Source organism: Streptomyces sp. NPDC007872, assembly GCF_042868165.1.
Lineage (GTDB): Bacteria > Actinomycetota > Actinomycetes > Streptomycetales > Streptomycetaceae > Streptomyces.
In genome coordinates this window covers 339,905-394,752 of sequence record NZ_JBIAEA010000007.1, presented here as the reverse complement: position 1 = coordinate 394,752, position 54,848 = coordinate 339,905, and the positions used below count along the sequence as shown (strand labels likewise).

General features: G+C 73.7%; 58 protein-coding genes and 1 pseudogene (2 of these 59 running past the window's edge). 45 read left to right on the top strand and 14 right to left on the bottom strand.

Going from position 1 to position 54,848, the window contains the following annotated elements; translation table 11 throughout:
- On the top strand, positions 1–289 hold the end of the coding sequence (locus tag ACFYNX_RS25735) for an ABC transporter ATP-binding protein (RefSeq protein ID WP_365549720.1). It extends 392 nt beyond the left edge of the window; 289 of the gene's 681 nt are visible here — the last part of the coding sequence; its start codon lies beyond the left edge, outside the window; it ends in the stop codon at positions 287–289.
- Positions 290–445: 156 nt separating this feature from the next.
- Here ACFYNX_RS25735 and ACFYNX_RS25730 read toward each other — a convergent pair whose 3' ends face one another.
- A complete protein-coding gene (locus ACFYNX_RS25730; RefSeq protein ID WP_125666230.1) occupies positions 446–1,252 on the bottom strand; it encodes an IclR family transcriptional regulator in 807 nt (268 codons plus the stop codon).
- Positions 1,253–1,609: 357 nt separating this feature from the next.
- On the opposite strand from ACFYNX_RS25730, the gene allB reads away from it, so the two are divergent.
- Together allB and alc are read left to right on the top strand one after the other, a co-directional pair.
- Positions 1,610–2,944, top strand: a complete 1,335-nt coding sequence (gene allB, locus ACFYNX_RS25725) for an allantoinase AllB (protein WP_388664464.1) — start codon at positions 1,610–1,612, stop codon at positions 2,942–2,944.
- Between the two features lie 3 nt (positions 2,945–2,947).
- Complete coding sequence (gene alc / locus ACFYNX_RS25720; protein ID WP_365549713.1) at positions 2,948–4,066, top strand: allantoicase; 1,119 nt, start codon at positions 2,948–2,950, stop codon at positions 4,064–4,066.
- Between the two features lie 219 nt (positions 4,067–4,285).
- Here the strand turns inward: alc and ACFYNX_RS25715 are convergent, their stop codons facing one another.
- The gene (locus ACFYNX_RS25715) at positions 4,286–5,026 is read right to left on the bottom strand and encodes an SDR family NAD(P)-dependent oxidoreductase (RefSeq protein ID WP_388664462.1); all 741 of its coding nucleotides are present in this window, start codon (positions 5,024–5,026) and stop codon (positions 4,286–4,288) included.
- A gap of 198 nt (positions 5,027–5,224) precedes the next feature.
- On the opposite strand from ACFYNX_RS25715, the gene ACFYNX_RS25710 reads away from it, so the two are divergent.
- The 3 genes and pseudogenes from ACFYNX_RS25710 to ACFYNX_RS25700 all read left to right on the top strand — a co-directional run bounded on the left by ACFYNX_RS25710 (position 5,225) and on the right by ACFYNX_RS25700 (position 7,458).
- Positions 5,225–5,833, top strand: coding sequence for a dihydrofolate reductase family protein (locus tag ACFYNX_RS25710; protein ID WP_388664460.1), 609 nt, complete (start codon positions 5,225–5,227; stop codon positions 5,831–5,833).
- Positions 5,834–5,941: 108 nt separating this feature from the next.
- Positions 5,942–6,859, top strand: a pseudogene (locus ACFYNX_RS25705) (DMT family transporter); the annotation flags it as partial.
- A gap of 179 nt (positions 6,860–7,038) precedes the next feature.
- The gene (locus ACFYNX_RS25700) at positions 7,039–7,458 is read left to right on the top strand and encodes a hypothetical protein (RefSeq protein ID WP_388664458.1); all 420 of its coding nucleotides are present in this window, start codon (positions 7,039–7,041) and stop codon (positions 7,456–7,458) included.
- Between the two features lie 9 nt (positions 7,459–7,467).
- Here ACFYNX_RS25700 and ACFYNX_RS25695 read toward each other — a convergent pair whose 3' ends face one another.
- On the bottom strand, positions 7,468–7,689 hold the full coding sequence (locus tag ACFYNX_RS25695) for a hypothetical protein (RefSeq protein ID WP_388664456.1): 222 nt from the start codon (positions 7,687–7,689) through the stop codon (positions 7,468–7,470).
- 146 nt (positions 7,690–7,835) lie between these two features.
- Here ACFYNX_RS25695 and ACFYNX_RS25690 point away from each other — a divergent pair, with 146 nt between their 5' ends.
- Both ACFYNX_RS25690 and ACFYNX_RS25685 read left to right on the top strand, forming a co-directional pair.
- The gene (locus tag ACFYNX_RS25690; protein WP_388664454.1) at positions 7,836–9,047 is read left to right on the top strand and encodes a sensor histidine kinase; all 1,212 of its coding nucleotides are present in this window, start codon (positions 7,836–7,838) and stop codon (positions 9,045–9,047) included.
- On the top strand, positions 9,044–9,715 hold the full coding sequence (locus ACFYNX_RS25685) for a response regulator (protein ID WP_388664452.1): 672 nt from the start codon (positions 9,044–9,046) through the stop codon (positions 9,713–9,715). The genes ACFYNX_RS25690 and ACFYNX_RS25685 overlap by 4 nt, the downstream gene beginning before the upstream one ends.
- 66 nt (positions 9,716–9,781) lie before the next feature.
- Here the strand turns inward: ACFYNX_RS25685 and ACFYNX_RS25680 are convergent, their stop codons facing one another.
- Entirely contained in the window at positions 9,782–10,777 is a 996-nt protein-coding gene (locus tag ACFYNX_RS25680) for a Gfo/Idh/MocA family oxidoreductase (RefSeq protein ID WP_388664450.1), read from the bottom strand.
- 226 nt (positions 10,778–11,003) lie between these two features.
- Here ACFYNX_RS25680 and ACFYNX_RS25675 point away from each other — a divergent pair, with 226 nt between their 5' ends.
- From ACFYNX_RS25675 to ACFYNX_RS25645, 7 genes are all read left to right on the top strand, one after another.
- On the top strand, positions 11,004–11,723 hold the full coding sequence (locus ACFYNX_RS25675; RefSeq protein ID WP_388664552.1) for a GntR family transcriptional regulator: 720 nt from the start codon (positions 11,004–11,006) through the stop codon (positions 11,721–11,723).
- Between the two features lie 113 nt (positions 11,724–11,836).
- Complete coding sequence (locus ACFYNX_RS25670) at positions 11,837–12,856, top strand: sugar ABC transporter substrate-binding protein (RefSeq protein ID WP_388664448.1); 1,020 nt, start codon at positions 11,837–11,839, stop codon at positions 12,854–12,856.
- Complete coding sequence (locus ACFYNX_RS25665) at positions 12,853–13,905, top strand: ABC transporter permease (protein WP_388664446.1); 1,053 nt, start codon at positions 12,853–12,855, stop codon at positions 13,903–13,905. Before ACFYNX_RS25670 ends, ACFYNX_RS25665 begins: the two co-directional genes overlap by 4 nt.
- Before the next feature lie 14 nt (positions 13,906–13,919).
- A complete protein-coding gene (locus ACFYNX_RS25660) occupies positions 13,920–14,714 on the top strand; it encodes an ATP-binding cassette domain-containing protein (RefSeq protein WP_365549829.1) in 795 nt (264 codons plus the stop codon).
- A gap of 57 nt (positions 14,715–14,771) precedes the next feature.
- The gene (locus ACFYNX_RS25655; protein WP_365549683.1) at positions 14,772–15,947 is read left to right on the top strand and encodes an ROK family glucokinase; all 1,176 of its coding nucleotides are present in this window, start codon (positions 14,772–14,774) and stop codon (positions 15,945–15,947) included.
- A complete protein-coding gene (locus tag ACFYNX_RS25650) occupies positions 15,944–16,525 on the top strand; it encodes a hypothetical protein (RefSeq protein WP_388664443.1) in 582 nt (193 codons plus the stop codon). The genes ACFYNX_RS25655 and ACFYNX_RS25650 overlap by 4 nt, the downstream gene beginning before the upstream one ends.
- Positions 16,526–16,665: 140 nt before the next feature.
- A complete protein-coding gene (locus ACFYNX_RS25645; RefSeq protein WP_388664441.1) occupies positions 16,666–17,253 on the top strand; it encodes a TIGR00730 family Rossman fold protein in 588 nt (195 codons plus the stop codon).
- Between the two features lie 43 nt (positions 17,254–17,296).
- Here the strand turns inward: ACFYNX_RS25645 and ACFYNX_RS25640 are convergent, their stop codons facing one another.
- Positions 17,297–17,566 (bottom strand): GlsB/YeaQ/YmgE family stress response membrane protein, encoded by a 270-nt coding sequence (locus tag ACFYNX_RS25640; protein ID WP_388664439.1) that lies wholly within the window; start codon positions 17,564–17,566, stop codon positions 17,297–17,299.
- Between the two features lie 191 nt (positions 17,567–17,757).
- On the opposite strand from ACFYNX_RS25640, the gene ACFYNX_RS25635 reads away from it, so the two are divergent.
- Positions 17,758–17,958, top strand: a complete 201-nt coding sequence (locus tag ACFYNX_RS25635) for an antitoxin (protein ID WP_388664437.1) — start codon at positions 17,758–17,760, stop codon at positions 17,956–17,958.
- A gap of 78 nt (positions 17,959–18,036) precedes the next feature.
- Here ACFYNX_RS25635 and ACFYNX_RS25630 read toward each other — a convergent pair whose 3' ends face one another.
- Positions 18,037–18,363 (bottom strand): plasmid stabilization protein, encoded by a 327-nt coding sequence (locus ACFYNX_RS25630; protein WP_365549672.1) that lies wholly within the window; start codon positions 18,361–18,363, stop codon positions 18,037–18,039.
- Positions 18,364–18,690: 327 nt separating this feature from the next.
- Here ACFYNX_RS25630 and ACFYNX_RS25625 point away from each other — a divergent pair, with 327 nt between their 5' ends.
- Genes ACFYNX_RS25625 through ACFYNX_RS25610 form a run of 4 tightly spaced genes read left to right on the top strand, consistent with a single transcriptional unit; the run spans position 18,691 to position 21,209 of the window.
- The gene (locus ACFYNX_RS25625) at positions 18,691–19,167 is read left to right on the top strand and encodes a hypothetical protein (protein ID WP_388664435.1); all 477 of its coding nucleotides are present in this window, start codon (positions 18,691–18,693) and stop codon (positions 19,165–19,167) included.
- Entirely contained in the window at positions 19,164–20,393 is a 1,230-nt protein-coding gene (locus ACFYNX_RS25620; protein ID WP_388664433.1) for an NRAMP family divalent metal transporter, read from the top strand. Before ACFYNX_RS25625 ends, ACFYNX_RS25620 begins: the two co-directional genes overlap by 4 nt.
- On the top strand, positions 20,393–20,839 hold the full coding sequence (locus ACFYNX_RS25615) for a hypothetical protein (protein ID WP_388664431.1): 447 nt from the start codon (positions 20,393–20,395) through the stop codon (positions 20,837–20,839). Before ACFYNX_RS25620 ends, ACFYNX_RS25615 begins: the two co-directional genes overlap by 1 nt.
- Positions 20,826–21,209, top strand: a complete 384-nt coding sequence (locus tag ACFYNX_RS25610; protein ID WP_388664429.1) for a hypothetical protein — start codon at positions 20,826–20,828, stop codon at positions 21,207–21,209. Before ACFYNX_RS25615 ends, ACFYNX_RS25610 begins: the two co-directional genes overlap by 14 nt.
- Before the next feature lie 383 nt (positions 21,210–21,592).
- On the opposite strand, the gene ACFYNX_RS25605 is transcribed toward ACFYNX_RS25610, so the two are convergent.
- Positions 21,593–21,985, bottom strand: a complete 393-nt coding sequence (locus ACFYNX_RS25605) for a hypothetical protein (RefSeq protein ID WP_388664427.1) — start codon at positions 21,983–21,985, stop codon at positions 21,593–21,595.
- Positions 21,986–22,221: 236 nt separating this feature from the next.
- Between ACFYNX_RS25605 and ACFYNX_RS25600 the strand changes: the two genes are divergently transcribed.
- The 8 genes from ACFYNX_RS25600 to ACFYNX_RS25565 all read left to right on the top strand — a co-directional run bounded on the left by ACFYNX_RS25600 (position 22,222) and on the right by ACFYNX_RS25565 (position 28,815).
- The gene (locus ACFYNX_RS25600; RefSeq protein ID WP_388664425.1) at positions 22,222–23,481 is read left to right on the top strand and encodes an alpha/beta fold hydrolase; all 1,260 of its coding nucleotides are present in this window, start codon (positions 22,222–22,224) and stop codon (positions 23,479–23,481) included.
- A gap of 9 nt (positions 23,482–23,490) precedes the next feature.
- Complete coding sequence (locus tag ACFYNX_RS25595) at positions 23,491–24,123, top strand: MBL fold metallo-hydrolase (protein WP_388664423.1); 633 nt, start codon at positions 23,491–23,493, stop codon at positions 24,121–24,123.
- A 47-nt stretch (positions 24,124–24,170) separates the two neighbouring features.
- Entirely contained in the window at positions 24,171–24,950 is a 780-nt protein-coding gene (locus ACFYNX_RS25590) for an exodeoxyribonuclease III (RefSeq protein ID WP_388664421.1), read from the top strand.
- A gap of 84 nt (positions 24,951–25,034) precedes the next feature.
- Positions 25,035–25,478: a DUF6278 family protein gene (locus tag ACFYNX_RS25585; RefSeq protein WP_388664419.1), complete on the top strand. Its 444-nt coding sequence runs from the start codon at positions 25,035–25,037 to the stop codon at positions 25,476–25,478.
- Between the two features lie 138 nt (positions 25,479–25,616).
- Positions 25,617–26,363 (top strand): amino acid ABC transporter ATP-binding protein, encoded by a 747-nt coding sequence (locus ACFYNX_RS25580; RefSeq protein ID WP_365540426.1) that lies wholly within the window; start codon positions 25,617–25,619, stop codon positions 26,361–26,363.
- 13 nt (positions 26,364–26,376) lie between these two features.
- Positions 26,377–27,294: a glutamate ABC transporter substrate-binding protein gene (locus ACFYNX_RS25575; RefSeq protein WP_388664417.1), complete on the top strand. Its 918-nt coding sequence runs from the start codon at positions 26,377–26,379 to the stop codon at positions 27,292–27,294.
- Positions 27,295–27,313: 19 nt separating this feature from the next.
- Entirely contained in the window at positions 27,314–27,958 is a 645-nt protein-coding gene (locus ACFYNX_RS25570; RefSeq protein ID WP_365540424.1) for an amino acid ABC transporter permease, read from the top strand.
- Positions 27,955–28,815: an amino acid ABC transporter permease gene (locus ACFYNX_RS25565; protein WP_125663018.1), complete on the top strand. Its 861-nt coding sequence runs from the start codon at positions 27,955–27,957 to the stop codon at positions 28,813–28,815. The genes ACFYNX_RS25570 and ACFYNX_RS25565 overlap by 4 nt, the downstream gene beginning before the upstream one ends.
- A gap of 37 nt (positions 28,816–28,852) precedes the next feature.
- On the opposite strand, the gene ACFYNX_RS25560 is transcribed toward ACFYNX_RS25565, so the two are convergent.
- From ACFYNX_RS25560 to ACFYNX_RS25550, 3 genes are all read right to left on the bottom strand, one after another.
- The gene (locus ACFYNX_RS25560) at positions 28,853–30,421 is read right to left on the bottom strand and encodes an alpha/beta fold hydrolase (RefSeq protein WP_388664414.1); all 1,569 of its coding nucleotides are present in this window, start codon (positions 30,419–30,421) and stop codon (positions 28,853–28,855) included.
- Positions 30,422–30,526: 105 nt separating this feature from the next.
- Positions 30,527–31,789 carry a hypothetical protein gene (locus tag ACFYNX_RS25555; RefSeq protein WP_388664412.1) on the bottom strand — a complete coding sequence of 421 codons (1,263 nt, stop codon included), beginning with the start codon at positions 31,787–31,789 and terminating at the stop codon, positions 30,527–30,529.
- A gap of 124 nt (positions 31,790–31,913) precedes the next feature.
- Positions 31,914–32,666 (bottom strand): hypothetical protein, encoded by a 753-nt coding sequence (locus ACFYNX_RS25550; RefSeq protein ID WP_365540420.1) that lies wholly within the window; start codon positions 32,664–32,666, stop codon positions 31,914–31,916.
- A 104-nt stretch (positions 32,667–32,770) separates the two neighbouring features.
- On the opposite strand from ACFYNX_RS25550, the gene ggt reads away from it, so the two are divergent.
- On the top strand, positions 32,771–34,573 hold the full coding sequence (gene ggt / locus ACFYNX_RS25545) for a gamma-glutamyltransferase (RefSeq protein WP_388664410.1): 1,803 nt from the start codon (positions 32,771–32,773) through the stop codon (positions 34,571–34,573).
- Between the two features lie 31 nt (positions 34,574–34,604).
- On the opposite strand, the gene map is transcribed toward ggt, so the two are convergent.
- Positions 34,605–35,372 carry a type I methionyl aminopeptidase gene (map, locus tag ACFYNX_RS25540; protein ID WP_388664408.1) on the bottom strand — a complete coding sequence of 256 codons (768 nt, stop codon included), beginning with the start codon at positions 35,370–35,372 and terminating at the stop codon, positions 34,605–34,607.
- Positions 35,373–35,404: 32 nt separating this feature from the next.
- Between map and ACFYNX_RS25535 the strand changes: the two genes are divergently transcribed.
- The 8 genes from ACFYNX_RS25535 to ACFYNX_RS25500 all read left to right on the top strand — a co-directional run bounded on the left by ACFYNX_RS25535 (position 35,405) and on the right by ACFYNX_RS25500 (position 44,058).
- Positions 35,405–35,656, top strand: coding sequence for a helix-turn-helix domain-containing protein (locus ACFYNX_RS25535; protein WP_388664406.1), 252 nt, complete (start codon positions 35,405–35,407; stop codon positions 35,654–35,656).
- Between the two features lie 34 nt (positions 35,657–35,690).
- Positions 35,691–36,074 carry a PPOX class F420-dependent oxidoreductase gene (locus ACFYNX_RS25530; protein WP_125663001.1) on the top strand — a complete coding sequence of 128 codons (384 nt, stop codon included), beginning with the start codon at positions 35,691–35,693 and terminating at the stop codon, positions 36,072–36,074.
- A 119-nt stretch (positions 36,075–36,193) separates the two neighbouring features.
- Entirely contained in the window at positions 36,194–37,657 is a 1,464-nt protein-coding gene (locus tag ACFYNX_RS25525) for a UL36 very large tegument protein (RefSeq protein ID WP_388664404.1), read from the top strand.
- A 219-nt stretch (positions 37,658–37,876) separates the two neighbouring features.
- Entirely contained in the window at positions 37,877–38,719 is an 843-nt protein-coding gene (locus tag ACFYNX_RS25520) for a nitrilase-related carbon-nitrogen hydrolase (protein WP_388664402.1), read from the top strand.
- On the top strand, positions 38,716–39,996 hold the full coding sequence (locus ACFYNX_RS25515; RefSeq protein WP_365540415.1) for an aspartate aminotransferase family protein: 1,281 nt from the start codon (positions 38,716–38,718) through the stop codon (positions 39,994–39,996). Before ACFYNX_RS25520 ends, ACFYNX_RS25515 begins: the two co-directional genes overlap by 4 nt.
- A gap of 48 nt (positions 39,997–40,044) precedes the next feature.
- Positions 40,045–41,448: a dihydropyrimidinase gene (gene hydA / locus ACFYNX_RS25510; protein WP_388664400.1), complete on the top strand. Its 1,404-nt coding sequence runs from the start codon at positions 40,045–40,047 to the stop codon at positions 41,446–41,448.
- A gap of 11 nt (positions 41,449–41,459) precedes the next feature.
- A complete protein-coding gene (locus tag ACFYNX_RS25505) occupies positions 41,460–42,461 on the top strand; it encodes a TIGR03842 family LLM class F420-dependent oxidoreductase (protein WP_388664398.1) in 1,002 nt (333 codons plus the stop codon).
- A gap of 85 nt (positions 42,462–42,546) precedes the next feature.
- Positions 42,547–44,058 (top strand): NCS1 family nucleobase:cation symporter-1, encoded by a 1,512-nt coding sequence (locus tag ACFYNX_RS25500; RefSeq protein WP_388664396.1) that lies wholly within the window; start codon positions 42,547–42,549, stop codon positions 44,056–44,058.
- Here ACFYNX_RS25500 and ACFYNX_RS25495 read toward each other — a convergent pair.
- Together ACFYNX_RS25495 and ACFYNX_RS25490 are read right to left on the bottom strand one after the other, a co-directional pair.
- On the bottom strand, positions 44,030–44,890 hold the full coding sequence (locus ACFYNX_RS25495) for a serine protease (protein WP_388664394.1): 861 nt from the start codon (positions 44,888–44,890) through the stop codon (positions 44,030–44,032). The two genes, ACFYNX_RS25500 and ACFYNX_RS25495, sit on opposite strands and share 29 nt — an antisense overlap.
- 145 nt (positions 44,891–45,035) lie before the next feature.
- Positions 45,036–46,091 (bottom strand): biotin/lipoate A/B protein ligase family protein, encoded by a 1,056-nt coding sequence (locus ACFYNX_RS25490; protein WP_388664550.1) that lies wholly within the window; start codon positions 46,089–46,091, stop codon positions 45,036–45,038.
- A 111-nt stretch (positions 46,092–46,202) separates the two neighbouring features.
- On the opposite strand from ACFYNX_RS25490, the gene ACFYNX_RS25485 reads away from it, so the two are divergent.
- The 7 genes from ACFYNX_RS25485 (at position 46,203) to ACFYNX_RS25455 (ending at position 52,868) form a co-directional block, all read left to right on the top strand.
- Entirely contained in the window at positions 46,203–47,039 is an 837-nt protein-coding gene (locus ACFYNX_RS25485) for an inositol monophosphatase family protein (protein ID WP_388664392.1), read from the top strand.
- Positions 47,040–47,119: 80 nt separating this feature from the next.
- Positions 47,120–48,538 (top strand): phytoene desaturase family protein, encoded by a 1,419-nt coding sequence (locus ACFYNX_RS25480; protein WP_388664548.1) that lies wholly within the window; start codon positions 47,120–47,122, stop codon positions 48,536–48,538.
- Positions 48,539–48,548: 10 nt separating this feature from the next.
- Positions 48,549–49,169, top strand: a complete 621-nt coding sequence (locus ACFYNX_RS25475; RefSeq protein WP_125664354.1) for an L-threonylcarbamoyladenylate synthase — start codon at positions 48,549–48,551, stop codon at positions 49,167–49,169.
- Between the two features lie 136 nt (positions 49,170–49,305).
- Positions 49,306–50,781: an AlkA N-terminal domain-containing protein gene (locus tag ACFYNX_RS25470; RefSeq protein WP_388664390.1), complete on the top strand. Its 1,476-nt coding sequence runs from the start codon at positions 49,306–49,308 to the stop codon at positions 50,779–50,781.
- A gap of 12 nt (positions 50,782–50,793) precedes the next feature.
- Complete coding sequence (locus ACFYNX_RS25465; RefSeq protein WP_365540408.1) at positions 50,794–51,294, top strand: methylated-DNA--[protein]-cysteine S-methyltransferase; 501 nt, start codon at positions 50,794–50,796, stop codon at positions 51,292–51,294.
- Positions 51,295–51,382: 88 nt separating this feature from the next.
- Complete coding sequence (locus ACFYNX_RS25460) at positions 51,383–51,538, top strand: DUF2191 domain-containing protein (protein WP_388664546.1); 156 nt, start codon at positions 51,383–51,385, stop codon at positions 51,536–51,538.
- A gap of 181 nt (positions 51,539–51,719) precedes the next feature.
- On the top strand, positions 51,720–52,868 hold the full coding sequence (locus ACFYNX_RS25455) for a glycerate kinase (RefSeq protein WP_388664387.1): 1,149 nt from the start codon (positions 51,720–51,722) through the stop codon (positions 52,866–52,868).
- 69 nt (positions 52,869–52,937) lie between these two features.
- Here ACFYNX_RS25455 and ACFYNX_RS25450 read toward each other — a convergent pair whose 3' ends face one another.
- Positions 52,938–54,137, bottom strand: coding sequence for a helix-turn-helix domain-containing protein (locus tag ACFYNX_RS25450; protein ID WP_365540405.1), 1,200 nt, complete (start codon positions 54,135–54,137; stop codon positions 52,938–52,940).
- A 198-nt stretch (positions 54,138–54,335) separates the two neighbouring features.
- Between ACFYNX_RS25450 and ACFYNX_RS25445 the strand changes: the two genes are divergently transcribed.
- On the top strand, positions 54,336–54,848 hold the 5' portion of the coding sequence (locus tag ACFYNX_RS25445) for an ABC transporter ATP-binding protein (protein ID WP_388664385.1). Its footprint extends 306 nt past the window's final position; only the first 513 of its 819 coding nucleotides appear in the window; it begins with the start codon at positions 54,336–54,338; the stop codon falls past the right edge of the window.

Here is a 54,848-nt window from a genome sequence, read left to right as displayed (position 1 = left end):
TCTCGCGGACCTGGCCGGCCGCCGGCCGCACCAGTTGTCGGGCGGCCAGCGGCAGCGCGTCAACATCGCGCGGGCGCTGATGAACGAGCCGTCCGTCCTCCTGGTCGACGAACCCACCAGTGCCCTCGACCACGAGCGCGGGGCGGCGGTCGTGGACCTGCTCGCCCGGTTGACGGGGGAGCGGGGCACGGCGACGGTCCTGGTCACCCACGACCGGACCCACCTGGCCCGGACCGACCGCACGGTCACGGTCCGGGACGGACGGCTCTCGGAGGCCGTACCGGCTTGATCCTTCCGGCGCCGGCTCGATCTTTCCGGCACCGGCTCGATCTTCTCGGCGTCGGTGCGATCCCCCCGGCGCCGGCCCGGTCCCCCGGCACGCGCGAGGGCGCCCGGAACCCCGTGGTTCCGGGCGCCCTCGCGCACGCCGTCGTTCGGGCCCGGTTCAGGCCTGGCCGTTCCCCGCCGTGTTGGCCAGCGCCGTCGACAGGTCGCGCGCCACCTCCTGGAGGATCGGGACGATCTTCTCCGTGGCCGCCTCGGTGACCCGGCCCGCCGGGCCCGAGATGGAGATGGCGGCGGCGGTGGGGGAGTCCGGCACGGAGACCGCGAGGCAGCGGACCCCTATCTCCTGCTCGTTGTCGTCGATCGCGTACCCCGCCTCGCGGACGGCGACGAGCGCGTCGAGAAAGCCCTCGGGCGTGGTGATCGTCTTCTCGGTCGCGGCCGGCATGCCGGTGCGGGCGAGCAGCGCGCGCACCTCCTCCGGCGGGGTGTGCGCGAGGAGCGCCTTGCCGACGCCGGTCGAGTGCGGCAGGACCCGCCGGCCGACCTCGGTGAACATGCGCATCGAGTGCTTGGACGGCACCTGCGCCACGTACACGATCTCGTCGCCGTCGAGCAGCGCCATGTTCGCGGTCTCGCCGGTCTCCTCGACGAGCCGGGCGAGGTACGGCCGGGCCCAGGTGCCGAGGAGGCGGGCGGCCGACTCGCCGAGCCGGATGAGCCGGGGGCCGAGCGCGTACCGCCGGTTGGGCTGCTGGCGCACGTAGCCGCAGGCGACCAGGGTGCGCATCAGACGGTGGATGGTGGGGAGCGGCAGCCCGCTGCTGGCGGAGAGCTCGCTCAGCCCGACCTCGCCCCCGGCGTCGGCCATCCGCTCCAGGAGGTCGAAGGCGCGCTCGAGGGACTGGACGCCCCCGCTCGCGGCGGGTTTGGCGGCGTCGGTGGTGCTGGCGCTGGACGTCGGCACGTCACGGTCCTTTCGGGGCGGGCGGGCAAGGCAGCAGCCTACCGGGCCACCGGTCGGGGCACACGGCCCCGGTTCCGGCGTCGGCGCCGGTCAGGGCGTGTTTGTCCGGTGTCGGCGGAGGCCCGGAACGGTCCGGGACCGCCCTGCCTGTGCGGAGCTACGTTCTACTGTACGAAATTTACATTCCACTTCGTGGAAACGTCCAAGCCGGGTTCGGCGGCGGTCGATGCTGGAAGTGTGCCCTTGACGGCATGTCGTCCGGAAGTGAAGACTCCTTCAACAGTTCGTTGAATTTCTCCGTGGAGTCCGCCCCGAGCAGGGCGGCTCCTCCCAGGAGCAGTGGAAGAAGGGGTACGGGTGGACATCGACCTGGTCCTGCGCTCGACGCGCGTCATCACCCCCGAGGGGACGCGCCCGGCGTCGATCGCCGTCTCCGGCGGGACGATCGCGGCCGTGCTGCCCCACGACGCGGAGGTACCGGCCGGCGCCCGGCTGGAGGACGTCGGCGACGACGTCGTCCTGCCCGGCCTCGTCGACACCCACGTGCACGTGAACGACCCCGGCCGCACCGAGTGGGAGGGCTTCTGGACCGCCACCCGCGCGGCCGCCGCCGGTGGCATCACCACCCTGCTCGACATGCCGCTCAACTCGCTGCCGCCGACCACCACCGTGGAGAACCTGCGGGTCAAGCAGGACGTCGCCCGCGCCAAGGCCCACGTCGACGTCGGCTTCTGGGGCGGCGCCCTGCCCGACAACGTCAAGGACCTGCGGCCGCTGCACGACGCCGGCGTCTTCGGCTTCAAGTGCTTCCTGTCGCCCTCCGGCGTCGAGGAGTTCCCCGAGCTCGACCAGGAGCGCCTCGCGACCTCCCTCGCCGAGGTCGCCGGCTTCGACGGCCTGATGATCGTGCACGCCGAGGACCCGCACCACCTCGCCGCCGCGCCCCAGCGGACGGGCGGCGCGTACGCCGACTTCCTCGCCTCCCGGCCCCGGGACGCCGAGAACACGGCCATCGAGAACCTGATCGACCAGGCCCGCCGGCTCGACGCCCGCGTCCACGTCCTGCACCTCTCCTCCTCCGATGTCCTCCCGGTCATCGCCGCCGCCAGGGCCGAGGGCGTGAAGGTCACCGTGGAGTCCTGTCCGCACTTCCTCACCCTCACGGCCGAGGAGATCCCGGACGGCGCCACCGAGTTCAAGTGCTGCCCGCCGATCCGCGAGGCCGTCAACCAGGACGCGCTGTGGCAGGGGCTCGCGGACGGCACGATCGACTGCATCGTGTCCGACCACTCGCCGTCCACCGCCGACCTCAAGACCCCCGACTTCGCCTCCGCGTGGGGCGGGATCTCCTCCCTCCAGCTCGGCCTGCCCGCCATCTGGACCGAGGCCCGCCGCCGCGGCCACGACCTGACGGACGTCGTCCGCTGGATGTCCGAGGGCCCCGCCCGGCTCGCCGGACTCGACCGCAAGGGCGCCATCGAGGCCGGCCGCGACGCCGACTTCGCCGTCCTCGACCCCGAGGCCACCTTCACCGTCGACCCGGCCGAGCTCCAGCACCGCAACCGGATCACCGCCTACGCGGGCAAGACCCTCCACGGCGTCGTCACCTCCACCTGGCTGCGCGGCGAGCGGATCGCCGACCGCGGTGTCCTCGCCGGGCCCTCCGGCCGCCTCCTCGAAAGGAACAACTGACCCGTGAGCACCGGCATACCCTCCTTCACCGGCGACGCCAGCCCCTTCGGAGGCGGCGACCCGTACGCCGACTACCGCACGGCCGACTTCCCCTTCACCCAGTACGCGGACCTCGCGGACCGGCGCCTGGGCGCGGGCGTGATCGCGGCCAACGACGAGTTCTTCGCGGAGCGCGAGAACCTGCTCAAGCCCGGTGCCGCCGAGTTCGACCCGGAGCACTTCGGCCACAAGGGCAAGATCATGGACGGCTGGGAGACCCGCCGCCGCCGCGGGATCTCCGCCCAGCAGCCGCACCCCACCGAGGACGACCACGACTGGGCGCTCGTACGGCTCGGCGCGCCCGGCGTGATCCGCGGCATCGTCCTCGACACCGCCCACTTCCGCGGCAACTACCCGCAGGCCGTCTCCGTCGAGGCCACCTCCGTGGCCGGCTCGCCCTCGCCCGAGGAGCTCCTCGCCGACGACGTGAAGTGGACGGTGCTCGTCCCGCGCACCGCCGTCGGCGGCCACGCCGCCAACGGCTTCGCCGTCGACGTCGAGCAGCGCTTCACGCACCTGCGCGTCAATCAGCACCCCGACGGCGGCATCGCCCGCCTGCGCGTCTACGGCGAGGTCGCCCCCGACCCGGCGTGGCTGGGCGTCCTCGGCACCTTCGACCTCGCGGCCCTGGAGAACGGCGGCCAGGTCGAGGACGCCTCCGACCGCTTCTACTCCCCGGCCACCAACACCATCCAGCCGGGCCGCTCCCACAAGATGGACGACGGCTGGGAGACCCGCCGCCGCCGCGACAAGGGCAACGACTGGATCCGCTACGCGCTGGTCGCCGAGTCCGAGATCCGCGCCGTCGAGATCGACACCGCCTACCTCAAGGGCAACAGCGCGGGCTGGGCCGCCCTCTCCGTCGCGGCCGAGGGCTCGGAGGAGTGGACCGAGGTCCTGCCCCGGACCCGCCTCCAGCCCGACACCAACCACCGCTTCGTCCTGGACGCCCCGGCGGTCGGCTCGCGCGTCCGGATCGACATCTACCCGGACGGCGGCATCTCCCGCCTCCGCCTCTTCGGCTCCCTCACGGAGGCCGGCACGGCGCGGCTGACCGCCCGCCACCAGGAACTGGGCGGCTGACCTCCCGGGGGCGCCCCGCCGACGGAGCGCCCCCGGCCCCGCCCCGGCCGGGCGACCCGCCCGGCCCCCACGACCCGAGCGGGACACGACACCCCGCCCGGCCCCGAGGGCGCACCGGCCCGACAGCACCGGTGCGCCCTCGCGCTTTCCCCCGGCGGGACCTTCGGCGCCGGTGCGTCCCGTGCCGGGAACCCTCGAACCGGAGCCGCCCGCCGAGGGCTACGCCGCGTGCCCCCCGTCCACCGAGAACTCCGCCCCCGTCACGTACCGCGCCTCCGGGCCCGCCAGGAAGGCGACCATCGAGGCCACCTCGTCCGGGGTGCCGAAGCGGCCGAGGGCCGTGAGGGGCGTCTGGCCCGGTGCGAGCGGGCCGTCCGCCGGGTTCATGTCGGTGTCGACGGGGCCGGGGTGGACCAGGTTCGCCGTGATGCCGCGGCCGCCCAGTTCGCGGGCGAGCGCCTTCGTCAGGCCCGTCAGGGCGGACTTGCTCATCGTGTAGAGGGTCGCGCCGGGGCCCGGCACCCGCTGCGTCATGCAGCTCCCGATCGTGACGATCCGGCCGCCGTCGGGCAGCCGGCCCGCCGCCGCCCGGGAAGCGAGGAAGACCGCCCGGACGTTCACGGCGAGGACCCGGTCCACGTCCGCGAGGGACAGCGACGCCAGCGGGCCGAGGACTCCGATGCCCGCGTTGTTCACCAGGACGTCGAGCCGTCCCAGGGCGTCCGCCGCCCACGCCACCGCGCCCGCCGCGTCCCCGGGATCGGCCGCGTCGGCCCGCAGCGGCAGCGCCTTCCGGCCCGCCGCCCCGATCCGCGCCGCCACCTCCGCGGCCCGCGCCTCGTCCCGTACGTAGGTGAAGGCCACGTCCGCGCCCTCCCGGGCGAGCCGTACCGCCGTCGCCGCGCCGATCCCCCTGCTGCCGCCCGTCACCAGGACCGCCGTGCCGTTCATCGTGGACATCCCGAACCTCCGCGCCGTACCAATTGGTTGCGGGTTCAATGAAAGTCGGGGGAGCGGACGAACACCGGCGGCAATCGGACATCGAGTCCGGCACCGACGAGTGCCGACGAGTGCCGATGGGCACCGATGAGTTCCGCGTGGCGGCGCGGTCGAAGTCTCCGGGACACGATGGTTCCGAGAACAGAAAGGGCACCTGCCATGGCCACCCTCAGCCTCACCCAGTTCCTCACCCTCGACGGCGTCGTCCAGGCCCCCGGCGGCCCCGAGGAGGACCGCAGCGACGGCTTCGAGCACGGCGGCTGGTCCGTGCCGTACGGCGACGAGGACTTCGGGCGCTTCATGGACGAGGTCTTCACCCGGCCGACCGCCTTCCTCCTCGGCCGCCGCACCTACGACATCTTCGCGGGCTACTGGCCGAAGCGGACCGACCCCGACAACCCGGTCGCGAGCAAGCTGAACGGCCTCCCCAAGTACGTCGCCACCACGACCCTCACCGAGGCCGACTGGGCCGGCACCACCCTGCTCCGCGGCGACGTCGTCCAGGAGGTCGCCGGGCTCAAGGAACGGCTCGGCGGCGAGATCCAGATGCACGGCAGCGCCGGTCTCGCCCGCACCCTCCTCGACCACGACCTCATCGACACCCTCCACCTGCTCGTCTTCCCCGTCGTCCTGGGCACGGGCCGCCGCCTCTTCACCGACGGGGTCCGCCCCACCGCCTTCCGCCCCGCCGGGGCGCGCACCACCGGCACGGGCGTCGGCATCCACACGTACGAGCTCGAAGGACGCCCCTCGTACGGCAGCTACTGAGCGGCCGCCGAAAGGTGTAGCCGCCACGGGCCGCTCCGGGTACGGTGATCCTCCGCGTGCGAGCCGCCGAAGCCTCCACCCCGCCCGGAGAGTTGGAGAAACGGCCCGATGACGGCTCCGTCGCTCGCCGCACCCCTGCCCCTCGGCGCCCCGCGCCGCGCCTGGCTCACCGACCTGCCCGTCCTGCTCGTCGCCGTCTTCTGGGGCACCAGCTACCTCGCCGCCAAGGGCATCACCACCCCCCACACCGTCGTCGCCGTCCTCGTCCTGCGGTTCGCGGTGGTGCTGCCCGTCCTGGTCGCCGCCGGATGGCGCAGGCTCCGCGCCCTGACCGCCGCCCAGTGGCGCGGCGCCGGCACCCTCGGGCTGATCCTCGCCGGGATCTTCCTCCTGGAGACCTACGGCGTCGTCCACACCTCCGCCACCAACGCGGGCCTGATCATCAGCCTCACCATGATCTTCACCCCGCTCGCCGAGGCCGCCGTCACCCGGACCCGGCCCACGCGCGCCTTCCTCGCCGCCGCCGCGCTCTCCGTCGCGGGCGTCGTCCTGCTCACCCAGGGCGCCGGCTTCACCGCCCCCTCGGCCGGTGACCTGCTCATGCTGCTCGCCGCCCTCGCCCGTACCGTCCACGTCCTGGCCATGTCCCGGATCAAGGCGGTCCGCCCGGCCGACTCGCTCTCCCTCACCACCGTCCAGCTCGGCTCCGCCGTCGCCGTGTTCGCCGTCATCGCCCTCTTCCCCGGCACCGGCGCCTCCCCCTGGGCCACGGCCCTCGACCTCGGCCCCCGCGCATGGGCCGGACTGCTCTTCCTCTCCGTCTTCTGCACGCTCTTCGCCTTCTTCGTGCAGATGTGGGCCGTCCGCCGCACCTCCCCGTCCCGGGTCAGCCTCCTCCTCGGCACCGAACCCCTCTGGGCCGCCGCGGCGGGCATCGCCCTGGCCGGCGACCGCCCCGGCGCCCTCGGCCTCGCGGGCGCGGCCCTCGTCCTCGCGGGCACCGCGTGGGGCCGCCGCGCCGCCGACGGGCCGGGGCGGACGGACGGGCCGGGGCGGACGGACGGGACCGGGCGGACCGGCGTGACCGGCCGAGCCGATGTGACCGACCGAGCCGATGTGACCGACCTGTCCGACTCGGCCGGCCCGGCCGAGCGGCTCGACCCGGCCGACCGGGCCGGGACGGACGCGCGGTAGGTTCTCCGACCATGTCCTCGTCGTCCTCGTCGTCCTCGTCGTCCTCGTCGTCCTCGTCGTCCTCGTCGTCCTCGTCCACGCGTTCCCTCCTCCACGGCAACGAGTTCAGGGCCCGCGCCCGCCGCACCCAGGGCTGGGGGATCGGCCTGCTCGCCGTCGCCGGCCTCCTCTGGGTCTGGTTCGCCGTCCTCCTCGTCACCCCGTACGAGCAGAGCGACGGCGGCAGCCCCTGCCCCTCCCTCCTCACCAGCGAGTACGTCCACCAGGAGGACTGCGTCGAGTCGCGCGACTGGCCCGGCCTCGTCGCCCTCCTCGGCGGCTCCCTGCCCTTCGCCGTCGCCGGCGCCGCCCTCTGCACCGGCGGCTCCGCCGCGCACCGGACGGCGGACTACCTTGCCGAGGTCACCCGCCTGGACTCCGCGAGCGCCTGAGACCCCGGCTCAGGACTTCGGCACCCGGTCCGAGACGATCAGGACGACCCCGCCGAGCACCGCGACCACTATGTTTGCGAACAGTTCCCGTCCCTCCAGGAACCCCACGTTCTCCGTCAGGAACCGGGTCAGACCCATGAACCCGAACCAGCCGTCCGTCAGCTCGCGCACCACCCCGCACACACCGGCCAGGGCGACCAGGAACCCGACGGTCTCCAGGAATCTCTTCATGTCCCGATCATGACCGGGGCGGGGAAGCGCCCGCGTCCGACCCCGGTCCCCACCCGCCGCTACCGAAGTACCGACCTCCGCGACTTCGGTAGCGACCCGGCCGCTCCTGCCCCTCCCGGGCGCCCCCGGCTGCGTACATTGCGGACATGACCCGCACGGACCGGCAGCGCTGGCTGCTCCCCTCCCACCTGGCCGAACCGGGCGGGAGCGGGGCGGCACGGCCCCGCCGCACCGTCCGCGACTGGATCGTGGACACCTCGCTCTTCCTGCTCGCCGCGCTCGTCGGCCTCGTCGCCGCCGACACCAGCGCGCAGTACACCAGCGAGGCCGTCACCCTCTTCGACCAGCTCGCCGGCGCCCTCGCCTGCTGCGCGCTCTGGCTGCGCCGCCGGTGGCCGGCCGGGCTCGCGGTCGGCCTCTGCCTGGTGAACCTCGTGGCCCCGGTCGCCGCCGGAGCCCTCCTCGCGAGCCTGTTCAGCGTCGCCGTGCGCCGCCCCTTCCGGGAGATCGCCTGGATCTGCGCGCTCGCCGTCGCCACCTCGGTCGCCCAGGCCTTCCTCCGCCCGGACCCCACCACCGGCCTCACGCTCTCCCTCGTCCTCGGCTTCGTCCTCATCCTGCTCGTCACCGCCTGGGGCATGCTCGTCCGCTCCCGGCGCCAGCTCGTCGAGGCCCTCAGGGAACGCGCCCGCCGCGCCGAGGCCGAGGCCGAACTGCGCGCCGCCCAGGCCCAGCGGCTCGCCCGCGAGGCCATCGCCCGCGAGATGCACGACGTCCTCGCCCACCGGCTCACCCTGCTCAGCGTGCACGCCGGGGCCCTGGAGTTCCGGCCCGACGCCCCGCCCGAGCAGATCGCCCGCGCCGCCGGCGTCATCCGCGACAGCGCCCACGAGGCCCTCCAGGACCTCCGCGAGATCATCGGCGTCCTGCGCGCCCCCGACGAGGACGGCGAGGGGAACCGGCCCCAGCCCACCCTCGCCACCCTCGGCGCGCTGGTCGACGAGTCACGCGAGGCCGGTGCCGAGGTCGTCCTCGACACCACCGTCGACGACCCGGACGCGGTCCCCGCCGCCACCGGCCGCACCGTCTACCGCATCGCGCAGGAGGGCCTCACCAACGCCCGCAAGCACGCCCCCGGCACCCCCGTCACCGTCACCGTCCGCGGCCGCCCCGGCGAGGGCCTCACCGTCGAGGTCCGCAACCCGGCCCCCGCCGGGCCCGTCCCGCACGTCCCCGGCTCCGGCCAGGGCCTCATCGGGCTCACCGAACGCGCCGCCCTCGCCGGCGGCCGCCTCGCCCACGGCCCGGCCCCCGAGGGCGGGTTCGCCCTGCACGCCTGGCTACCGTGGCCCCCATGACCATCCGGCTGCTCATCGTCGACGACGACCCCCTGGTCCGCGCGGGCCTCGCCCTCATGCTCGGCGGCGCCGACGACCTCGACATCGTCGGGGAGGGCGCCGACGGCCGGGACGTCCCCGACCTCGTCGCCCGGCACGCCCCCGACGTCGTCCTCATGGACATCCGCATGCCGCACGTCGACGGCCTCACCGCCACCGAACTCCTGCGGGCCCGGCCCGGTGCCCCCGAGGTCGTCGTCCTCACCACCTTCCACGCCGACGAACAGGTCCTGCGCGCCCTGCGGGCCGGCGCCGCCGGCTTCGTCCTCAAGGACACCCCGCCCGCCGAGATCGTCGCCGCCGTCCGCCGGGTCGCCGCCGGGGACCCCGTCCTCTCCCCGGCCGTCACCCGCCAGCTCATGACCCACGTCGCGGGCCGTCCCGAACGGCCCCGGCGCACCACGGCGGCCGACCGGATCGCCGAACTCACCGACCGCGAGAGGGAGGTGGCCGTCGCCGTGGGCCACGGCCGCTCCAACGCGGAGATCGCCGCCGAGCTGTACATGGGCGTGCCGACCGTCAAGACCTACGTCTCCCGGATCCTGGCCAGACTCGGCCTCAACAACCGCGTCCAGATCGCCCTCCTCGTCCACGACGCGGGCCTCCTCGACGACGGTGACATCCCCTAGGGTCTGTCCCGATGTCCGACACCGGCACGGTCCCTCGGCGAACCCCCGAGGGACCGGGGGCACCGGTCAGGCGGCCTCCACCCGCACCGGCCGCCCCTCCCGCCGCGAGCGCTCGCACGCCTCCGCGATCCGCAGCGCCGCCAGCGCCTCCCGCCCGTCGCACGGATTGGGCGCCGCGCCGCGCACGAGCCGTACGAAGGCGTCCAGCTCCGCCTCGTACGCCGGGGCGAACCGCTCCAGGAACCCGGGCCACGGCTTCTCCGGCGCGGGCGGTCCCTGCGGCTCCACGGAGGTGAGCGGGGTCCGGTCGGCCAGGCCCACCCCGATCTGGCCCCGCTCGCCCGCCAGTTCCATCCGCACGTCGTACCCGGCGCCGTTGCACCGGGTCGCGGTCGCCGTCACCAGCGTGCCGTCGTCCAGGGTGAGGAGCGCGGCGGCCGAGGACACGTCCCCCGTCTCCCGGAATATCGCCGGACCCGCGTCCGACCCCGTCGCGTACACCTCGACGACCTCGCGCCCGGTCACCCAGCGCACCGCGTCGAAGTCGTGCACCAGACAGTCCCGGAAGAGACCGCCGGAGAGCGGCAGGTACGCGGCGGGCGGCGGCTCCGGGTCGGAGGTCACCGCCCGTACGGTGTGCAGCCGGCCGAGCCGACCCGACCGGACCACCTCGCGGGCCGCCCGGTACCCGGCGTCGAAGCGGCGCATGAACCCGAGCTGGAGCTCCGTGCCCGCAGCCGCCACCGCGTCGAGCGCGGCCAGCGTCCCCGGCACGTCCAGGGCGATCGGCTTCTCGCAGAAGGCCGGCAGGCCCGCCCCGGCGGCCCGGGCGATCAGCTCCGCGTGCGCCGCCGTCGCCGAGGCGATCACCACCGCGTCCGGCGAACCCGCCAGCAGCGCGGCCGCGTCCGGCGCCGCCTCCGCCCCCAGCGCCTCCGCCACCCCGGCCGCCCGCGCGGGATCCGCGTCCGCGACGACCAGGGACCCGACCTCGGGGTGGCGGGCCAGCACCCCCGCGTGGAAGCTCCCGATCCGTCCCGTACCGATGAGTCCGATGCGCATGGCCCCACCGTGGGGGCGCCCGTCCCCCCTGTCAAGAATTTGTCAGGACAACAGGACGTCACGACCTCCCGTCATCGGCTTCCCGCCGTCCGCGCCCCGGGGCTACGCTCCCCCCGTGCCCCCGCAGTCCGGCTCAGCCCTTCCCCCGCGGCCCGGATCCGCCCCCATCCCGCGGTCCGGCGCCGCGCTCCCGCCGCGCTCCGGCCCGGCCCTCCCGCCGCTCTCGGTGGACCGCACCAGCCCGGTCCCCCTCTACTTCCAGCTCGCCCGGCAGCTCGAGAGCGCCGTGGAGGACGGGACGCTGCCCCCGGGCACCCTCCTCGGCAACGAGATCGGCCTCGCCGCCCGTCTCGGCCTCTCCCGGCCCACCGTCCGCCAGGCCCTCCGGACCCTCGTCGACAAGGGACTCCTGGTCCGCCGCCGGGGCGTCGGCACCCAGGTCGTGCACACCGGCGTCCGGCGCCCCCCGGAGCTCAGCAGCCTCTACGACGACCTGGAGGCCGCGGGACAGCGCCCCGGCACCCGCGTCCTCGTCAACCGGCTCGAACCCGCCTCCGGGCCGGTCGCCGCCGCCCTCGGCGTACCCGAGGGCAGCGAGGTCCACTACCTGGAACGGCTCCGCACCGCGCACGGCGAACCCCTCGCCCACCTGCGCAACCACCTCCCGGCCGGGCTCGTCGAACCGGACACCGCGCTCCTGGAGACCACCGGCCTCCACCGGCTGCTGCGCTCCGCCGCCCTCACCCTGCACAGTGCCCGCCAGACCGTCGGCGCCCGCGCCGCGACCGCCGCCGAGGCCGCGCTCCTCGACGAGGAGGAGGGGGCCCCGCTGCTCACCATGGAGCGCGTCACCTACGACGACACCGGCCGGGCCGTCGCGTACGGCTCCCACCTCTACCGGGCCGCCCGCCACTCCTTCGAGTTCCGCCTGCTGGCCCGGCCGTGACCCGGGGCGGCGACCCGCGGCGGGGCCCCGCGGCGAGCCGCGCGACCCGCATGACCGATACTGCACTGCACGCCTGCAATGCGTGCAAAGGACACAAAGGAGGGCACGGCCTCGTGACCAGGCTTCGGACAGGAGGGGTGCGCGCCGCGCTCGGCGCCGTCCTCGCGCTCGCGCTGACCACGGCGCTCGCCGGATGCAGCAGCACCGGCGGCAAGCGGGCGGAGGACGCCCGCAAGGCCGCGCAGGCCCAGGGCAGGGCGGCCGTCGACACCCCCCGCTGGACCTTCGCGATGGTGACCCACTCGGGCGACGGCGACACCTTCTGGGACATCGTCCAGAAGGGCGCCAAGCAGGCCGCCGTCAAGGACAACATCAACTTCCTCTACGCCCACAACGACGAGGCGCAGCAGCAGGCGCAGCTCGTCGACTCGTACGTCGCCAAGGGCGTCGACGGCCTGATCGTCAGCCTCGCCAAGCCCGACGCCATGAAGGCCGCCGTCGAGAAGGCCGTCAAGGCCGGCATCCCGGTGATCACCGTGAACTCCGGCGCCGAGCAGTCCAAGGCCTACGGCGCCCTCACCCACATCGGCCAGGACGAGACCGTCGCCGGCGAGGCCGTCGGCGAGGAGCTCGACAAGCGCGGCAGGAAGAAGGCGCTCTGCGTCCTGCACGAGCAGGGCAACGTCGGCCACGAGCAGCGCTGCGCCGGAGCGAAGAAGACCTTCGGCGGCGAACTCGTCAACCTGTACGTCGACGGCACCAACATGCCCGACGTGAAGGCCTCCATCGAGGCCAAGCTCCAGTCCGACAAGGACGTCGACGCCGTCGTCACCCTCGGCGCCCCCTTCGCCGACACCGCCGTCCAGGCCGCGAAGAGCGCCGGCAGCAAGGCCGAGATCGACACCTTCGACCTCAACGCCAAGGTCGCCACCGCCCTCAAGGCCGGCACCCTCGGCTTCGCCGTCGACCAGCAGCCCTACCTCCAGGGGTACGAGGCCGTCGACCTGCTCTGGCTGTACCGCTACAACGCCGACGTCCTCGGCGGCGGCAAGCCGGTCCTCACCGGCCCCCAGATCATCACCAAGGAGAACGCCGCCGACCTCGTCGCCTACGCGGATCGGGGCACCCGATGAGCTCCACCGCCCCGCCGTCCGGCATCGACCACGTCGACGAACGCCTCCTGCGCACGACCCCGCTGAAGAAGCTGCTCGCCCGCCCCGAGCTGGGCTCGGTCGTCGGCGCCGCCGCCGTCTTCGTCTTCTTCGCGGTCTTCGCCGACAGCTTCCTGCGCGCCTCCAGCCTCGGCACCGTCCTCTACGCGGCCTCCACCATCGGCATCATGGCGGTTCCCGTCGCCCTGCTCATGATCGGCGGCGAGTTCGACCTCTCCGCCGGCGTCATGGTCACCAGCTCCGCACTCGTCTCCTCGATGTTCAGCTACCGGATGACGGCGAACGTCTGGGTCGGCGTCGGCGTCTCGCTGCTCGTCACCCTGGCGATCGGCGTCTTCAACGGCGTCATGCTGACCCGTACCAAGCTGCCCAGCTTCATCATCACGCTCGGCACTTTCCTCATGCTGACCGGCCTGAACCTCGGCCTCACCAAGCTGATCAGCGGCACCGTCTCCACCAAGACCATCGCCGACATGGAGGGCTTCCCCTCCGCCCGCAAGCTCTTCGCCTCGCAGCTCACCCTCGGCGGGGTCGAGTTCAAGGTCACCATCCTGTGGTGGTTCGGCCTGGTCGCGCTCGCCACCTGGATCCTGCTCCGCACCCGCTTCGGCAACTGGATCTTCGCCGTCGGCGGCGGCGCCGACGCGGCCCGCGCGGTCGGCGTCCCCGTCCACCGCACCAAGGTCGGCCTCTACGCGGGCGTGGCCTTCTGCGCCTGGATCTCCGGCCAGCACCTGCTCTTCTCCTTCGACGTCGTCCAGTCGGGCGAGGGCGTCGGCAACGAGCTGATCTACATCATCGCGGCCGTCATCGGCGGCTGTCTGATCACCGGCGGGTACGGCTCGGCCATCGGCTCCGCGGTCGGCGCCCTGATCTTCGGCATGACCAGCAAGGGCATCGTGTACGCCGAGTGGAACCCGGACTGGTTCAAGTTCTTCCTGGGCGCGATGCTGCTGCTCGCGACCCTCCTGAACGCCTGGATCCACAAGCGCGTGGAGGCCACCAAGTGACGACCGGCACCTCTGTGACGACCGAGCCCGCCCCCCTCGTCGAGCTCGACGGCGTCAGCAAGTACTACGGCAACATCCGCGCCCTCGAAGGGGTCTCCCTGGAGGTCCGCGCGGGCGAGATCACCTGCGTCCTCGGCGACAACGGCGCCGGCAAGTCCACCCTCATCAAGATCGTCGCCGGACTGCACCGGCACGACGCCGGGACCTTCCGCATCGAGGGCGAGGAGGTCGCGCTCGCCAACCCGCGCGACGCCCTCGACCGGGGCATCGCCACCGTCTACCAGGACCTCGCCGTGGTCCCGCTCATGCCGGTCTGGCGGAACTTCTTCCTCGGCTCCGAGCCGACGAAGGGCAAGGGGCCCCTCAAGCGGCTCGACGCCGGCCTCATGCGCGCCACCACCCGCGAGGCCCTGCTCCGCATGGGCATCGACCTGCGCGACGTCGACCAGCCCATCGGCACCCTCTCCGGCGGCGAGCGCCAGTGCGTGGCCATCGCCCGCGCCGTCCACTTCGGCGCCAAGGTCCTCGTCCTCGACGAGCCGACCGCCGCCCTCGGCGTCAAGCAGTCCGGGGTCGTCCTGAAGTACGTGGCCGCCGCCCGCGACCAGGGCCTCGGCGTGGTCCTCATCACCCACAACCCGCACCACGCCCACCTCGTCGGCGACCGCTTCGTCCTGCTCAAGCGGGGCGTCATGGCGGGCAGCCACACCAAGGACTCCGTCACCCTCGACGAGCTGACCCGGCAGATGGCCGGCGGCAGCGAGCTGGAGGACCTGCGCCACGAACTGGAGCGCCCCTCCGCCACGTGACGCGGTCCTCCCCGTCGTCACGGTCCCCGTACGCCCCGCCTGGCAGAATCGGAGCCGATGAGTACCTACCGTGACCTCGCCCACCGCGGCTCCGCCCGCGGCACCGTGCTGCGGACCGTGGGGACCCGGGAACGGCGCTCCCACCTGACGGCGCCCCGGGTGCCGACCGTCGGCATCGACATCGGCGGCACGAAGGTGATGGCCGGGGTCGTCGACGCCGACGGCAACATCCTGGAGAAGCTCCGCACGGAGACCCCGGACAAGTCCAAGAGCCCCAAGGTCGTCGAGGACACCATCGTCGAACTGGTCCTGGACCTCTCCGACCGGCACGACGTGCACGCCGTCGGCATCGGCGCGGCCGGCTGGGTCGACGCCGACCGGGCCCGGGTCCTCTTCGCCCCCCACCTGGCCTGGCGCAACGAGCCCCTGCGCGACTCCCTCCAGGGCCGCCTCGCCGTCCCCGTCATGGTCGACAACGACGCCAACACCGCCGCCTGGGCCGAGTGGCGCTTCGGCGCCGGACGCGGCGAGGACCACCTCGTCATGATCACCCTCGGCACCGGCATCGGCGGCGCCATCCTGGAGGACGGCCAGGTCAAGCGGGGCAAGTACGGCGTCGCGGGCGAGTTCGGCCACATGCAGGTCGTCCCCGGCGGCCACCGCTGCCCCTGCGGCAACCGCGGCTGCTGGGAGCAGTACAGCTCGGGCAACGCGCTGGTCCGCGAGGCCCGCGAGCTGGCCGCCGCCGACTCCCCGGTCGCGTACAACATCATCGAGCGGGTCAAGGGCCACGTCCCCGACATCACCGGCCCGCTCATCACCGAGCTCGCCCGCGAGGGCGACGCCATGTGCGTCGAGCTGTTCCAGGACATCGGCCAGTGGCTCGGCGTCGGCATCGCCAACCTCGCCGCCGCCCTCGACCCCTCCTGCTTCGTCATCGGCGGAGGCGTCTCCGCCGCCGACGATCTGCTCATCGGCCCCGCCCGGGACTCCTTCCGCCGCCACCTCACCGGCCGCGGCTACCGCCCCGAGGCCCGGCTCGTCCGCGCCCAGCTCGGCCCCGAGGCCGGCATGGTCGGCGCCGCCGACCTCGCCCGGCTCGTCGCCCGCCGCTTCCGCCGCGCCAACCGGCGCCGCGTCGAGCGGTACGAACGGTACGAGCGCTACGCCCAGGCCCTGCGCAGCGGGACCTCGGCCCGGGCCCCCCGCACCCCCGAGGACCCGCCCGCATGACCCCGACCCGGATGCCGACCGCCCCGCCCCGCGCACCGAGGGACAGGATGCCCGAGGACCACCGGCACATGATCCGCCGCCGCTGGCTGACGGCCGTCATCATCGTGCTCCTCGTCGGCATCCCGGCCGGCTACCTCGTCATCTCCGCCGGTCAGAGCCGCGACAGCGGCCGCGACAAGGAACGCGAGTCCTCGGCGGCGGGCCTCCAGGACAACTGGCCCTCCCAGATGAAGCGCCGCGTCTTCGAGGTCCCGATCCCCTCCGGAGCCTGGGACGTGGCCTACTACGAGACCAGCAACTGGAAGACCAGCAGGCTGTACGTCCGGTTCACCACGACCGCCGCCGGCCTCGACACCTTCCTCGCCGAGTCCGGCGCCGCCCGCTCCCAGCTCACCCCGGGCCGGATCACCATCGGCGAACGCGACCGCTCCATCGCCGCCTGGACCTTCCTGAACGGTCCGACTTGGTCGGGCACCACCATCACCCGCGAGGAACCCCGCCCGACCACGGACATCACGGTCGACCTCACGGAACCGGCGTTCCCCCGGGTGTACGCGGTCTCGACGACGAGCCCCTGAGACGACGAGCCCCTGAGACGGCGAGCTTTTTGAAGCGGCGAGTCCCCGAGGCCGCGGGAAGCCGGAAAGCGCCTGGTCGGAGCGGGGACGTCCGTGGTAGACCGGACCGTCCGCCGCAGCCCCGGCCCCGGAAGGTCCCCATGCGCCGTCTCGCCGTCTTCCTCGCCTCCTCCGACGGCCACGACCCGGCGTACGCCGGGCTGGCCGCCGCGGTCGGCACCGATCTGGCCCGGCGCGGGATCGGCCTCGTCTACGGCGGCGGCCGTACGGGGCTGATGGGCGTCGTGGCGGACGCGGCCCTCAAGGCGGGCGGCGAGGTCATCGGGGTCATCCCGCGCAGCATGATCGAGCGGGAGTGGGCGCACGAGGGGGTGACGGAGCTGGTCGTCTGCGACACGATGCACGAGCGCAAGGCGATCATGGCCGACCGCGCGGACGCCTTCGCCGCCCTGCCCGGCGGGCTCGGGACCCTGGAGGAGATCTTCGAGGTGTGGTCGTGGCGCCAGCTCGGCTTCCACGCCAAGCCCGTCGGCCTCCTCGACGCCGGCGGCTTCTGGACACCGCTCCTCGACGCCCTGCGCGGCATCTCCGCCACCGGGTTCCTCGCCGCGTCCACCCTCGACGACCTCGCCGTCGCCCCCGACCTGCCCGGCCTCCTGGAGGCCCTGGAGCAGCGGCTGGGCGGCGCCCAGCGGCTCGCGCACGGCGACGGCCCCGCCCCTCGGTGAGGGGCGGGGCCGTTCCGTCCGCGACGCGGGCCGGGAGACGCGATCAGGCGTGGCGTCGGTTGCCGGTGACGAGGCGGTAGAGGGCCAGCAGGATCACGGAGCCGACGATGGCGGCGATCCAGGTGGAGAGTTCGAAGAAGCCGTCGATGGAGTCGACGCCGAATATCACCTTGCCGAGCCATCCGCCCAGGAGACCGCCCGCGATGCCGATCAGGATCGTGATGATGACGCCGCCCGGGTCCTTGCCCGGCATGATCGCCTTGGCGATGAAACCGGCGATCAGGCCGATGAGAATCCACGCGATGATACCCATGATGTGTCTCCTACCTGCCTGTATAAGGTCTGTGTCAGTACTGCGTCTGCGCAGTCCCGAGCTTCTTAAACCTGGGATGTTCCTCCGGGATGTCCGGCCGCCCGAAAGGGCGGAAGGGATGTATCGGACCGCCGTGACGGGGTAGTCGAGACCTCGTACGACGCACGAGCACGCACCCCGGGAGGAATCTCATGGGCAAGCTGGGCGACATGGCCGACAAGGTCAAGAAGATGGCGAAGGGGCACCCGGACCAGGCGGACCAAGGCGTGGACCGCGCGGAACGCCTGGTGGACGAGCGCACCGGGAACAAGTACGACGCCCAGACGGACAAGGCGGCCGACGCGGTCCGCCGTTCGTACGGCGACGACCGCCGCGAGCCCGGTCAGCAGTGACGACGGCCCGGTGATCGACGCGGCGCGGCCCCCGTCCTCAGGGACGGGGGCCGCGCCGTGCGCCGGAACCGGGCGGGCTCAGCGGCCGAGCGCCTTCTTGAGCTCCTGCTTGTTCATGGAGGAGCGGCCCTCGACCCCCCGCTTCTTCGCCTCCGCGTAGAGCTGGTCCTTCGTCGGCCCCTGGGCGCCGCTGTGCGAGCGCTCGCCGCCGCGCTGCGAAGCGGACTTCGGGTCCCGCGTGGAGGTCTTGCTCGCGGTCGCGGACTCGCCGGAGCGGGCCCGCTCCTTGTTCACGGTGCGCGCGGCGATCTCCTTCGCCCGCTTCTCGGAGGTGCCGCGCTTCTCGGCGCCCTCCTTGATGTGCTCGTACTGGCGCTCGCGCTTCGCGTTCGATCCTGCCGGCATCGTCTTTCCCTCTCCGTGGGTCGCGGCCCGTCCGGCCGCGCGTGCCCGTCCGGTTACCCGGCGGCCGGTGCCTCACGCGGCACCGCTCCCATCCCATGCGAAGTCCCCGCACCGCGCGAACGGTCGGCGACCGAACGAGCGGGCGGCCACCGGACGAAGGGGCGGGGACGGCCGCCGACACGTTTCCCTCCCCGCGTACGGGTACAAGACCGGCTCCTTCGTCTGTGATGGGGTGATGCCCGTGGATCAGGGTCTGGTGCTGCTCGCGGCGTGGGCGCAGCTCGGGCTGCTGCTCGCCGTGGGCGCCTATTTCGTGCTGAGGGGCCGATGAGGACGCCGGTGCGGGTACGGGGACGGCGGCCGGGGGCCTTCGGGGCGGTGACGCTCGTGGTCGTAGCGGCGGTGGCCGGGTGCGCGGGGTCCTCCCGTTCGGACGAGGACTACCGGCACAAGGCGGCCAACACCGCGGAGGCCGCGGCTTCGGCGGTGTCCACCGCCCGCCTCGCGGTGGAAGCGGCCGGAAAGGGCCGGCTGACCGGCCCGTACGTGTCGGTGCTGCTCGGCGAGGCGGAGACCGACCTGCTCGCCGCGCAGGGGACGTTCGAGTCCCGGCAGCCGCCGGGCGAGGCGGCCGACGCCGTGCGCGAACGCCTCGGCACCCTCCTCGACGACGCGGCGGACGCGCTGGCGGAGGTACGGATCGGGGCCCGCCGCGGCGAGGTGCGCGAACTGGCGGAGCACACCGGGCGACTGCGCGGGGCGGCCGAGCGGCTGGAGGGGTTCGAGGAGGAGATGTCGTCGTGAAACGCCTCCTGGCCGTCACCCTCGGCATCCTGACCGCCATCGGCGGTTTCGTGGACATCGGCGACCTCGTCGCCTCCTCCCTCGTGGGCGCCCGGTTCGGCTTCTCCCTGGTCTGGGTGCTCCTCGTCGGCGTGGTCGGCATCTGCGTGTACGCGGAGATGGCGGGCCGGGTCGCCGCCGTCGCCGGACGCCCCACCTTCGACCTGGTCCGCGAGCGGCTGGGGCCGCGGACGGCCCTCGCCAACCTGGTGGGCTCGCTCCTCGTCACGGGACTGACCCTGGCGGCGGAACTCGCGGGCGTGGCGCTCGCGATCGAGCTGATCAGCTCCGTGGCCCACCTGCTGTGGGTCCCGCTGGTGGGCCTCGCGGTCTGGCTGGTGATCTGGCGGACCCGGTTCGAGACCATGGAACGGGTCTTCGGCCTGGCCGGCCTCGCCCTGGTGGTCTTCGTGGTCGCCGTCTTCCGGCTCGACCCCTCCTGGGGCTCCGTCCTCGAACGGGTCACGCACCCCGAGGTCCCCGGCGGCGAGGGCCTGCCGACGTACTTCTACTACGCCATCGCCCTGTTCGCGAGCGCCATGACCCCGTACGAGGTGTTCTTCTTCTCCTCCGGCGGCATCGAGGAGAAGTGGAAGCGCAAGGACCTGACCACGGCCCGGATCAACGTCTTCCTCGGCTTCCCCCTCGGCGGGCTCCTGGCCCTGTCGATCATGACGGCGGCGGCGCTGCTGCTGCACCCGGCGGGGATCGCGGTGGACCACCTGTCCCAGGTCGTGCTCCCGGTGGGCTACGCCCTCGGGAAGCTCGGGCTGGGCCTCGTCCTGATCGGCGTCTTCGCGGCGACGTTCGGCGCGGCCCTGGAGACGGCGCTGTCCTCGGGCTACACCGTGGCGCAGTACTTCGGCTGGACCTGGGGGAAGACGGCCGCCCCCCGGACGGCGTCGCGGTTCCACGCCGTGGTGATCGTGGCCCTGGTGGCGGGCACGATGCTGGTCCTCACGGGGGTCGACCCGGTCATGGTCACCGAGTACTCGCTGGTCTTCGCGGCGGTCGCGCTGCCGCTGACCTACCTCCCCATCCTCGTGGTGGCCAACGACCCGGAGTACATGGGCGAGGCGAGGAACGGCAGGTTCGCCAACCTGATGGGCGGCCTGTACCTCGTCGTCGTCCTGGTGGCGGCGGTGGCCGCCATCCCGCTGATGATCGCGACGAAGGCAGGCCTGTGATGCCCGACGAGGACGAGAACGCGCGCGACGAGAACCGGCCCGGACCGGAGGAGCGGCGGGCGGGGCGCGCCTACAGCGCCCGCTTCCACCTCCTGGACCGGCAGGTCGTCGACGGGGACGACCGGCCGGTGTGCAAGGTCGACGACCTGGAGCTGGAGCCGGACCCCGACGGCCCCCCTCGCGTCACCGCCGTCCTCGTCGGACCGGCCGCGCTCGCGCCGCGCCTGGGCGGGAAGGCGGCCCGGTGGCTCGCCGCGGTGCAGCGGCGCCTGAGCGTCGGCGAGGGCGAGGGCCCGGCCCGACTGGACTTCGGCCGCGTCACCGGCATCGGGGCGGTGGTCCGCGTCGACCTGCCGGAGGAGAACGCCGGGGTGCACGCCCTGGAGGACTGGACGCGCGAGAACCTCGTCGGACGACTCCCGGGGGCCGGCCATGCGTCTGGCTGACCTGATGGGAGCCCGCGTCCGGGACCGCGACGGCCGCGAGATCGGCCACGTCAGCGACGTACGGCTGCGCGAGCACCCGGGCCCGGCGGGCACCGTCCTGAAGGTCGAGGGCCTCGTCGTGGCCACCCGCGCCCGCGGCCGGCTGATCGCCTACGACCACCGGCCCGTCGACGGACCCTGGCCGTTGGCGCGGCTGGCCCGGTGGGCCGCCCGCAACGCCCGCTGGGCGCCCTGGCCGGCCGTGGCCGGCCACGAGCCGCCCGACCGGCTCGGCGACCCGGGAACCGTACGGCTCGCCGTGCCCGGCGGGGAACTGGTCCCGCTGACCGACGCCCACGACGCCTGGAACGCCACGGAGCCCGGCCCCTAGGGCTGTCCCGGAAACCGGGGCCGGGCCGCCTCGAACACCGGGGCGAGCGCGGCCGTCAGACGGGCGCCGAGGGCCCGCCGCTCCGCCACGGCGCCCGCGCGGCCGTGGTCGAAGCCCGTCCGGTCGACCTCGCGAAGGGCGCTCTCGAACCCCCGCTCACCGCGCGGCGAGTCTGCCGGACGGGACGCCGGAGGATCGCCCGGGTTTCCGGACCGACTCCACCCGGACGTCGGTCCGGTGACCGTGTGCCGTCCCCGGCCCCGACGACATCCTCGTCAGGGCCGCAGCCGTCTCCCTCGCCCACGGAGAGCCGCCCCGGTCGTCCGGTGCCGCCGGCGGGAGGGGCGCGCCGACACCCGGACCGTCCTGTTCCTCCACGTGCCCTACCAGTACGTGGCCGGCCCCGTGACGACCCAGCCGGCGTCGGTGGGCCTGACCCGGAAGCCCAGTGCCACCTCGATCACCCGCGCGCAGCAGGTGATCTCGACGTAGACGTGGCTGTCGGTGCGGCCCCAGTGGAAGTCCGCGAGATCCAGCGCGCCGAGCCAGGACAGATCCTGTTCCCACCCGTCGGCGGCAGGGCTTCCGTCCGCCTCGTCCCCGTCGGCACCCGCTTCGACGGATCCGGTCCACAGCGACTTGAGCACATGACGGACCGGGTGGTGATCGATGAGCTGTTCGGCCTCGGGGACCCTCCCTGCCCGGAGCAGGCCGAAGTAGCGGCGGACGACGGCTTCGACGTCCGCCCTGGCGGGGTGCTCCGTCCAGATCCTCACCGCCAGATCATACGAATCCGGCGACCGCCCCGGTCCGCGGAACGAGATCGGCACGCGCCCGGACACCGGCAGGCGCACCGGAGTCGTCACCGGCGCCGAGACCGTGCGGAGCGGGTGCCTTCTCCGGACTCCCGGCGAGGACGGCCGGTTCCGGATCCGGCCCCCGCCCGGGGGCAGGAGCCGCTAGGTTCGACCCGGCGATGTGGGAGCGCGTGAGAGATGAGAGGGTCTAGCGGGTGAGCGAGACACCACCGAACACCCTGCAGCACCGCGTCGACGGGCGAGAGGACGCGCCGGTCCTGGTCCTGGGGCCCTCCCTGGGCACGACCTTCCACATGTGGGACCGGCAGATCCCCGAGCTCGCGCGGGACTGGCGGATCGTGCGCTTCGACCTCCCCGGGCACGGCGGCGCGCCCGCGCAGCCCTTCGGTTCCGTCGCCGAGCTGGGCGACCGGCTGCTGGCCACCCTCGACGCGCTCGGGATCCAGCGCTTCGGCTACGCGGGCTGCTCCCTCGGCGGGGCCGTCGGGCTCGACCTCGCGCTGCGGGCGCCCCACCGGGTCGCCTCGCTCGCCCTGGTCGCCACCTCGCCCCGGTTCGGCACCGCCGACGAGTTCCGGCAGCGGGGCGTCATCGTGCGGGCCAACGGTCTGGAGCCGATGGCCCGCACCGCCCCCGAGCAGTGGTTCACCCCGCTCTTCGCCGGCGCGCAGCCCGCCATCGTCGACTGGGCCGTGCAGATGGTCCGTACGACCGACCCCGCCTGCTACATCGCCGCCTGCGAGGCCCTCGCCGTCTTCGACGTCCGCGAGGCCCTCGGCCGCATCGGCGTCCCCGCGCTCGTGCTCGTCGGCTCCGAGGACCAGGTCACCGGGCCCGCCGAGGCCCGCACCCTCGTCGCCGGCATCGCCGACGCCCGGCTCGCCGTCGTCCCCGGCGCCTCCCACCTCGCCCCCGTCGAGCAGCCCGCCGCCGTCACCGACCTGCTCCTGGACCACTTCGCCGGGACGGCCCAGGACACCAGCGGCACCCTGACCGTGCCGCCGCACCCCGCGGGACCGGCGCCCGCCGCCGAGCCCGCGGCCCCCGCCCCGGCCGCCGAGCCCGCCGGGGACGGGCGCCCCGACCCGTACGAGAAGGGACTCGGGCTGCGCCGCGAGGTGCTCGGCGACGCCCAGGTGGACCGGGCCCTCGCCGAGGACCCCGACGGGGCCCTCCAGGGGCTCGTCAACCGGTACGAGTGGGGCGAGGTCTGGAGCCGCGAGGGCCTCGACCGGCGCGTCCGCAGCGCCGTCACCCTCACCGCCCTCCTCGCCGGGGGCCACCGGGAGGCCCTCGCGGACCACACCCGGGCCGCCCTCCGCAACGGCCTCTCGCCCGACGAGATCCGCGAGATCGTGCTCCACGCGGGCGTGTACTGCGGCCTTCCGGCCGCCGAGACCGCCCTGCGCGTCGTCGCCCGCGTCATCGCGGAGGAGACCACGCCCCCGGCGTAGCCTGGTGGCGTGAAGCTGACGAAGAAGTCCCACGCCTGCGTCCGCCTCGAAAAGGACGGAAGGACGCTCGTCCTCGATCCCGGCGGGTTCACCGAGGAGGACGCGGCCCTCGGGGCCGACGCGCTGCTCGTCACCCACGAGCACGCCGACCACTTCGACGAGGGCAGGCTGCGGACCGCCCTGGAGGCCAACCCGGCCGCCGAGATCTGGACGCTGCGCAGCGTCGCCGAACGGATCTCGGCGGCCTTCCCCGGCCGGGTGCACACCGTCGGCCACGGCGACGCCTTCACGGCCGCCGGGTTCGACGTCCAGGTCCACGGCGAGCTGCACGCGGTGATCCACCCGGACATCCCGCGCATCACCAACGTGGGCTACCTCGTCGACGGCTCCGTCTTCCACCCCGGCGACGCGCTCACCGTGCCCGACCACCCCGTCGACACCCTGCTGCTCCCCGTCATGGCCCCCTGGAACAAGATCTCCGAGGTCATCGACTACGTGCGCGAGCTGAAGCCGCGCCGGGCGTACGACATCCACGACGCCCTCCTCACCGACCTCGCCCGGCCGATCTACGACCGTCAGATCGGGGAGCTCGGCGGCACCGACCACTCCCGCCTCGCCCCCGGGAACTCCACCGAGATCTGAGCACCGGCGAACGGCCGTTGTCGGTGCCCGCCAGTAGGCTGGCGTCCATGCGCATCGCCACCTGGAACGTCAACTCGATCACCGCCCGGCTGCCCCGCCTCCTGGCCTGGCTGGAGAGCAGCGGCACCGACGTGCTGTGCATCCAGGAGACCAAGTGCACCGCCGAGCAGTTCCCCACCGAGGAGCTGCGCGCACTGGGCTACGAGTCGGCGGTCAACGCCACGGGCCGCTGGAACGGCGTCGCACTGCTCTCCCGCGTCGGCCTCGACGACGTGGTCACGGGCCTGCCCGGCGGCCCGGAGTACGACGGGGCGCAGGAGCCCCGGGCGGTCTCCGCGACCTGCGGCCCGGTCCGCGTCTGGTCGGTCTACGTGCCGAACGGCCGCGAGGTGGCCCACGAGCACTACGCTTACAAGCTGCGCTGGCTGGAGGCGCTCAGGGCGGCCGTCGCGCAGGACGCGGCGGGGGACAGGCCCTTCGCGGTCCTCGGCGACTACAACATCGCACCGGCCGACGAGGACGTCTGGGACATCACCGTCTTCGAGGGCGCCACGCACGTGACGGAGCCGGAGCGGGCCGCGCTCGCGGACCTGCGCGAGGCCGGCCTGCGCGACGTGGTCCCGCGCCCCCTCAAGTACGACCACCCCTTCACCTACTGGGACTACCGCCAGCTCGGCTTCCCGAAGAACAGGGGCATGCGCATCGACCTGGTCTACGGCAACAAGCCCTTCGCCGAGGCGGTCACGGACAGCTACGTGGACCGCGAGGAGCGCAAGGGCAAGGGCGCCTCGGACCACGCCCCCGTCGTCGTCGACCTCGACGTCTAGGGCCTGTCCGGCGGCGCGGAGGCCCCGAAACGATCTCCGCGCGCCGAGTGGTGGACCGGGAGGTGCCGGTGCGACGCTGTTCGGATGAACATTCCGTTTCTGGACAGTTGGCGCAAGCGGCACCGCCCCGACTCCCCGGTCTCCCCGGCGACCGCCGCCTTCGACCGCGCCCCGGACGGGATGGCCGAGCTGTTCGCCGAGTGCGAGCTGCTGCGCACCCGGGTCGCGGAGGCCGGGGTGGCGCTCGACGACACCCCGCGCTCGCTCCAGGCGCTCGACCAGTTGCCGCCCGACTGGCGGGACGACCCGGAGGAGCTGCCCTGGTTCGGGAACGACGCCGGGCTCTACCTGGGCACGGTGATCGTCCGGAACGTCCCGGCGGCCCGCTGGCAGATGCGGCCCGGCGGCGGCCCGGTGGTGCGGCTCGCCTCCGGCCGGGAGATCCAGGTCGTCGAGGCCGGTCTCGACTGGGCGATGACGGGCGCGCCGCAGCTCTCCCAGGTGTACGCGGAGGCCGCCGAGTACTGACGCGCACCCCCGTCGGCGCCACCCTTCCGCAGTAAATACGGCTTATTGCCGTTTGGTGCGTGTCGTCCCTGAAGTCCTTTTTCCGGTGGATAGTTTGCGTGGACCGCGACACCGCTGAGAAAGGGGGCAGGGCAGCGTATGGCCGTCGACGATCCGCTGATCGAACTGCGTGGCGTCAACAAGCACTTCGGCACGTTGCACGTCCTCCAGTCCATCGACCTCACCGTCGGCCGCGGGGAGGTCGTCGTCGTGATCGGTCCCTCCGGCTCCGGCAAGTCCACCCTCTGCCGGGCGATGAACCGCCTGGAGAGCGTCGAGTCGGGCGAGATCCTCATCGACGGGCGGCCGCTCCCCGAGGAGGGCAAGGAGCTCGCCCGACTGCGGGCCGAGGTCGGGATGGTCTTCCAGTCCTTCAACCTCTTCGGGCACAAGACCGTCCTCGCGAACGTCTCCCTCGCGCAGATCAAGGTCCGCAAGCGCAAGAGGGAGGAGGCCGACCGGCGCTCGCGCGAACTCCTCGACCGGGTCGGACTCGCCGCGCACGCCGACAAGTACCCGGCCCAGCTCTCCGGCGGCCAGCAGCAGCGCGTGGCCATCGCCCGCGCCCTCGCCATGGACCCCAAGGCCCTCCTCTTCGACGAGCCGACCTCCGCGCTCGACCCCGAGATGATCAACGAGGTCCTGGAGGTCATGCGGCAGTTGGCCCGGGAGGGCATGACCATGGTGGTCGTCACCCACGAGATGGGCTTCGCGCGCTCCGCCGCCAACCGGGTCGTCTTCATGGCCGACGGGAGGATCGTCGAGGACCGCACGCCGGAGGAGTTCTTCACCGCCCCGCGCAGCGAGCGCGCCAAGGACTTCCTCTCCAAGATCCTCAAGCACTGACCGGGTGGGAACCATGCAGCGTACGCACCGGATCCTGGCCGCGCTCGCCCTGCTGCTCGCCGCCACGGCGGCGCTCGGCGGCTGCGGCCGCGAGGGCAGCCCGCCCGTCAAGGGCCCGAAGCCCGGCCAACTCCCCGTCTACCAGGTGCGGTCGGACTTCACCCTGCCCGACTCGCCCACCTGGAACCGGGCGAAGAAGCGCGGCCGGCTCGTCGTCGGCGTCAAGGAGGACCAGCCCTACATGGGCGAGAAGGACCCCGCCTCCGGCCGCTACTCCGGCTTCGACATCGAGATCGCCAGGATGATGGCCGCCTCCCTCGGCTTCGACCCGGCCCGCGTCGAGTTCCGCACGATCGCCTCCGCCAACCGAGAGACCGCCCTGCAGAACGGCCAGATCGACTACTACGTCGGCACGTACACCATCAACGACAACCGCAAGAAGCTCGTCGGCTTCGCCGGGCCCTACTACCGGGCCGGCCAGTCGCTCCTGGTCCGCGCCGACGAGAAGGACATCCGGGGCCCCCAGGACCTGGACGGCAGACGGGTCTGCTCGGCCGCCGGCTCCACCCCGTACCAGCGGATCGAGAAGGACCACCCGAAGGCCGAACTCGTCGCGTACGACACGTACTCCGCCTGCGTGGACAACCTGCTGACCTACCAGGTCGACGCGGTCACCACCGACGACACGATCCTGCTCGGCTACGCCGCCAAGGTCCCCGACGAGCTGAAGGTGGTCGGGAAGCCGTTCTCGGAGGAGCCGTACGGCATCGGCGTCCCGCGCGGCGACAACGCCCTGCGCTTCGCCCTGGACGACGCCATCGCCGCCCACGAGAAGAACGGCGACTGGAAGAAGGCGTACGACGCCACCCTCGGCCTCTCCGGGGTCCCCGCCCCGCCGCCGCCCGCCATCGACCGCTATCCGGCGAGTTGAACCGGAGGAGCCTCCCGACATGGACGTCCTGACCGACAACTTCTCGCTCTACGGAAAGGGGTTCCTCGGCACCGTCGAACTCACCGTCTACGCCTCGGCGCTCGCCCTCGTCCTGGGCTTCGTCATGGCCTCCTTCCGCGTCGCGCCCGTCGGCTCCTTCCGGGTCTTCGGCACGGTCTGGGTGGCCGTCCTGCGCAACACCCCGCTGACCCTGCTCTTCTTCGCGGTCATGCTGGGACTGCCCCGCTTCGGACTCGTCCTGCCCTTCCAGTTGTTCGCGGTCCTCGCCCTCGGCTGCTACACCTCGGCCTTCGTCTGCGAGGTGCTGCGCTCCGGCATCAACACCGTGCCGCGCGGCCAGGGCGAGGCTGCCCGCAGCCTGGGCATGACCTTCGTCCAGACCCTCGGCACGGTCGTCCTGCCGCAGGCCTTCCGCAGCGTCATCCCGCCCATCGGCTCGACCCTGATCGCCCTCGCCAAGAACTCGGCGATCGCGGGGGCGTTCAGCGTCACCGAACTCCTCGGCACCTACAAGACGCTGAGCGAACTCGGCTACAACATCGTCTGGACCTTCGTCTGGATCGCCGTCGGATACCTGATCATCACCCTCACCATCAGCGCCCTCTTCCACGTCATGGAGAAGCGCTGGGGAGTCGCCCGATGACCACCGAGTCCACCGCCCTCTACGACGTCCCCGGGCCCGGCGCCCGGCGGCGCCACCTCCTCTACGGCATCGCCTCCACCGTCGTGATCCTGGCCCTGGCCGGCTGGATCCTGTACCTCCTCCTCGACACCGACCAGTTCACCTCCGCCAAGTGGTCGCCCTTCCTCTACGAGGGCATCCAGGAACTGCTGCTCAGGGGGCTCGGCAACACCCTGAAGGCCTTCGCCTGCGCGTCGGTCCTCTCGCTCGCCCTCGGCGCCCTCCTGGCCTGCGGGCGCCTCTCCGAACACCGCGTCCTGCGCTGGATCTCCACCCTGTTCGTGGAGTTCTTCCGCGCCATGCCCGTCCTCGTGATGATCTTCTTCGTCTTCGTGGCGCTCAAGGTCCAGCCGCTGCCCGCCCTGGTCGCCGGACTGACCCTCTACAACGGCTCCGTGCTCGCCGAGGTGTTCCGCACCGGCGTCCACTCCGTCGCGCGGGGGCAGGGGGAGGCCGCGTACGCGCTCGGAATGCGCAAGACGCAGGTGATGACCCACGTCCTGGTGCCCCAGGCCGTCCGCGCGATGCTCCCCGCCATCATCAGCCAGTTGGTGGTGGCCCTGAAGGACACCTCGCTCGGATTCCTCATCACCTACGAGGAGTTCCTGCACGCGGGCAAACTGATCGCGTCCAACCTCGACTACGACCTGCCGTTCATCCCCGTCGTGCTCGTCATCTCGCCGATCTACATCGGGATGTGCATGCTGCTCTCCTGGTGCGCCACCTGGGTGGCCCGGCGGGAGCGCCGCGACCCGAGGACGAAGGCCGCGGACGTCGCTCCGGCCGGACCGGGAGGGCCGCCGCCGGGACGGCGGTGACGGGTACGAGCCGCACCCGCCCGGCGGCAGCCGGAGATCACTCCTTCCGCAGCGGCACCGACACGTACGACGGGTCGGCGGCCGGGGAGGAGAAGGTCAGTTGCGCGCCGGTCGGGTTGTGCTCGATGTAGAGCGGGTCGACGGTGTCGACGACCAGCGCGAGCCGGTGCCCGGCGGGCACGTCGTACGCCGTGGAGAACAGCTCCAGGTCGACGGCGAACGGCTGCCCGGGCGTCTTGCCGTGGAAGGTGTACGGGGCGTTGGTGACCAGCTTGCCGACGCCGAGCGGGCCCACGTCGTAGAGGTACGCGACGAGGGTGCCGCTCTCCTTCGTGGAGGCGACCGTGGTGTGCACCTCCACCGTGCCGCGCACCCGCTGCGGGGCGTCGTACCGCTCGGACTGCCAGACGCCGGCGAAGGAGCGGGGGAGGAGGGGGACGGAGACGACGGGCGGGGTGCGGAGGAACTGGTCCAGGGCGTTGGTGAGCAGGGTGACCCCGCCGTTGGCGCCCGAGTCGACGTTCGCCCACACCCGCTGCGTACCGCCGAGGTCGAACTTCCTCTGGTTCGCGTTGACGGACTTCCAGTCGGGGTAGCCCTCGTAGGCTCCCGTGGAGCGGGTCTTGAGCTGGACGGGCTGCTCGTGGTCGATGCCGTTGTCGGCGCCCTTGAGGTAGCGGTCGAACCAGCGCTGCGCGTTGGTCCAGGTGTCGTTGGGCAGCCCGAAGAGGCCGGTCAGTTCGGCGGTGGCGTGGTCGCCGGGGCGGAACTCCAGGCGCTTGGGGCCGGTGAGCTTCTCGTAGAAGCTCGCGTACTGGTTGGGCGGGAAGATGGTGTCGCCCCAGGCGTTGCCGAGCATGATCGCGGCGCCGTTGGCGTTGACGCGGTCCAGGTACGTCACCGGGGAGCGCTTGGCGCCCCAGGCGATCATGTCCCCCTCCCTGGCCAGGTTGGAGGAGAGGAAGTCGCCCAGGACCTGCTGGAGTTCGGGGCCCGGGCGGCCGGTGAGGTAGCCGGCGCCGCCGAGCAGGGCGGCGGCCTGGAGGTGCTGGGTCCGGCCGCTGTAGATGGACTCGATGAGGTCGGCCCAGCCGCTGAGCGCGGTGACGGCCTTGACCCTCGGGTCGTGCGCGGCGGCGAGCAGGCTGATCCCGGCGCCGTACGAGACGCCTCCCATGCCCACGCGGTCGGGGTCGGCGGCGGTGTTGGCCAGGGCCCAGTCGATCACCTTGGAGGCGTCGGCGACGTCCTTGGGGCCGGCGGTCTCGATCTCCCCGCCGGACTGCCAGAAGCCGCGCGAGTTGTAACTCACCACGACGTAGCCGGAGTCGGCGAGCTTCTGGGCCGGGACGAGGTACTCGATCTGGGGCATGGCCCAACTGGTGGGCAGCACGATCAGGGGATGGCGGGCGCCGGGCGCGGACCCGGCGGGGGTGAGGACGTTCGCCTTGAGGACGGTGCCGCCCTCGCCGGGGATGTCGACGAAGCGGATGCCGGCCGAGCCGGCGGTCTCGGCGACCGGAGCCGCCTGGGCGGCGGGGGCGAGCCCGAGGGCCGTCCCGGCCACGAGCGCGGCCGAGACGGCGAGGACCAGGGATGTGCGCACGGGGCACTCCTCACTGGGGACGCCGATGGGTGGTCGGCGATGGGGGGCAGTGAAAGTGACCCGACGGTAACGGCGGGGGCTTACCGGAGGTAACTCCCCGGTAAGTTACGTGCCGGTAACGATTGGCGTCCGGTCGGCGCCGTCGAGCAGACCCACGGCCTCCGCGAAGTCCGCGCGGGCCTCCCCGTACCGCTTGACGGCGATGAGGAACATCGCCCGGTCGGTCAGGGCCCGGGGGAGTTCCCGCGCCGAACGCCGGGCGAGCGCCACCTCCTCGTCGAAGAGCGGCCGGAGCGGCTCCTCGATCAGATGGGTGCGGCTCTCCCTCAGGAGGGCGGAGCGCGCGGTCAGCCGGTGGTGCGCGGTCGTCGGTCCGGCGGGGTGCCCCTCCCCGGCCGGACGCACGGCCTCGGCCTCCAGGACGGGGATGGTGTCGAAGTAGGCCTTCCGCACGTCCCGCGACCAGCGGAGGAGGTCGGTGCCGAACGCCGGCGCCGGGGCCTCCGGGGTCGCGGGAGGTTCCGCCGTCCGGGCCGACAGGGCGTACAGGGTGGTCCAGAAGGAGAGGATGTTGCTCCAGCTCCTGGGCTCGCCCGACTCCGCGAGCCGGTCGAGGACCGCCAGGGCCTCCCGCCGGTCCGCGCCGGCCTCCCCGTGCCGTCCGGCGGCGTCCAGCATCCGGGAGCGGTGCACGAGTTCCCACACCAGGTGGGCCAGTGCGGTGGAGTCGCTCTCCGTCTTCCGCCGCGTGTCGTCCACGAGCCCGGTGAAGACCGCCACCGCCTCCTCGCGCCGGCCGGCCGCCTCCAGTTCCGCCGTCCGCTCGACCGCCGACCAGAAGGAGACTCCCGGCTCCGCGCCGGCGTTCCGAGCCAGGAGGTCCGCCGCCTCCCCGTGACGCCCCTCCTCGGCCAGCACGACCACCAGCCGGTCGCCTCCGTACGCCGGGTACGCCACCTGCCCGCGCGCGAAGGCGATCCGCCCGGCCTCGGCCATCTCCCCGCACACCGCGCGCCCCTCGGCCCGCCGTCCCAGCTCGAAGAGCGTGCGTTCGTACGCCCCCAGGGCGGCGCGGAGCAGCTCCACCCTCCTCGGGTGGTCGGCGCCGATCCGCCGGGCCGCGTCGGCGGCCTCCGCGTGCAGCACCACCTCCCGCTCCGGGCCGCGCCGGCGCCCCACCTCGTGCCCGTACGAGACCAGCGCTCGGACGAGCTTCGGCAGATAGGCCGCCGGGCTCACCTTCGCGAGGACCCGGTACGCCTCGACCTCCTGGGGCAGGCCGAGCCGCCCCGACCCGAGCAGCATCGTCCTCGCCCGCAGGACCGCGTCCTGATCGATGTTCTGACTGATGTTCCCGGAGTGATTCATGACGGCGATTCTGGAAGCCGGAGGAGGGACCGGACAAGGCTCGCGAACTGTGCGTTCGGTCCTACGAAAAACGCCCCTGACCTGTCATGATGGTGACGTCTTCACCCCGTCGGGCCCCGCCCGGTCAGGCCGTCGCCGCCGGTTCGGCGGCGGGGGATCCGGAAGCCGGGGGAGCCGTGCGGGCCGCGCGCGTCACGTCGGCCACCAGTTCGACCACGTCGGGGCCGTACGCCTCCGAGTTGACCACCTTCAGGAGCAGGACGAACGAGTCGTCGCGGTGACGCCTGCTCAGGGCCTCGTGGTGGCGGGCCAGGTAGCGGGTCGCCGCCTGGTTGGTGATCGCCCGCTGGCCGCAGAAGAGGAAGACCGGCCGGTGGTCCTCCCCGGCCGTGAGCCGGGCCAGGAGCACGTACTCCGACAGTCCCTTCTCCATGAGGTACCGCTCGCCGCCGATCGTGACCGAGCCCCGGAGCTCGGGCGGCTCGACGTCCACGTTCATCCGCACGCCCGGCAGCAGGGTGGTGAGGTGGGCGGCCATGCGCCTGTTCGAGTACGGCCCTCCCACGCAGAACTCCGTGCGGTCGCCGAAGCCCTGGTGGGCCCGGTCGTGCGGCAGGATGCGGGCCTGTGCCCCGCAGTCCTTGACGAGCGCGGAGAGTTCGAGCAGCGCGAAGACGTCGTAGCGGTGCACCACGTTGTCCCCGCCGGACTCCCTGTTGACCACGAGCAGGCACTCCGAGCCCCCGGGAAGGCCGAAGAACGCCTGCTTGCGGCGGAGCCTCCGCCGCCACCCGTACGTGCGGCCGAGCCAGCCGAGGGAGGCACTGACACCGGTGGCGAGCACCCCGAGCACGATGTTGCGCACGTCTTCGTTCATGGGCGCGCATGCTAGCGGCCGTTCGGCCTGTCGTTCGAGGCGTTCCTGACGGGAGGGGGCGGAGGAAGTTACGCTGCGCGGACGGTTGTTGACTGGAGGTACGAATGCGTCGCTCCGCCGCTGGCAAGGTCTCCGTTCTCGCCGTCACGGCGACGGTCCTCTCGATGGGTGCCGCCGCGCCGCCGGCGGCGGTGGCGAAGCCACCCCTCAAGGAGCCCGTCGCGACCGGATACGGCGGCGCCGTCGCCAGTGTCGACGCCGACGCCTCGGCCGCCGGGATCGAGGTGCTCCGCGAGGGCGGCAACGCGGTCGACGCCGCCGTCGCCGTCGCGGCCGCGCTCGGCGTCACCGAGCCCTACTCGGCCGGCATCGGAGGCGGCGGCTACTTCGTCCACTACGACGCGAAGAGCCGCTCCGTGCACACGATCGACGGCCGCGAGACCGCGCCCCGGTCCGCCGACGCACGCCTCTTCGTGGAGAACGGCGCCCCCATCCCGTTCGAGGAGGGCATGACCAGCGGCCGCGGCGTCGGCACCCCCGGCACCCCGGCGACCTGGGAGTCCGCCCTCGACGCCTGGGGCAGCAAGCGGCTCTCCGCCCTGCTCCGGCCCGCCGAGCGGCTCGCCCGCGAGGGCTTCACCGTCGACGAGACCTTCCGCTCCCAGACGGCCGCCAACGAGGCCCGCTTCCGCGACTTCCCGGCCACCTCGCGGCTCTTCCTGCCCGGCGGGCGACTGCCCGAGGTCGGCTCCCGCTTCAAGAACCCCGACCTCGCCCGTACGTACGAGAAGCTCGGCCGCGAGGGCGCCGGGGCGCTCTACGAGGGGCCGCTCGCCCGGGACATCGTCCGTACCGTCCGCAAGCCCCCGGTCCGCCCCGGTGCCACCCGGAACGTCCGCTCCGGCGACCTGACGGAACGCGACCTGGCGTCGTACCGGACCGTGTTCCGCGCGCCGACGAAGGTCTCGTACCGGGGCCTCGACGTCTACGGCATGGCCCCCTCCTCCTCCGGCGGCACCAGCGTCGGCGAGGCGCTCAACATCCTGGAGGGCACCGACCTCTCCCGGGCCTCGCAGACCCGCTACCTGCACCGGTTCGTCGAGGCCAGCCGCATCGCCTTCGCCGACCGGGGCCGCTGGGTCGGGGACCCGGCCTTCGAGTCCGTGCCGACGCGCGGCCTGCTCTCCCGGCGGTTCGCGGACTCCCGCGCCTGCCTGATCCGCGACGACGCCGCCCTGACCAGCCCGCTCGCGCCCGGCGACCCCCGCGACCCGGCGCCGTGCGCCCCCGGCGGGACCGCCGCCCCGACCACGTACGAGGGCGAGAACACCACCCACCTGACGGTGGCCGACAAGTGGGGCAACGTCGTCGCGTACACCCTCACCATCGAGTCCACCGGCGGCAGCGGGATCACCGTGCCCGGCCGGGGCTTCCTGCTCAACAACGAGCTGACCGACTTCTCCTTCGCCCCGGCGAACCCGGCGGTCCACGACCCGAACCTGCCCGGACCCGGCAAGCGGCCGCGTTCCTCGATCTCCCCGACGATCGTCCTCGACCGGCACGACAGGCCCGTCCTCGCGCTCGGCTCGCCGGGCGGCGCGACCATCATCACCACCGTCCTCCAGACCCTCACCGGCGTCGTCGACCGGCACCTGCCGCTCGTCGAGGCGATCGCCGCGCCGCGCGCCAGCCAGCGCAACCAGGCCACCACCGAACTCGAACCCGGCCTGTGGAACAGCCCCGTCCGCGCCGAACTGGAGGCGATCGGGCACGGCTTCCGGCAGAATCCCGAGATCGGCGCCGCGACCGGCGTCCAGCGCCTGCCGGACGGCCGCTGGCTGGCCGCCGCGGAGAAGGTCCGCCGGGGCGGGGGCTCCGCGATGGTGGTGCGGCCGGCGGGGAGGTAGGCGGCTTTCCCGCGGGGCGGTCCGGAGGCCCCTACAGCGCCGTCAGGATGCGCGGGCCGTCGTCCGTGATCGCCACCGTGTGCTCGGCGTGGGCGGCGCGCGAGCCGTCGGCCGTGCGCATCGTCCAGCCGTCCCGCGCCGTGTAGTAGTCGTCCGTGCCGCCGCCGACGAGCATCGGCTCGATCGCGAGCGTCATCCCGTGGCGCAGCTTCATGCCCCGGCCCGGGCGCCCCTCGTTGGGGACGCCCGGGTCCTCGTGCATGGTGCGGCCGATCCCGTGCCCGCCGAAGCCGTCCGGGATGCCGTAGCCGGCGGCCCGGCAGACCCGGCCGATCGCGTGCGCGACGTCCCCGATCCGGTTGCCGACGACGGCCGCCGCGATGCCGGCCTCCAGGGCCTCCTCCGCCGTGGCGATCAGCCGGGCGTCCTCCGGCCGGGCCCGGCCGACCGTGAAGCTGACGGCCGAGTCGCCCGCCCAGCCGCCGAGCAGCGCCCCGCAGTCCGCGGACACCAGGTCGCCCGGCGCGAGCCGGGTGTCGTCCGGGACGCCGTGCACGATCGCGTCGTTCACCGAGACGCACACCACCGCCGGGAACGGCACCGGCGCCCACTCCGGGTGGTAGCCGAGGAAGGGCGAGTCGGCGCCCGCCCCGGCCAGCACCTCGCGCGCGACCCGGTCGAGCTCCGTCAGCCGGACGCCGGGCGCGGCCTTCTCCCGCACGGCCGCCAGGGCACGGGCCACCACCCGTCCGCTCTCGCGCATGGCCGCCAGGGATTCGTTCGTCTTGATCTCCACCATGCCAATTACTATACCGGTATTAGAATGGCGCCATGGTGCGCACACCCCTGACCCCCGAAGAGCGCGAGCGCGGCGAGCGCCTGGGCCTGCTCCTGCGCGAGGCGCGCGGCGAGCGGTCCATGGCCGAGATCGCGGCGGCCGCCGGCCTCTCCGCCGAGACCCTCCGCAAGATCGAGACCGGCCGGGCCCCGACCCCGGCCTTCTTCACCGTCGCGGCCCTCGCCGGGGTCCTCCGGCTCTCCATGGACGAACTGGTGACGCTCTGCGTCCCGGTCCCCGTCTGAGGGGCCGGACGCCCGCCGGGCTTAGGCTCCGGGCATGATTCCCGAGGAGCTGCGGCGCGGCCGCTACGTCAGTCTGACCACCTTCCGCAAGAACGGCACGGGGGTCGCGACGCCCGTCTGGTACGCGGTGGAGGGCTCCGAGCTGTACGCCTGGACCCGCACCGACTCCTGGAAGGTCAAGCGGCTGCGGAACGACCCCCGGGTCGTGGCCGCCGTCTGCGACGTGCGCGGCAACGTCCCCGAGGGCGCCGAGCGCGTGACCGGCGAGGCCCGCCTCGTGACGGGGGAGGAGCTGCGCCGCGTCCGGAAGCTGCTCCTGCGCAAGTACACCTGGCAGTTCTGGTTCCTCGACGTGCCGGCCACGCTCTTCCGGCTCGGCAAGCGGCCGCACACCGGGATCGTCGTGCGCTTCCCGTGAGGCCCGCGAGGGGGCGGGCACCCGCACGAAAACGGTCCGTAGTCGTCCCGTAACACGACTGCGGTCCAATACCCGCGGACCGTACGGTTCCAGTCGACTGCGGGGCAGGTGCGTGACGCATGACGGTGACTCGATACCCGGCGGAAGTCGCCGAGTTCACCCACTGGCTGACGGGTCTCGCGGCCCGTCTCCGGCCGGACGCCGGCTGGTACGGGGTCTTCGCCGCACGCGACCCGGAGGGCCTGCGCGCCTGCTTCGACGGTGTGGAACTCCTGCCCTGGGACGTCGTCTCGTCCCTGCTCCAGGACGCCGGAGAAGCCGCCGGCGGGCCCTTCGCCGCCCGGGGCCGCGCGCTGTACGTGGCGGCCGCGGGCGCCCACGACCGCGGGCCCGGCGCGGCGGCGGCGCTCGCCGAACGCCGGGAGCTGTTGGAGCGCGAACGCCGGTACGCCGATTCCCGCGCCCGCGAACTGGGCGAACGGCTCGGCGCGGTCCCGGCCCCCGGCCCCGAGGAGGCCGCCCGCCTGGAGCGCGACCTCGCCTGGGTCCGGGACGACCGGGCCAGGGCCGCCGCCCGGGTCGCGGAACTCACGGCCCGGCTGGCGGGGGCGGGGGAGTGGGGACGGGAACGGGAACGGGAACGGGGGCGGGCCGTGACGGCTCCGGCCGTCGCTCCGGTGCCGGATCCGGGGCCGTACCCGGCGCCCGCCGCGGCGCCCGCGCCGACCGCGTCCTTCGTGCCCGACTCCTCTGCCGCACCTGGCTGTCCGACTGCTTCCGGCTCCCCGGCCATCCCCGGTTCCCCGGCCGGGCCGGAGCGTACGGAAAGGGCCGCCAAGGCCGTGAAGGTCAAGCGCCGGCCCCGGGGCGCCCGGTACGCCTGGCTGGAGGAGGGCGACGAGACGCAGGAGGCGGAGGCCGTGCCCGTACCCGTGCCCGTACCCCTGCTTCCGGCCGGGGGCGCCGCGCCCCGCGGCGCCCGCTTCGGCGGCGCCGCCGGGACCGGGGAGCCGGCCGGGAAGCCCCTCGGGAGCCCGGCGGAGGATCCCGCCGAGACCGCCCGTGCCGCGGCGAACGCCGTCTACGCCCTCCGCAGGCTCCGCGCCCGGGGCCGCAGCGGCGAGGCCCACGTCCTGCTCTGCGAGGCGCTGGGCGGCCCGCCCGCCCGGCTGCCCGCCCTCGCCGACGAACTGCACCGGGCCGGACTCGGCGCCGACTGGTCCACCCTGCTCTGGGAGGCGGCCTCGCTGCCGCCCGACCGGCTCGCCGCCGTCGCCGGCGTCCTCGCGGACGCGGGCCGGACGGCCGACTGCGAGCAGCTCCTCCGCCAGGGGGTGGCCCGCCCGGTCGAGGAGCTGGCCGGGGCCTGCGCCGCCCTGCGCGCCGAGGAGCACCACCGCGAGGCCCACGCCCTCCTGACCGCCTTCGTCCGCGTCCGCGCCCCCGAGGACGCGGCCCGCCTCGCGGGCGCGGATCCGCGCGGCCTCGTCCCCCAACTCCTCCACGCGGCACGGGCGGTGTCCGCCACCCGCGAGCGCGACCTCCTCCACGCCCTCCGCGTGGCGGGCCTGGCGACCGGCTGACCGGGGCGCCCGAGCCCGTACGGGCCGGGGATCTTCCCCGTACGCGCCCCCGCGTGTCGGTACGTGTCCGATGTGGACCAGTCGGGTATGAAACATGATCGACCCGGTCGGTTCCCGGCGGCGGTCTTGCTCCGGGGTGTGACGGGGCTTACGTTCTCCTCCTACGCACCGCGTCTACGTGCGTAGAGGCTCTCTGACGCCGTGCCGAAGGAGCAGCTCATGTCCGACGTCGTACGCGCCGCGCTCGTCCAGGCGACCTGGACCGGCGACACCGAATCCATGATCGCCAAACACGAGGAGCACGCCCGGGAGGCCGCCCGCCAGGGTGCCGGGGTGATCGGCTTCCAGGAGGTGTTCAACGCCCCCTACTTCTGCCAGGTGCAGGAGGCCGAGCACTACCGCTGGGCCGAGCCCGTCCCCGACGGCCCGACCGTCAGCCGGATGCGGGACCTCGCCCGCGAGACCGGGATGGTGATCGTGGTCCCCGTCTTCGAGGTCGAGGGCGAGGGCTTCTACTACAACACCGCCGCCGTGATCGACGCCGACGGCAGTTACCTCGGCAAGTACCGCAAGCACCACATCCCCCAGGTCAAGGGCTTCTGGGAGAAGTACTACTTCCGCCCGGGGAACGTCGGCTGGCCGGTCTTCGACACCGCCGTCGGCAAGGTCGGCGTCTACATCTGCTACGACCGCCACTTCCCGGAGGGCTGGCGCGAACTCGGACTCAACGGAGCCCAGTTGGTCTACAACCCGTCCGCCACCCACCGCGGCCTCTCCGCCCACCTCTGGCAGTTGGAGCAGCCGGCCGCCGCCGTCGCCAACGAGTACTTCGTCGCCGCCATCAACCGCGTCGGCGTCGAGGAGTACGGCGACAACGACTTCTACGGCACGAGCTACTTCGTCGACCCGCGCGGCCGCTTCGTCGGCGACGTCGCCTCCGACAAGGCCGAGGAACTCGTCGTCCGCGACCTCGACTTCGGCCTCATCGAGCAGGTCCGGCAGCAGTGGGCCTTCTACCGGGACCGCCGCCCCGACGCCTACGAAGGGCTGGTGAAGCCGTGAACGACCTCTACGACCGGCACAAGGCCGTCATCCCCGACTGGGTCGCCCTCTACTACCGCGACCCGATCGAGATCACCCACGGCGAGGGCCGCCACGTCTGGGACGCCGAGGGGCGCAGGTACCTCGACTTCTTCGGCGGCATCCTCACCACCATGACCGCCCACGCCCTGCCCGAGGTCACCAAGGCCGTCGCCGAGCAGGCCGGGCGGATCATCCACTCCTCGACGCTCTACCTCAACCGGCCCATGGTGGAGCTGGCCGAGCGGATCGCCGGGCTCTCCGGCATCCCGGACGCCCGCGTCTTCTTCACCACCTCCGGCACCGAGGCCAACGACACCGCGCTCCTCCTGGCCACCGCGTACCGCGGCTCGAACCAGCTCCTGGCGATGCGCAACAGCTACCACGGCCGCTCCTTCTCCACCGTCGGCATCACCGGCAACCGCGCCTGGTCGCCCACCGGCCTCTCCCCGCTCCAGACGCTCTACGTGCACGGCGGCGTCCGCACCCGCGGTCCCTACGCCGAGTACGGCGACGAGCGGTTCGTCGAGGCCTGCGTCGCCGACCTCGAAGACCTCCTCGGGCACACCCGGAACGTCGCCGCCCTCATCGCGGAGCCCATCCAGGGCGTCGGCGGCTTCACCTCCCCGCCCGACGGCCTGTACGCCGCCTTCCGCCGCGTCCTGGACCGGCACGGCATCCTGTGGATCGCGGACGAGGTGCAGACCGGCTGGGGCCGCACCGGCGAGCACTTCTGGGGCTGGCAGGCCCACGGCCAGGCCGGGCCGCCCGACATCCTCACCTTCGCCAAGGGCATCGGCAACGGCATGTCGATCGGCGGGGTCGTCGCCCGCGCCGAGGTCATGAACTGCCTCGACGCCAACTCCATCTCCACCTTCGGCGGTTCGCCCGTCACCATGGCCGCCGGGCTCGCCAACCTCTCGTACCTCCTGGAGCACGACCTCCAGGGCAACGCGCGCCGGGTCGGCGGCCTCCTGATCGAACGGATCAGGGCCGCGTGCGCCGGAGTCCCCGCCGTACGGGAGGTGCGCGGCCGGGGCCTCATGATCGGCATCGAACTCACCGAGCCCGGCACCGACCGCGCCGACCCGGACGCGGCCGCCGCCGTCCTGGAGGCCGCCCGCGAGAACGGCCTGCTCATCGGCAAGGGCGGCGGGCACGACACCAGCACCCTGCGCGTCGCCCCGCCCCTCTCCCTCACCGTCTCCGAGGCGGAGGAGGGCGCCGCGCTCCTCGAAGCGGCCCTCCGGTCCCTGTAGTCCCCGCCGGCCGCCCCGCAGTCCCGCCCCAGTGACAGGGAGAGTCCCGTGAGCACCCGTACCCTCATCCGGGGCGGCCTGGTCGTCACCGCCGCCGACGAGGTCCACGCCGACGTGCTGATCGAGGACGGCCGCGTGGCCGCCCTCGCGGCCCACGGCTCGGACGCGGCGGCCGGCTGGACCGCCGACCGGACCATCGACGCCACCGACCGCTACGTCATCCCGGGCGGCGTCGACGCCCACACCCACATGGAACTGCCCTTCGGCGGCACCTTCGCCTCCGACACCTTCGAGACCGGCACCCGCGCCGCCGCCTGGGGCGGCACCACCACCGTCGTCGACTTCGCCGTCCAGACCGTGGGCCGCACCCTGCGCGAGGGGCTCGACACCTGGTACGCCAAGGCCGACGGCGTCTGCGCGATCGACTACGCGTTCCACATGATCCTCTCCGACGTCAACGCGCACACGCTCAAGGAGATGGACAAGCTGGTCCAGGAGGGGATCTCCTCCTTCAAGCTCTTCATGGCCTACCCCGGCGTCTTCTACAGCGACGACGGGCAGATCCTGCGCGCCATGCAGCGCTCCGCCGAGAACGGCGGGCTGATCATGATGCACGCCGAGAACGGCATCGCCATCGACGTCCTCGTCGAACAGGCCCTCGCCCGGGGCGAGACCGATCCCCGCCACCACGGCGAGGTCCGCAAGGCCCTCCTGGAGGCGGAGGCCACCCACCGGGCGATCCAGCTCGCCCGGGTGGCGGGCGCCCCGCTCTACGTCGTGCACGTGTCGGCCCAGGAGGCGGTGGCGGAGCTGGCGGCGGCCCGGGACAAGGGGCTCCCGGTCTTCGGCGAGACCTGCCCCCAGTACCTCTTCCTGTCCACCGACAACCTCGCGGAGCCGGACTTCGAGGGCGCCAAGTACGTGTGCAGCACGCCCCTGCGGCCCAAGGAGCACCAGGCGGCGCTGTGGCGGGGCCTGCGCACCAACGACCTCCAGGTGGTCTCCACCGACCACTGCCCCTTCTGCTTCACCGGCCAGAAGGACCTCGGCCGGGGCGACTTCTCCAAGATCCCCAACGGCCTGCCGGGGGTGGAGAACCGCATGGACCTCCTCCACCAGGCCGTCGTCGACGGGCACATCTCCCGGCGCCGCTGGATCGAGATCGCCTGCGCGACGCCGGCGAGGATGTTCGGCCTCCACCCGCAGAAGGGCACGCTCGCGCCCGGCGCGGACGCCGACGTCGTCGTCTACGACCCGCACGCCACGCAGACCCTCTCCGCCGAGACCCACCACATGAACGTCGACTACTCGGCGTACGAGGGGAGGACCGTCACCGGGCAGGTCGAGACGGTCCTCTCGCGGGGCGAGGTCGTCATCGACCAGCGGAAGTACGTCGGCCGCGCCGGGCACGGGGTCTTCACCCCCCGCTCCACCTGTCAATACCTGAACTAGGAGACCGTGCCTTGGACTTCGGACTCGTCCTGCAGACCGACCCGCCCGCCTCGCAGGTCGTCGGCCTGATGCGCCGGGCGGAACGCAACGGCTTCCGCTACGGCTGGACCTTCGACTCCGCCGTGCTGTGGCAGGAACCCTTCGTCGTCTACAGCCAGATCCTGGAGCACACCACCAAGCTCCACGTCGGCCCCATGGTCACCAACCCGGGCACCCGCACCTGGGAGGTCACCGCCTCCACCTTCGCCACCCTCAACGACATGTTCGGCAACCGGACCGTCTGCGGCATCGGCCGCGGCGACTCCGCCATGCGCGTCGCGGGCCGCAGGCCCAACACCCTGGCCCGCCTGGGCGAGGCCATCGACGCCATCCGCGACCTGGCGGAGGGCCGCGAGGCCGAGGTCGACGGCAACCCGATCCGCATCCCCTGGATCAAGAACGGAAAGCTGCCGGTCTGGATGGCGGCGTACGGCCCCAAGGCCCTGGCCCTCGCCGGGCAGAAGGCCGACGGCTTCATCCTCCAGCTCGCCGATCCCTTCCTCACCGAGTGGATGGTCAAGGCGGTCCGGCAGGCCGCGACCGACGCGGGCCGTGACCCCGACGCCCTCACGATCTGCGTCGCCGCCCCCGCGTACGTCGGTGACGACCCGGCCCACGCCCGGGACCAGTGCCGCTGGTTCGGCGGCATGGTCGGCAACCACGTCGCCGACCTGGTGGAGAAGTACGGCGAGCACTCGGGCATGGTCCCGGAGGAGCTCACCGCGTACATCAAGAACCGGCACGGCTACGACTACTCCCACCACGGCCGCGCCGGGAACCCCTCCACCGACTTCGTCCCCGACGAGATCGTCGACCGCTTCTGCCTCCTCGGCCCGGCCGAGGCCCACGTCGAGAAGCTGCGGAGGCTCCGCGACATGGGCGTGGACCAGTTCGCGGTGTACGCGATGCACGACGCCAAGGAGTCCACGATCGACGCGTACGGCTCGGACGTCATCCCGGCGCTCACCCCGTAGCGACCGACCCCCGCGCCCCTCCCGGACCCCACGCCCCGCACAGCTCGTTCCGTCCCCCGCCGAACGAACGAAGGGCTCCGCCGCCATGACCGCCACCACTCCCACGGGAAGACCCGCCATAACCGACGGCCGTGTCGAGCTCGCGCCCGGCACGGTCCCGGCCGACCCCCGCTTCGTCAACGACGACCTGCTCCCCGTCCCCGTCGAACGGCGCCGCTGGACCACGTACAACTTCACCGCCCTCTGGGTCGGCATGGCCCACAACATCCCCTCCTGGATGCTCGCCTCCGGTCTCGTCGCCCTCGGCATGGACTGGAAGCAGGCCGTCCTCACGATCGCCCTGGCCAACGTGATCGTCCTCCTCCCGATGCTGCTCACCGGGCACGCCGGACCCAAGTACGGCATCCCCTTCCCCGTCCTCGCCCGCGCCTCCTTCGGGCTGCGCGGCGCCAACCTGCCCGCGCTGATCCGCGCCGGGGTGGCCTGCGCCTGGTTCGGCATCCAGACCTGGATCGGCGGCCAGGGCGTCTTCATCCTGCTCGACAAGGTCTTCGGCGGCTGGTCGGAGGTCTCCCGCGTCGGCGGTCAGCCCTGGACCCTGTGGCTCTGCTTCGTCCTCTTCTGGGCCCTCGAACTCGCCATCATCCATCGCGGCATGGAGGCCCTGCGCCGCTTCGAGAACTGGGCCGCGCCCTTCGTCATCGTCGGCGCGCTCGTCCTCCTCGCCTGGGTCTCCGCCAAGGCCGGCGGCCTCGGCCCGCTCCTCGACCAGCCCTCGGAGCTGGGCTGGGGCGCCGACTTCTGGCCCGTCTTCTTCCCGTCCCTGACGGGCATGATCGCCTTCTGGGCCACCCTCAGCCTGAACATCCCCGACTTCACCCGCTTCGGCGCGGGCCAGCGCGCTCAGATACGCGGACAAACGCTCGGTCTTCCCACCACCATGACCCTCTTCGCGCTGCTCTCGGTGCTCGTCACCTCCGGCTCGCAGGCCGTGTACGGGGCGCCCGTCTGGGACCCGGTCGCCCTCGCGGCCAAGACCGACAACGTCTTCGGACTCCTCTTCGCCCTGGTGACGGTCCTGGTGGCCACCCTGTCGGTGAACATCGCGGCGAACGTCGTCTCCCCGGCGTACGACCTCGCCCACCTCGCCCCGAAGCTGATCGGCTTCCGCACGGGCGCGCTGATCACCGGCGTCGTCGGCGTGGTCATCATGCCGTGGAAGCTCACCGCCACCCCCGAGCTCTACATCTTCACCTGGCTCGGTCTGGTCGGCGGTCTCCTCGGGACGGTCGCCGGCATCCTCATCGCCGACTACTGGCTCGTGCGCCGCACCGTCCTCGACCTCGGCGGGCTCTACCGGGCCGACGGCCCCTACTGGTACCGGGGCGGCTGGAACCCGGTCGCCGTCCTCGCCTTCGCCGTCGGCGGGGTCCTCGCCGTGGGCGGCTCCCACTCCGCCCCCGGCACCGGCCCGTTCCCCGAGGACGGCCTGATCCCCCTCCTCGAGCCGCTCGCCGACTACGGCTGGGCCGTCGGCCTCGCCGCCTCCCTGCTCCTGTACACCGCCCTCATGAGGCGCGGACCGGCATCCCCGTGACCCGTTCGATCCAGGTGAGGTACGACCGGACGCGGGTGTTCACGGCGGGGGTGTCGGTGGCGCAGCCGCGCCCGTAGGAGACCAGGCCCACCAGGTACGGCTTCCGGGACGCCGTGTGGACGAGGGGGCCGCCGGAGTCGTACTGACAGGTGTCGCGGCCGGGGGCGTACGTGCAGAGCTGGGCGGGCGTCACCCGGGACATGCCCCGGGAGGCGCACGTGCTGTTGCTCATGGTGCCGAGGGTCACCGTCCGCAGGACGTCGGAGGCGGGCCCGCCGAACGAGGTGGCGCCCCAGCCCGGGGCCTCGACCTGCGTGTGGTCGAAGGTGCCGTGCGCGTACGCGCCGGGGAGCGCGACCGGGCTGACGTCCCGGCCGGCCGCGACCGGCTCGGACAGTCGGATCAGCGCGATGTCGTTCCGCTGCGTCTCCGGGTCGTACTCCGGGTGCGTCAGGAACCGGGCCGGGGTCGCGAGCAGCGCGTTCGGGCTGTCGTCCCCGGCGGTCAGGTCGTGGTCGCCGAGCAGCACCCCCACCCGCGCCGTGCTGCCGTACGAGCCCGTCAGGCAGTGCGCGGCGGTCAGCACGTACCGGTCGCCGATCAGCGCCCCGCCGCACATCACCCGGCGCTCCCTCAGGTCCACGAGCCCGGCCATGAAGGGGTACTGGTGCGGCCGGGCCTCCCGGCCGCCGACGACCGCGTGCGCCGGTGCGATCCCGAGCGGGCCCGCGCCCATCACCGCACCCGCGACCGCGGCCACGAGCTTCCGCGCCCATCCCATGGAGAACTCCGAACCGTCGACGCCGTCTTCCTCGGGGCCGGCGGTGTGCAAAGACGTTTCCTCTGCACGCCCGCCGACCCGCGTCGGCATCAACGAACCGGACGCGCTCCGGTCACCCGGGCACGATGGCCGGACTGGTGTTCGGGCGGGGCCCGGTGGTGTCCGGACGGGCCCGGCGGTGTCCTTACGGAGCGGGCTACGGCACCCGGGCCGTCCACTCCTCCGTGCCGAACTTGGTCTCCACGAGCTGCTCCGCCCGCGTCAGCTCCTCCTCCGTGAGTTCGCCCTCCGACAGGCCGTACCGGTTCCGGAAGGAGGCGATCATCCGCTCGATCACCGCCTCGCGCGGCAGGCCCGTCTGGCGCCGCAGCGGGTCCACCCGCTTCTTCGCGCTCCTCGTGCCCTTGTCGGAGAGCTTCTCCCGGCCGATGCGGAGCACCTCCGTCATCTTGTCCGCGTCGATGTCGTACGCCATCGTCACGTGGTGCAGGACCGCGCCCCCGCCCGTGACGACCCGCTTCTGCGCGGCGCCCGCGATCTTCCCGGCGTCCGTGGCGATGTCGTTCAGCGGCTGGTACCAGGCCCGGACCCCCATGTCGCCGAGCGCGCCGAGCACCCAGTCGTCCAGATAGGCGTAGCTGTCGGCGAAGGACAGGCCCTGCACCAGGGCGTCGGGGACGGAGAGCGAGTACGTGATGGTGTTGCCCGGCTCGATGAACATGGCCCCGCCGCCGCTGATCCGCCGCACCACCCGGATCCCGTGCCGCTCGGCCGCCTCCGGGTCGACCTCGTTGCGCAGGGACTGGAAGCTGCCGATCACCACCGCCGGGGCGCCCCACTCCCACACCCGCAGGGTCGGCGGGCGCCGGCCGGCCGCCACCTCGGCCGTCAGGACCTCGTCGAGCGCCATGTGCAGGGCGGGGGACCGCGGCGGTTCGTGGATCAACCGCCAGTCGTAGTCGGTCCAGTCCGTGGCGTGGGCGAGGGCGCGGCGGACCGCGATCCCGACCCCCTCCGACGTCAGCCCGAACATGTGCGTGCCCGGCGGCAGCGCCGCGTCGATCCGCGCCGCGAGCCCGGCGGCGTCGGTGTCGGCCGGCGCGCCCTCCAGGGCCCCGTCGATCACGAGGATCGCCTCGTCGGGCTCCAGGAAGAAGTCCCCCGCGACCCGGACGTTCCGCAGGACGCCGTCCTCGGAGTCCAGGTCCACGACCACCAGCTTTCCGCCCGGGACCTTGTACTCGCCGTGCACGGGCTCCTCCTGCGGGTAGGGGATGAACTCGGCCAAAGGGTACTCTCCGGGGAAACGCCCGGTGACGGATGCGCCGTACCGTTTGTCAGAGCGGCGTGCTTGGCTGGACACATGATCGAAGACTTCCTTGAGCACGTCCTCGCCGGCGGTACGACCGAGGTGGAGGAGGCGGTCCGCAAGGCCGCCGCCGCCGAGATCATGCCGCGCTTCCGGCAGCTCGCCGCCCACGAGATCGTCGAGAAGAACGGGCCGCACGACCTGGTCACGGTCGCCGACCGGGCCGCCGAGGCCCACCTCACCGCCTCCCTCACCGCGCTCCTGCCCGGCTCCGTGGTCGTCGGCGAGGAGGCCGTCCACGCCGATCCCGCGGTCTACGACGCGCTGGGCGGCGACGCGCCCGTGTGGATCGTCGACCCCGTCGACGGCACCCGCCAGTTCGTCCACGGCGACCCCGCCTTCTGCACCCTCGTCGCCCTCGCCCGGCACGGCGAGGTCCTCGCCTCCTGGACGTACGCGCCCGCCCTGGAGCAGATGGCCGTCGCGGTCCGCGGCCGCGGCGCCACGCTGAACGGCGAGCCGCTGCGCGCCGGTTCGCCCGCGCCCGGCGAGGTCCTGGAGGTCGCCTCCTCGCACCCCGACTACACCACCCCGGAGCAGAAGCGCGCCCTGCTCGGCCTGGACACCGACGGCGTCCGGCCCCGCCCCTGCGGCTCCGCCGGACTCGAGTACCTCGCCGTGGCGCGCGGGGCCCTCTCCGGGGTCGCCTTCTCCTGGGAGTACGCGTGGGACCACGCGGCCGGACTCCTCCTGGTCGCCGAGGCGGGGGGCACGGACACCACGGTCGCCGGGGAGCCCTTCCGCGTCACCGGGGGCAACGCGCTGCCGTTCACCGCGGCCCGCGACGCGGCGACCGCCGAGCGGATACGGACCCTCCTCGGGGGCCGGTGAGGCCGCCGCACCCGGCCCCCTATCCTGAGAACCCGGCCACCGGCTGACGAAGGAGCCCGCAGGTGACGCACAGGACGCCGATGCTCGACGCCGTCGTCGTGGGGGCGGGGCCCAACGGTCTGACCGCCGCCGTCGAGCTGGCCCGCAGAGGCCTCTCCGTGGCCGTCTTCGAGGCGAAGTCCACCGTCGGCGGCGGCGCCAGGACCGAGGAGCTCACCCTCCCCGGCTTCCGGCACGACCCCTGTTCCGCCGTGCACCCCCTCGGCGCCGGCTCGCCCGTCTTCAAGACCATGCCGCTCGACCGGTACGGCCTGGAGTGGCTCCACCCCGAACTGCCCATGGCCCACCCCTGGGACGACGGCACCGCCGCCGTCCTCTCCCGCTCCGTCGCCGAGACCGCCGCCTCCTTCGGACCGCGCGACGCCGGGGCGTACCGCAGGCTCGTCGCCCCCTTCCTCGGCAAGTGGGACACCCTGGCGGCGGACTTCATGCAACTGCCGCTCACCGCGCTGCCCCGCGACCCGGTCACCCTCGCCCGCTTCGGCCTCGCCGGGCTGCCGCCCTCCACCTGGCTGATGCGCCGCTTCCGGGACGAGAAGGCCCGCGCGCTCTTCGCCGGGCTCGTCGGCCACGTCATCGCCCCGCTCGGCGGGTTCGCCACCGGCGCCGTCGGCCTCGTCTTCGCGCTCGCCGCCCACGCCGGCGGCTGGCCGCTGCCCCGGGGCGGCTCGCAGTCCGTCTCCGACGCCCTCGCCGCGTACCTGAAGGACCTCGGCGGCGCCGTCCACACCGACTTCGAGGTCAAGCGCCTCGACGACCTGCCGCCGGCCCGCGCCTACGTCTTCGACACCTCGCCCACCGCCCTCGCCCGGATCGCCGGCCTCGGCGGCCACTACGACCACTACCGGTACGGCGCCGCCGTCTTCAAGGTCGACTACGCGCTCGACGGACCCGTGCCCTGGACCGCCGAGGAACCCCGGCGCGCCGGGACCGTCCAGATCGGCCCCACCGCCGGGGAGATCGGCGCCGCCCTGAACCAGGCCTCCTCCGGCACCGCCCCCGACGCCCCCTTCCTCATCACCGCCCAGCCCAGCCTCGTCGACCCCTCCCGCGCCCCCGGGGGCAAGCACGTCTTCTGGGCGTACGGGCACGTGCCCAACAACTGGCGCGGCGACCTCACCGGGGCGATCGAGCGCCAGATCGAGCGCTTCGCCCCCGGCTTCCGCGACCGCGTCCTGGCCCGCGCCACCGCCGGCCCCGCCGAACTCGTCGCGCACAACGCCAACTACGTCGGCGGCGACATCGCCTGCGGCGCCGCCCGCGGCCTCCAGCTCCTGCTGCGCCCCACCCTGTCGCTGCGCCCCTACGACACACCGCACCCCGCGGTCTTCCTCTGCTCCTCCGCCACCCCGCCCGGCCCCGGCGTGCACGGCATGTCCGGACACAACGCGGCGAAGGCGGTCTGGCGGCGCCTGCGCGCCTCCGCCCGCGAAAATTAGACTGGCCCCCATGGCCAAGTACTTCGACGTGCACCCCGACAACCCGCAGCCGCGCACCATCTCCGCGGTCGCCGACAGCATCCGGAACGGGGCGCTCGTCGCGTACCCGACCGACTCCTGCTACGCGCTCGGCACCCGCATGGGCAGCCGCGACGGCATCGGCCGCATCAAGGCGATCCGCGACCTCGACGACCGGCACCACTTCACCCTCATGTGCAGGGACTTCGCCCAGCTCGGGCAGCTCGTGCACATCGACAACGACGTCTTCCGCGCCGTCAAGGCGGCCACCCCCGGCCCGTACACCTTCATCCTGCCCGGCACCAAGGAGGTGCCGCGCCAGCTCCTCCACCCCAAGAAGAAGACGGTCGGCGTCCGCATCCCCGACCACGTCGCCACCCAGGCCCTCCTCGCCGAACTCGGCGAGCCGCTGCTCTCCAGCACCCTGCTCCTGCCCGACGAGGACGAGCCGCTGACCCAGGGCTGGGAGATCAAGGAGCGGCTCGACCACCAGGTCGACGCGGTCCTCGACTCCGGCGACTGCGGCACCGAACCCACCACCGTCGTCGACTTCTCCAGCGGCGAACCCGAGATCGTCCGCCGGGGAGCGGGGGACACCACCCGCTTCGAGTAGCGGGCCCCGTGCCCCCGGGCCCCGTGCCCAGGCCCCCGGGGCCCGGCCGGCGGATCGGCACCGGACGGACCCCGGCCCGGACGGCCATGTCGTTTTTCCGCCAGCCCCGGCGCCGTCCGCCCCCGATCATGGAGGCATGCACACCGACACCGAGCGCTGCGTGCGGGCGGTCCGGTCGAAGGACGCCCGCTTCGACGGCGTGTTCTTCACCGCCGTCCGCACCACCCGGATCTACTGCCGGCCGAGCTGTCCGGTCGCCCCGCCCAAGCCCGAGAACATGGAGTTCCACCCCAGCGCCGCCTCCTGCCAGCGCGCCGGCTTCCGGGCCTGCAAGCGGTGCCGGCCCGACACCAGCCCCGGCTCCCCCCAGTGGAACGTCCGGGCCGACGCCGTCGCCCGCGCGATGCGGCTCATCCAGGACGGCGTCGTCGACCGCGAGGGCGTCCCCGGGCTCGCCCGGCGGCTCGGCTGGTCCACCCGCCAGATCGAGCGCCAGCTCCTCGCCGAACTCGGCGCCGGACCCCTCGCCCTGGCCCGCGCCCAGCGCGCCCAGACCGCCCGGATCCTCGTCGAGACGACCCCGATGCCCCTGGGCGAGGTCGCCTTCGCCGCCGGGTTCTCCTCCATCCGCACCTTCAACGAGACCGTCCGCGAGGTCTTCGCCCTCACCCCCGGCGAGCTGCGCGCCCGCGCCGCCCGCCCGGCCGCCCGGCGGGCCCCCGCCTCCGGCGCGATCACCCTCCGGCTGCCGTTCCGCGCCCCCCTCGAACCCTCCAACCTCTTCGGCCACCTCGCCGCCACCGCCGTCCCCGGCGTCGAGGAGTGGCGGGACGGCGCCTACCGCCGGACCCTGAACCTCCCGTACGGGCACGGCGTCGTCGCCCTCGCCCCGCGCGCCGACCACATCGCCTGCCGGCTCTCCCTCACCGACCCGCGCGACCTCACCCACGCGATCAGCCGCTGCCGCCGGCTCCTCGACCTCGACGCCGACCCCGTCGCCGTCGACGAGCGGCTGCGTGCCGACCCGCTGCTCGCCCCGCTCGTCGACGCGGCCCCCGGCCGCCGGGTGCCCGGCTCCGTCGACCCCGCCGAGTTCGCCGTACGGGCCGTCCTCGGCCAGCAGGTCTCCACCGCCGCCGCCCGCACCCACGCCGCCCGGCTCGTCGCCACCCACGGCACCCCGGTCGACGACCCCGAGGGCGGCCTCACCCACCTCTTCCCGGAGCCCGGGGCGCTCGCCGCCCTCGACCCCGAGACCCTGGCCCTGCCCCGCAGCCGCCGCGCCACCCTGCTCACCCTGGTCCGGGCCCTCGCCGACGGCTCGCTGCCCCTCGGCCCCGCCGACGACCGCGAGGAGGCCCGCGCCCGGCTGCTCGCCCTGCCCGGCTTCGGCCCCTGGACCACGGAGATCATCGCCATGCGGGCCCTCGGCGACCCCGACGCCTTCCTCCCCGGCGACCTCGGCGTCCGCCGCGCCGCCGAAGGCCTCGGCCTGCCCGCCACCCCGGCCGCGCTGACCGCCCGCGCCGCGCACTGGCGCCCCTGGCGCGCCTACGCCGTCCAGTACCTCTGGGCCACCGACACCCACCCGATCAACCACCTGCCCTCCTGAGGAGGCCGCCCCGTGTCCACCGTCCGGCACACCGTCGTCGACAGCCCGTACGAGCCGCTGACCCTCGTCGCCGTCGACGGCGTCCTCAGCCGCGTCCACATGACCGGCCAGCGCCACCGCCCGCCCGAGGAGACCTTCGGAGAACCCGACCCGCGCCCCTTCGGGGAGGCGATCCGCCAGCTCGACGCCTACTTCGCGGGCGAACTCACCGCGTTCGACCTGCCCCTGCACCTGGTCGGCACCCCGTTCCAGCTCCGCGTCTGGGAACGCCTGAGCCTCATCCCGTACGGGGAGACCCGGACGTACGGCGAACTCGCCGAGGAGCTGGGGAGCCCCGGCGCCTCCCGCGCCGTCGGCCTCGCCAACGGCAAGAACCCCGTCAGCATCGTCGTCCCCTGCCACCGCGTGATCGGCACCGGCGGCGGCCTCACCGGCTACGGCGGCGGCCTCGACCGCAAGCAGCGGCTCCTGGCCTTCGAGTCGGGGGCGAAGGAGCCCGACGCCCTGTTCTGAACCCGGTGTCCTCCCGCCGCCCGGGTGTGAGGTTCCCGGCACGGCCAAGGTGAACATCGCGCTCGACGCCGAACTCGTCGTGGAAGTCATGGTCCTCGGGGGGATCAACAACCCGCAGGACGCCGTCGAGGCGGTCGTCCGCGACTGCATCGCCCGCGGCCACCGCACCGAGGCCCGCACCGCCGGCCGCGACGAGCCGGTGCGCACCGGCGAGATCGTCCCGCCGGAGCCGCAGCAGGGCTGAGACCGCCGGCCCCCGCCGCGCGCCGCAGTGGGGGCGGCGGTCGCCGCCCCGCTCGGTCCCGTACACGGGCGACCCCGCTATGGTGCGGAATGTCCGCACATCAGGGGGGTGGCACGCCGTCCGGCGGTCCGGATAGGGTCGGCGGCGGCGCGACTGCACGTTCGAAAGCAAGGGATGCAAGGTGACGGACGGAGCAGCAACGGTCGCTCGCGTGCTCGTGGCGGCCGACAAGTTCAAGGGTTCGCTCACGGCCGTGGAGGTCGCCGAGCGGGTCACGACGGGTCTGCGACGGATCGTCCCGGACCTGGAGGTGGAGACGCTCCCCGTCGCGGACGGCGGCGACGGCACCGTCGCGGCGGCCGTCGCGGCCGGGTTCGAGCGCCACGAGGCGACGGTGACGGGACCGGTCGGCGAGCCGGTCACCGCGGCGTTCGCGCTGCGCGGCACCACCGCGGTCGTCGAGATGGCGGAGGCCTCCGGCCTCCAGCTCCTCCCGGCCGGCGAGTTCGCCCCGCTCACCGCGACCACGTACGGCTCCGGCGAACTGCTCCGCGCCGCCCTGGACGCCGGTGCCACCACCGTCGTCTTCGGCGTCGGCGGCAGCGCCACCACCGACGGCGGCGCCGGCATGCTCGCCGCGCTCGGCGCCCGCTTCCTCGACGCGTCCGGCGAACCCGTCGCCCCCGGCGGCGCCGCCCTGGCGGACCTGGCCACGGCCGACCTCACCGGCCTCGACCCCCGCTTCGCCGAGGTCGACCTGATCCTCGCGAGCGACGTCGACAACCCGCTCACCGGCCCCAAGGGCGCCCCCGCCGTCTACGGCCCGCAGAAGGGCGCCACCCCCGACGACGTGCGGACCCTCGACGCGGCCCTCGCCCACTACGCCACCGTCCTGGAGAAGGCGATCGGCCCCAAGGCGGCCGAGGCCGCCCTCGCGCCCGGCGCGGGCGGTGCCGGCGGCATCGGCTACGGCGCCCTCATCCTGGGCGCGAGCTTCCGCCCCGGCATCGAGCTGATGCTGGAGGTCCTCGGCTTCGCCCCCGCCCTGGAGCGCGCCACCCTCGTCATCACCGGCGAGGGCTCCCTCGACGAGCAGACCCTCCACGGCAAGGCCCCGGCGGGCGTCGCCGCCGCGGCCCGCGCGGCCGGCAAGGAGGTCGTCGCGGTCTGCGGCCGCCTCGCCCTCCCCGCCGAAGCCCTCGGCAGGGCCGGCATCCGCCGCGCCTATCCCCTCGCCGCCCTGGAGCCGGACCCCGCGAAGTCCATGGCGAACGCGGGCCCGCTCCTGGAGGAGGCCGCGGCGGACATCGCCCGGGACTTCCTCCAGTAGCCCCCGAGGGGTGCGGGGACGGGGCCCGGCCGGCCCGGTCCGCCGGCCGGGAGGAGGTGCGGGGCCCGGTCACCCCGGCCCCGTCAGCCGGAACGCGTCGAGCGCCAGCGTCATCTCCGTGAGGTCCCGCGGGCGCGAGAGCGACCGCGACGTGAGCTGTTCGAGCCGCCGCAGCCGGTTGAAGACCGTGTTGCGGTGGCAGTACAGGCGCCCGGCCGCCCGTCCCGCCGACCCCTCGCACTCCAGCCACGCGTCCAGCGTCTCCAGGAGCACCGCCCGGTCCGCCGGATCCAGCTCCAGGAGACCGCCCAGGACGTCCGAGACCAGCAGGCTCGCCATCTCCGGCTGGCCCACCACCAGCGCCCCCGTCATCCGCCGGTCGAGCCGCACGATCCGCCGGCTGCCCGGCGGACACGTGCGCAGCGCCAGCTCCGCGAGCCGGCGCGCCCGGCCCAGCTCGGTCAGACCCACCACCACCGGACTGATCCCGCCCGGCCCCGGACACCGCCCGTCGAGCAGCTCCGACAGCGCGTCCAGACCGGTGTCACCGGCGAGCGCGGCCACCCCCAGCTCGCAGTCCGCGCCCATCCGCCACAGGAACCGCACCCCCTCGCCCTGCACCTGCCGGTGGAACGCCTCCCGCTCCTCCCGCCGGTCGTAGCGCAGCACCACCACCGCGTACCGCCCCTGCTCCGGCAGGTCCAGGCCCGCCGCCGCCCGCGCCACCAGCTCGGGGGAGCGCTGCCCCTGGAGCAGCGCGTCCAGGAGGGCCTGCAACTGCTCGTCCGTACGGCTGCGCAGCTCCAGCTCCGTCTCCCGGTACGCCTCCGACGCCGTGTCCGCCTGCGCGTCCACCGCCGACCACACCGTCGTCGCCGACTGCATCAGCGCCGCGAGGCGGACCGCGTCCGACCCCGCGCCCTCGATCAGCGCGTCCCACACCAGGTGCCCGGCGTGCCGGTAGGCGTGCACGACCAGTTCGAGCGGCATGCCCTGCGCGGCCCGCCGCCGGCCCATCCCGTCGGCGTGCTCCAGGTCCCGCCGGGGCGAGTTCCGGGGCGCCGAGATCATCTCGATCCCGATCCGCATCGCCTCGTGGGCCTCCTGCCAGTGCTGGTCGTACGGCAGGATCCGCCCGTAGGCGGGCTCGTACGCGTGGAGTTCCCTCAGATGCTCGTCCACCAGCTCCGGCACCCGCTCCAGAAGCTCCGTGCACGCCCGCGCGAGCACCTTCCAGTCGTCACCGGTCCGCCGTCTGCGCCGTCCCATGCCGGGAGGATCCCCCGCCCCCACCCCCTTCGCACACCCCCTGACGCGCACCGTTGTGCCCGTGCACAGCCCTCCGCCGCACCCGCTGGTCACCGGCAGCGATTCGGCCGCCGGGCGTGGACGCGCGGTCCGGTGCGGTGCTGGGGTGAGCGCCACCGAACGGCCGGGCCGACGTGGGAGGCCCGGGAAAGGGGAGCCATGGGAGGTACCGCACCCGCCCTGGAGGTCACGGACCTGACGGCGGGATACGGACCGGTGCGCGCGCTGCGGGGGGTGTCGCTGACCGTGCCCGCGGGCGCCGTCGTCACCGTCCTCGGCGGCAACGGAGCCGGCAAGTCCACCCTGCTGCGGGCGGTCTCGCGCACCCTGCGGTTCCACGGCGGCGCCGTGGTCTCCGGCACGGTGCGCCGCGACGGCCGGCCGCTCGACGGACTGCCGCCCGACCGGGTCGTCGCCGCCGGCGTCTCCCAGGTGCCCGAGGGCCGCCAGGTCTTCGCCCGGATGACGGTCGAGGACAACCTGCGGGCCGGGGCGCTCGGGCGGCGCGGCGGCCGGGCCTCCCGGGCCGCCGCCCTCCGCCGGGTCCACGAGCTCTTCCCCGTCCTCGCCGAGCGCGCCCGCCGGCCGGCCGGGCTGCTCTCGGGCGGCGAACAGCAGATGCTCGCCGTCGGCCGCGCCCTGATGGCCGCGCCGGGCCTGCTCCTCCTGGAC

Bases quoted from the DNA above. Each gene is read 5' to 3' on its own strand.
- ACFYNX_RS25715 (WP_388664462.1), bottom strand. From the start codon at position 5,026: ATGTCCACGATGAACGGCACGGCGGTCCTGGTGACGGGCGGCAGCAGG.
- ACFYNX_RS25710 (WP_388664460.1), top strand. From the start codon at position 5,225: ATGGCCACCCTCAGCCTCACCCAGTTCCTCACCCTCGACGGCGTCGTC.
- ACFYNX_RS25700 (WP_388664458.1), top strand. From the start codon at position 7,039: ATGTCCTCGTCGTCCTCGTCGTCCTCGTCGTCCTCGTCGTCCTCGTCG.
- ACFYNX_RS25695 (WP_388664456.1), bottom strand. From the start codon at position 7,689: ATGAAGAGATTCCTGGAGACCGTCGGGTTCCTGGTCGCCCTGGCCGGT.
- ACFYNX_RS25690 (WP_388664454.1), top strand. From the start codon at position 7,836: ATGACCCGCACGGACCGGCAGCGCTGGCTGCTCCCCTCCCACCTGGCC.
- ACFYNX_RS25685 (WP_388664452.1), top strand. From the start codon at position 9,044: ATGACCATCCGGCTGCTCATCGTCGACGACGACCCCCTGGTCCGCGCG.
- ACFYNX_RS25680 (WP_388664450.1), bottom strand. From the start codon at position 10,777: ATGCGCATCGGACTCATCGGTACGGGACGGATCGGGAGCTTCCACGCG.
- ACFYNX_RS25665 (WP_388664446.1), top strand. From the start codon at position 12,853: ATGAGCTCCACCGCCCCGCCGTCCGGCATCGACCACGTCGACGAACGC.
- ACFYNX_RS25655 (WP_365549683.1), top strand. From the start codon at position 14,772: ATGAGTACCTACCGTGACCTCGCCCACCGCGGCTCCGCCCGCGGCACC.
- ACFYNX_RS25650 (WP_388664443.1), top strand. From the start codon at position 15,944: ATGACCCCGACCCGGATGCCGACCGCCCCGCCCCGCGCACCGAGGGAC.
- ACFYNX_RS25645 (WP_388664441.1), top strand. From the start codon at position 16,666: ATGCGCCGTCTCGCCGTCTTCCTCGCCTCCTCCGACGGCCACGACCCG.
- ACFYNX_RS25640 (WP_388664439.1), bottom strand. From the start codon at position 17,566: ATGGGTATCATCGCGTGGATTCTCATCGGCCTGATCGCCGGTTTCATC.
- ACFYNX_RS25635 (WP_388664437.1), top strand. From the start codon at position 17,758: ATGGGCAAGCTGGGCGACATGGCCGACAAGGTCAAGAAGATGGCGAAG.
- ACFYNX_RS25630 (WP_365549672.1), bottom strand. From the start codon at position 18,363: ATGCCGGCAGGATCGAACGCGAAGCGCGAGCGCCAGTACGAGCACATC.
- ACFYNX_RS25625 (WP_388664435.1), top strand. From the start codon at position 18,691: ATGAGGACGCCGGTGCGGGTACGGGGACGGCGGCCGGGGGCCTTCGGG.
- ACFYNX_RS25615 (WP_388664431.1), top strand. From the start codon at position 20,393: ATGCCCGACGAGGACGAGAACGCGCGCGACGAGAACCGGCCCGGACCG.
- ACFYNX_RS25610 (WP_388664429.1), top strand. From the start codon at position 20,826: ATGCGTCTGGCTGACCTGATGGGAGCCCGCGTCCGGGACCGCGACGGC.
- ACFYNX_RS25590 (WP_388664421.1), top strand. From the start codon at position 24,171: ATGCGCATCGCCACCTGGAACGTCAACTCGATCACCGCCCGGCTGCCC.
- ACFYNX_RS25585 (WP_388664419.1), top strand. From the start codon at position 25,035: ATGAACATTCCGTTTCTGGACAGTTGGCGCAAGCGGCACCGCCCCGAC.
- ACFYNX_RS25580 (WP_365540426.1), top strand. From the start codon at position 25,617: ATGGCCGTCGACGATCCGCTGATCGAACTGCGTGGCGTCAACAAGCAC.
- ACFYNX_RS25575 (WP_388664417.1), top strand. From the start codon at position 26,377: ATGCAGCGTACGCACCGGATCCTGGCCGCGCTCGCCCTGCTGCTCGCC.
- ACFYNX_RS25570 (WP_365540424.1), top strand. From the start codon at position 27,314: ATGGACGTCCTGACCGACAACTTCTCGCTCTACGGAAAGGGGTTCCTC.
- ACFYNX_RS25565 (WP_125663018.1), top strand. From the start codon at position 27,955: ATGACCACCGAGTCCACCGCCCTCTACGACGTCCCCGGGCCCGGCGCC.
- ACFYNX_RS25555 (WP_388664412.1), bottom strand. From the start codon at position 31,789: ATGAATCACTCCGGGAACATCAGTCAGAACATCGATCAGGACGCGGTC.
- ACFYNX_RS25550 (WP_365540420.1), bottom strand. From the start codon at position 32,666: ATGAACGAAGACGTGCGCAACATCGTGCTCGGGGTGCTCGCCACCGGT.
- ggt (WP_388664410.1), top strand. From the start codon at position 32,771: ATGCGTCGCTCCGCCGCTGGCAAGGTCTCCGTTCTCGCCGTCACGGCG.
- map (WP_388664408.1), bottom strand. From the start codon at position 35,372: ATGGTGGAGATCAAGACGAACGAATCCCTGGCGGCCATGCGCGAGAGC.
- ACFYNX_RS25535 (WP_388664406.1), top strand. From the start codon at position 35,405: ATGGTGCGCACACCCCTGACCCCCGAAGAGCGCGAGCGCGGCGAGCGC.
- ACFYNX_RS25530 (WP_125663001.1), top strand. From the start codon at position 35,691: ATGATTCCCGAGGAGCTGCGGCGCGGCCGCTACGTCAGTCTGACCACC.
- ACFYNX_RS25525 (WP_388664404.1), top strand. From the start codon at position 36,194: ATGACGGTGACTCGATACCCGGCGGAAGTCGCCGAGTTCACCCACTGG.
- ACFYNX_RS25520 (WP_388664402.1), top strand. From the start codon at position 37,877: ATGTCCGACGTCGTACGCGCCGCGCTCGTCCAGGCGACCTGGACCGGC.
- ACFYNX_RS25500 (WP_388664396.1), top strand. From the start codon at position 42,547: ATGACCGCCACCACTCCCACGGGAAGACCCGCCATAACCGACGGCCGT.
- ACFYNX_RS25485 (WP_388664392.1), top strand. From the start codon at position 46,203: ATGATCGAAGACTTCCTTGAGCACGTCCTCGCCGGCGGTACGACCGAG.
- ACFYNX_RS25480 (WP_388664548.1), top strand. From the start codon at position 47,120: ATGCTCGACGCCGTCGTCGTGGGGGCGGGGCCCAACGGTCTGACCGCC.
- ACFYNX_RS25475 (WP_125664354.1), top strand. From the start codon at position 48,549: ATGGCCAAGTACTTCGACGTGCACCCCGACAACCCGCAGCCGCGCACC.
- ACFYNX_RS25470 (WP_388664390.1), top strand. From the start codon at position 49,306: ATGCACACCGACACCGAGCGCTGCGTGCGGGCGGTCCGGTCGAAGGAC.
- ACFYNX_RS25460 (WP_388664546.1), top strand. From the start codon at position 51,383: ATGGTCCTCGGGGGGATCAACAACCCGCAGGACGCCGTCGAGGCGGTC.
- ACFYNX_RS25450 (WP_365540405.1), bottom strand. From the start codon at position 54,137: ATGGGACGGCGCAGACGGCGGACCGGTGACGACTGGAAGGTGCTCGCG.